Origin of the sequence: Enterobacter sp. WCHEn090032, assembly GCF_003986875.1 — a bacterium.
Classification (GTDB): Bacteria; Pseudomonadota; Gammaproteobacteria; order Enterobacterales; family Enterobacteriaceae; genus Enterobacter; species Enterobacter sichuanensis.
Genome location: NZ_RXRN01000014.1, coordinates 1 through 57671 on the forward strand (window position 1 = coordinate 1; position 57671 = coordinate 57671).

56 protein-coding genes, 2 tRNA genes and 1 other RNA gene (1 of these 59 running past the window's edge) are annotated in these 57671 nt (G+C 54.7%); 22 read left to right on the top strand and 37 right to left on the bottom strand.

Translation table 11 applies throughout. The features are described 5' to 3' along the window. Positions 1-255 precede the first annotated feature (255 nt). The 3 genes from EKN83_RS13475 to EKN83_RS13485 all read left to right on the top strand — a co-directional run bounded on the left by EKN83_RS13475 (position 256) and on the right by EKN83_RS13485 (position 2179). Positions 256-648, top strand: coding sequence for a DoxX family protein (locus EKN83_RS13475; RefSeq protein WP_023309292.1), 393 nt, complete (start codon positions 256-258; stop codon positions 646-648). A 72-nt stretch (positions 649-720) separates the two neighbouring features. Continuing rightward, positions 721-1707 carry a glutathione S-transferase family protein gene (locus tag EKN83_RS13480; RefSeq protein WP_047959515.1) on the top strand — a complete coding sequence of 329 codons (987 nt, stop codon included), beginning with the start codon at positions 721-723 and terminating at the stop codon, positions 1705-1707. Between the two features lie 106 nt (positions 1708-1813). Next, on the top strand, positions 1814-2179 hold the full coding sequence (locus EKN83_RS13485) for a DUF805 domain-containing protein (RefSeq protein WP_025759870.1): 366 nt from the start codon (positions 1814-1816) through the stop codon (positions 2177-2179). Positions 2180-2220: 41 nt separating this feature from the next. Here EKN83_RS13485 and EKN83_RS13490 read toward each other — a convergent pair whose 3' ends face one another. Further along, positions 2221-3123 carry a LysR family transcriptional regulator gene (locus EKN83_RS13490; protein ID WP_025759871.1) on the bottom strand — a complete coding sequence of 301 codons (903 nt, stop codon included), beginning with the start codon at positions 3121-3123 and terminating at the stop codon, positions 2221-2223. Between the two features lie 103 nt (positions 3124-3226). On the opposite strand from EKN83_RS13490, the gene EKN83_RS13495 reads away from it, so the two are divergent. Next, the gene (locus EKN83_RS13495; RefSeq protein WP_025759872.1) at positions 3227-3928 is read left to right on the top strand and encodes a pirin family protein; all 702 of its coding nucleotides are present in this window, start codon (positions 3227-3229) and stop codon (positions 3926-3928) included. 101 nt (positions 3929-4029) lie between these two features. Here the strand turns inward: EKN83_RS13495 and EKN83_RS13500 are convergent, their stop codons facing one another. The 11 genes from EKN83_RS13500 to garL form a co-directional block, all read right to left on the bottom strand. Then, entirely contained in the window at positions 4030-5334 is a 1305-nt protein-coding gene (locus EKN83_RS13500) for a serine dehydratase subunit alpha family protein (RefSeq protein ID WP_126801117.1), read from the bottom strand. 20 nt (positions 5335-5354) lie between these two features. After that, positions 5355-6686, bottom strand: a complete 1332-nt coding sequence (locus EKN83_RS13505) for an amino acid permease (protein ID WP_126801118.1) — start codon at positions 6684-6686, stop codon at positions 5355-5357. Between the two features lie 261 nt (positions 6687-6947). Beyond that, positions 6948-7358: a Spy/CpxP family protein refolding chaperone gene (locus EKN83_RS13510; RefSeq protein ID WP_045286334.1), complete on the bottom strand. Its 411-nt coding sequence runs from the start codon at positions 7356-7358 to the stop codon at positions 6948-6950. A gap of 153 nt (positions 7359-7511) precedes the next feature. Then, on the bottom strand, positions 7512-9806 hold the full coding sequence (pflB, locus tag EKN83_RS13515) for a formate C-acetyltransferase (RefSeq protein ID WP_045286335.1): 2295 nt from the start codon (positions 9804-9806) through the stop codon (positions 7512-7514). Between the two features lie 15 nt (positions 9807-9821). Beyond that, complete coding sequence (tdcD, locus tag EKN83_RS13520) at positions 9822-11030, bottom strand: propionate kinase (RefSeq protein ID WP_126801119.1); 1209 nt, start codon at positions 11028-11030, stop codon at positions 9822-9824. 29 nt (positions 11031-11059) lie between these two features. Next, complete coding sequence (gene tdcC, locus EKN83_RS13525; RefSeq protein WP_045286337.1) at positions 11060-12391, bottom strand: threonine/serine transporter TdcC; 1332 nt, start codon at positions 12389-12391, stop codon at positions 11060-11062. Between the two features lie 9 nt (positions 12392-12400). Further along, the gene (gene tdcB, locus EKN83_RS13530) at positions 12401-13390 is read right to left on the bottom strand and encodes a bifunctional threonine ammonia-lyase/L-serine ammonia-lyase TdcB (protein WP_047959859.1); all 990 of its coding nucleotides are present in this window, start codon (positions 13388-13390) and stop codon (positions 12401-12403) included. 115 nt (positions 13391-13505) lie between these two features. Further along, positions 13506-14426 carry a transcriptional regulator TdcA gene (gene tdcA, locus EKN83_RS13535; protein WP_126801120.1) on the bottom strand — a complete coding sequence of 307 codons (921 nt, stop codon included), beginning with the start codon at positions 14424-14426 and terminating at the stop codon, positions 13506-13508. 686 nt (positions 14427-15112) lie between these two features. Beyond that, positions 15113-15489, bottom strand: an RNA gene (gene rnpB, locus EKN83_RS13540) — RNase P RNA component class A. A 59-nt stretch (positions 15490-15548) separates the two neighbouring features. Next, positions 15549-16439 (bottom strand): 2-hydroxy-3-oxopropionate reductase, encoded by an 891-nt coding sequence (garR, locus tag EKN83_RS13545; RefSeq protein ID WP_126801121.1) that lies wholly within the window; start codon positions 16437-16439, stop codon positions 15549-15551. 20 nt (positions 16440-16459) lie between these two features. Beyond that, the gene (gene garL / locus EKN83_RS13550; protein WP_045284775.1) at positions 16460-17230 is read right to left on the bottom strand and encodes a 2-dehydro-3-deoxyglucarate aldolase; all 771 of its coding nucleotides are present in this window, start codon (positions 17228-17230) and stop codon (positions 16460-16462) included. Positions 17231-17604: 374 nt separating this feature from the next. On the opposite strand from garL, the gene garD reads away from it, so the two are divergent. The 8 genes from garD to EKN83_RS13590 all read left to right on the top strand — a co-directional run bounded on the left by garD (position 17605) and on the right by EKN83_RS13590 (position 25641). Next, positions 17605-19176, top strand: a complete 1572-nt coding sequence (garD, locus tag EKN83_RS13555; RefSeq protein WP_126801122.1) for a galactarate dehydratase — start codon at positions 17605-17607, stop codon at positions 19174-19176. A gap of 176 nt (positions 19177-19352) precedes the next feature. After that, positions 19353-20207 (top strand): tagatose bisphosphate family class II aldolase, encoded by an 855-nt coding sequence (locus tag EKN83_RS13560; RefSeq protein WP_045284773.1) that lies wholly within the window; start codon positions 19353-19355, stop codon positions 20205-20207. 20 nt (positions 20208-20227) lie between these two features. Next, a complete protein-coding gene (gatZ, locus tag EKN83_RS13565; protein WP_126801123.1) occupies positions 20228-21499 on the top strand; it encodes a tagatose-bisphosphate aldolase subunit GatZ in 1272 nt (423 codons plus the stop codon). A gap of 14 nt (positions 21500-21513) precedes the next feature. Beyond that, a complete protein-coding gene (gatA, locus tag EKN83_RS13570; RefSeq protein WP_025756739.1) occupies positions 21514-21981 on the top strand; it encodes a PTS galactitol transporter subunit IIA in 468 nt (155 codons plus the stop codon). 27 nt (positions 21982-22008) lie between these two features. After that, positions 22009-22293 carry a PTS galactitol transporter subunit IIB gene (gatB, locus tag EKN83_RS13575; protein ID WP_025756738.1) on the top strand — a complete coding sequence of 95 codons (285 nt, stop codon included), beginning with the start codon at positions 22009-22011 and terminating at the stop codon, positions 22291-22293. 4 nt (positions 22294-22297) lie between these two features. After that, positions 22298-23671: a galactitol-specific PTS transporter subunit IIC gene (locus EKN83_RS13580; RefSeq protein WP_126801124.1), complete on the top strand. Its 1374-nt coding sequence runs from the start codon at positions 22298-22300 to the stop codon at positions 23669-23671. 42 nt (positions 23672-23713) lie between these two features. Then, positions 23714-24757: a galactitol-1-phosphate 5-dehydrogenase gene (gatD, locus tag EKN83_RS13585; protein ID WP_126801125.1), complete on the top strand. Its 1044-nt coding sequence runs from the start codon at positions 23714-23716 to the stop codon at positions 24755-24757. A 110-nt stretch (positions 24758-24867) separates the two neighbouring features. Further along, positions 24868-25641 carry a DeoR/GlpR family DNA-binding transcription regulator gene (locus EKN83_RS13590; protein WP_025756735.1) on the top strand — a complete coding sequence of 258 codons (774 nt, stop codon included), beginning with the start codon at positions 24868-24870 and terminating at the stop codon, positions 25639-25641. A gap of 13 nt (positions 25642-25654) precedes the next feature. Here EKN83_RS13590 and EKN83_RS13595 read toward each other — a convergent pair whose 3' ends face one another. Beyond that, on the bottom strand, positions 25655-26635 hold the full coding sequence (locus EKN83_RS13595) for a Fic family protein (RefSeq protein WP_126801126.1): 981 nt from the start codon (positions 26633-26635) through the stop codon (positions 25655-25657). A 5-nt stretch (positions 26636-26640) separates the two neighbouring features. After that, the gene (gene rsmI / locus EKN83_RS13600) at positions 26641-27504 is read right to left on the bottom strand and encodes a 16S rRNA (cytidine(1402)-2'-O)-methyltransferase (RefSeq protein WP_126801127.1); all 864 of its coding nucleotides are present in this window, start codon (positions 27502-27504) and stop codon (positions 26641-26643) included. Positions 27505-27564: 60 nt separating this feature from the next. Here rsmI and EKN83_RS13610 point away from each other — a divergent pair, with 60 nt between their 5' ends. The 4 genes from EKN83_RS13610 to dolP are packed head-to-tail and all read left to right on the top strand — an operon-like array spanning position 27565 to position 31286. Next, a complete protein-coding gene (locus EKN83_RS13610; protein WP_126801128.1) occupies positions 27565-29736 on the top strand; it encodes a penicillin-binding protein activator in 2172 nt (723 codons plus the stop codon). Next, the gene (locus tag EKN83_RS13615; RefSeq protein ID WP_025756731.1) at positions 29694-30089 is read left to right on the top strand and encodes a YraN family protein; all 396 of its coding nucleotides are present in this window, start codon (positions 29694-29696) and stop codon (positions 30087-30089) included. The genes EKN83_RS13610 and EKN83_RS13615 overlap by 43 nt, the downstream gene beginning before the upstream one ends. Positions 30090-30110: 21 nt before the next feature. Then, positions 30111-30701, top strand: a complete 591-nt coding sequence (diaA, locus tag EKN83_RS13620) for a DnaA initiator-associating protein DiaA (RefSeq protein WP_003861754.1) — start codon at positions 30111-30113, stop codon at positions 30699-30701. 9 nt (positions 30702-30710) lie between these two features. Further along, a complete protein-coding gene (gene dolP / locus EKN83_RS13625) occupies positions 30711-31286 on the top strand; it encodes a division/outer membrane stress-associated lipid-binding lipoprotein (protein ID WP_025756730.1) in 576 nt (191 codons plus the stop codon). A gap of 48 nt (positions 31287-31334) precedes the next feature. Here dolP and EKN83_RS13630 read toward each other — a convergent pair whose 3' ends face one another. Beyond that, a complete protein-coding gene (locus EKN83_RS13630; RefSeq protein ID WP_126801129.1) occupies positions 31335-32372 on the bottom strand; it encodes a permease in 1038 nt (345 codons plus the stop codon). A gap of 40 nt (positions 32373-32412) precedes the next feature. Further along, positions 32413-33057, bottom strand: a complete 645-nt coding sequence (locus EKN83_RS13635; protein ID WP_025756728.1) for an NAD(P)H-binding protein — start codon at positions 33055-33057, stop codon at positions 32413-32415. A 128-nt stretch (positions 33058-33185) separates the two neighbouring features. Between EKN83_RS13635 and EKN83_RS13640 the strand changes: the two genes are divergently transcribed. Continuing rightward, positions 33186-33704 carry a type 1 glutamine amidotransferase domain-containing protein gene (locus EKN83_RS13640; RefSeq protein WP_025756727.1) on the top strand — a complete coding sequence of 173 codons (519 nt, stop codon included), beginning with the start codon at positions 33186-33188 and terminating at the stop codon, positions 33702-33704. Here the strand turns inward: EKN83_RS13640 and EKN83_RS13645 are convergent. Further along, positions 33684-34118, bottom strand: coding sequence for a YhbP family protein (locus tag EKN83_RS13645; RefSeq protein ID WP_025756726.1), 435 nt, complete (start codon positions 34116-34118; stop codon positions 33684-33686). The genes EKN83_RS13640 and EKN83_RS13645 overlap by 21 nt on opposite strands. Positions 34119-34132: 14 nt before the next feature. Between EKN83_RS13645 and EKN83_RS13650 the strand changes: the two genes are divergently transcribed. Next, a complete protein-coding gene (locus EKN83_RS13650) occupies positions 34133-34462 on the top strand; it encodes a GIY-YIG nuclease family protein (RefSeq protein ID WP_120262308.1) in 330 nt (109 codons plus the stop codon). On the opposite strand, the gene EKN83_RS13655 is transcribed toward EKN83_RS13650, so the two are convergent. Continuing rightward, entirely contained in the window at positions 34449-34952 is a 504-nt protein-coding gene (locus tag EKN83_RS13655) for a GNAT family N-acetyltransferase (protein ID WP_025756724.1), read from the bottom strand. The two genes, EKN83_RS13650 and EKN83_RS13655, sit on opposite strands and share 14 nt — an antisense overlap. Beyond that, entirely contained in the window at positions 34946-35470 is a 525-nt protein-coding gene (locus tag EKN83_RS13660; protein WP_025756723.1) for an SCP2 domain-containing protein, read from the bottom strand. The genes EKN83_RS13655 and EKN83_RS13660 overlap by 7 nt, the downstream gene beginning before the upstream one ends. A gap of 211 nt (positions 35471-35681) precedes the next feature. On the opposite strand from EKN83_RS13660, the gene EKN83_RS13665 reads away from it, so the two are divergent. From EKN83_RS13665 to EKN83_RS13675, 3 genes are all read left to right on the top strand, one after another. Then, complete coding sequence (locus tag EKN83_RS13665; RefSeq protein ID WP_025756722.1) at positions 35682-36677, top strand: peptidase U32 family protein; 996 nt, start codon at positions 35682-35684, stop codon at positions 36675-36677. Between the two features lie 7 nt (positions 36678-36684). After that, positions 36685-37563, top strand: coding sequence for a U32 family peptidase (locus EKN83_RS13670; RefSeq protein ID WP_126801130.1), 879 nt, complete (start codon positions 36685-36687; stop codon positions 37561-37563). A 78-nt stretch (positions 37564-37641) separates the two neighbouring features. Next, the gene (locus EKN83_RS13675) at positions 37642-38649 is read left to right on the top strand and encodes an LLM class flavin-dependent oxidoreductase (RefSeq protein ID WP_045284762.1); all 1008 of its coding nucleotides are present in this window, start codon (positions 37642-37644) and stop codon (positions 38647-38649) included. An 85-nt stretch (positions 38650-38734) separates the two neighbouring features. Here the strand turns inward: EKN83_RS13675 and mtr are convergent, their stop codons facing one another. The 12 genes from mtr to EKN83_RS13735 form a co-directional block, all read right to left on the bottom strand. Further along, entirely contained in the window at positions 38735-39979 is a 1245-nt protein-coding gene (mtr, locus tag EKN83_RS13680; RefSeq protein ID WP_126801131.1) for a tryptophan permease, read from the bottom strand. Between the two features lie 142 nt (positions 39980-40121). Beyond that, a complete protein-coding gene (locus EKN83_RS13685) occupies positions 40122-42017 on the bottom strand; it encodes a DEAD/DEAH family ATP-dependent RNA helicase (protein WP_025756718.1) in 1896 nt (631 codons plus the stop codon). Beyond that, entirely contained in the window at positions 42010-42090 is an 81-nt protein-coding gene (gene yrbN / locus EKN83_RS23690; RefSeq protein WP_100122156.1) for a protein YrbN, read from the bottom strand. Before yrbN ends, EKN83_RS13685 begins: the two co-directional genes overlap by 8 nt. A 107-nt stretch (positions 42091-42197) precedes the next feature. Continuing rightward, complete coding sequence (gene nlpI / locus EKN83_RS13695) at positions 42198-43082, bottom strand: lipoprotein NlpI (protein ID WP_013098912.1); 885 nt, start codon at positions 43080-43082, stop codon at positions 42198-42200. A 108-nt stretch (positions 43083-43190) separates the two neighbouring features. Further along, positions 43191-45329, bottom strand: coding sequence for a polyribonucleotide nucleotidyltransferase (gene pnp / locus EKN83_RS13700; protein ID WP_047959536.1), 2139 nt, complete (start codon positions 45327-45329; stop codon positions 43191-43193). Between the two features lie 242 nt (positions 45330-45571). After that, positions 45572-45841, bottom strand: coding sequence for a 30S ribosomal protein S15 (gene rpsO / locus EKN83_RS13705; protein ID WP_003861789.1), 270 nt, complete (start codon positions 45839-45841; stop codon positions 45572-45574). A gap of 154 nt (positions 45842-45995) precedes the next feature. Continuing rightward, positions 45996-46946 carry a tRNA pseudouridine(55) synthase TruB gene (gene truB / locus EKN83_RS13710; protein WP_025756715.1) on the bottom strand — a complete coding sequence of 317 codons (951 nt, stop codon included), beginning with the start codon at positions 46944-46946 and terminating at the stop codon, positions 45996-45998. Then, positions 46946-47350 carry a 30S ribosome-binding factor RbfA gene (gene rbfA / locus EKN83_RS13715; protein ID WP_003024988.1) on the bottom strand — a complete coding sequence of 135 codons (405 nt, stop codon included), beginning with the start codon at positions 47348-47350 and terminating at the stop codon, positions 46946-46948. Before rbfA ends, truB begins: the two co-directional genes overlap by 1 nt. 101 nt (positions 47351-47451) lie before the next feature. After that, positions 47452-50142, bottom strand: a complete 2691-nt coding sequence (gene infB / locus EKN83_RS13720) for a translation initiation factor IF-2 (protein ID WP_025756714.1) — start codon at positions 50140-50142, stop codon at positions 47452-47454. A gap of 24 nt (positions 50143-50166) precedes the next feature. Then, a complete protein-coding gene (gene nusA / locus EKN83_RS13725; RefSeq protein ID WP_003861798.1) occupies positions 50167-51669 on the bottom strand; it encodes a transcription termination factor NusA in 1503 nt (500 codons plus the stop codon). A gap of 28 nt (positions 51670-51697) precedes the next feature. Then, complete coding sequence (gene rimP, locus EKN83_RS13730) at positions 51698-52150, bottom strand: ribosome maturation factor RimP (protein WP_014833432.1); 453 nt, start codon at positions 52148-52150, stop codon at positions 51698-51700. A 207-nt stretch (positions 52151-52357) separates the two neighbouring features. Further along, positions 52358-52434: transfer RNA gene (locus EKN83_RS13735), tRNA-Met, on the bottom strand. A 287-nt stretch (positions 52435-52721) separates the two neighbouring features. Here EKN83_RS13735 and argG point away from each other — a divergent pair. Next, complete coding sequence (argG, locus tag EKN83_RS13740) at positions 52722-54068, top strand: argininosuccinate synthase (RefSeq protein WP_126801132.1); 1347 nt, start codon at positions 52722-52724, stop codon at positions 54066-54068. 186 nt (positions 54069-54254) lie between these two features. On the opposite strand, the gene EKN83_RS13745 is transcribed toward argG, so the two are convergent. From EKN83_RS13745 to EKN83_RS13770, 6 genes are all read right to left on the bottom strand, one after another. After that, a tRNA-Leu gene (locus EKN83_RS13745) sits at positions 54255-54341 on the bottom strand. A 9-nt stretch (positions 54342-54350) separates the two neighbouring features. Further along, positions 54351-54683 carry a preprotein translocase subunit SecG gene (secG, locus tag EKN83_RS13750; RefSeq protein ID WP_023309338.1) on the bottom strand — a complete coding sequence of 111 codons (333 nt, stop codon included), beginning with the start codon at positions 54681-54683 and terminating at the stop codon, positions 54351-54353. 2 nt (positions 54684-54685) lie between these two features. Beyond that, the gene (locus EKN83_RS13755) at positions 54686-54907 is read right to left on the bottom strand and encodes a hypothetical protein (RefSeq protein WP_126801133.1); all 222 of its coding nucleotides are present in this window, start codon (positions 54905-54907) and stop codon (positions 54686-54688) included. Next, positions 54894-56069 (bottom strand): M23 family metallopeptidase, encoded by a 1176-nt coding sequence (locus EKN83_RS13760; RefSeq protein ID WP_126801134.1) that lies wholly within the window; start codon positions 56067-56069, stop codon positions 54894-54896. Before EKN83_RS13760 ends, EKN83_RS13755 begins: the two co-directional genes overlap by 14 nt. Beyond that, complete coding sequence (locus EKN83_RS13765; RefSeq protein ID WP_126801135.1) at positions 56066-56905, bottom strand: prepilin peptidase; 840 nt, start codon at positions 56903-56905, stop codon at positions 56066-56068. Before EKN83_RS13765 ends, EKN83_RS13760 begins: the two co-directional genes overlap by 4 nt. 45 nt (positions 56906-56950) lie before the next feature. Next, a protein-coding gene (locus EKN83_RS13770; protein ID WP_126801136.1) for a hypothetical protein crosses the window boundary here: on the bottom strand, positions 56951-57671 show its 3' portion. The gene runs 116 nt beyond the window's last position; the window shows 721 of its 837 coding nt (coding positions 117-837); the start codon falls outside the window, past its right edge — the gene reads right to left on this strand; it ends in the stop codon at positions 56951-56953.

The window sequence follows — 57671 nt, forward strand, 5'->3', positions numbered from 1 at the left end:
TCAAGGGAGAGGGGGTTGTCTGTGCAGGCATTATTTTGTGGGGATTCCTCAGCCCTGTGGGAGAGGGTTGGGGTGAGGGCACCAGCGCGCACGCTCCCTTACTCAATATCTTTGAAAAAGATTGACAGTTTTCCTTGCTAACAATCGCCAACCGTCACGTTTATGATGCTCTCCATCGACAGCAATACCGCGGTATCTACCCGGAATTGCAGACAAATAAAGTTCAGCCGCTGATGTGGTTTCCTGGAGAGTAAAATGAAAAAATTAGAAGATGTTGGTGTACTGGTAGCACGTATTCTGATGCCAATTCTGTTCATCGTGGCAGGTTGGGGCAAAATCACCGGTTATGCGGGTACCCAGCAGTATATGGAAGCCATGGGCGTTCCGGGGTTCCTGTTGCCACTGACTATTCTTCTTGAGTTCGGCGGCGGCCTGGCGGTACTGTTCGGCTTCCTGACCCGTACCACCGCGCTGTTTACCGCGGGCTTCACCGTGCTGACCGCGTTTATCTTCCACAGCAACTTTGCGGAAGGCGTGAACTCTCTGATGTTCATGAAAAACCTGACCATCGCGGGTGGCTTCCTGCTGCTGGCCGTCACTGGCCCGGGTGCATACAGCATCGACCGCGTTCTGAATAAGAAATGGTAAGCACGCTATACTGAATGAACACAAAGCGAGGAGATCTCTCCTCGCTTTTGCTATCTGACGGAGGAGAAAAGAATGGGACAACTCGTAGACGGCGTCTGGCAGGATGTCTGGTATGACACCAAATCCACCGGTGGACGCTTTAAGCGCTCTGTTTCGGCCTTCCGTAACTGGCTCACCGCCGACGGGGCTCCCGGCCCAAGTGGCGAAGGCGGCTTTGCGGCCGAGAAAGATCGTTATCATCTTTATGTCTCCCTTGCCTGTCCGTGGGCGCATCGCACGTTGATTGTGCGCAAGCTCAAAGGTCTTGAATCCTTAATTCCGGTTTCCGTGGTGAATCCGCTGATGCTGGAAAACGGCTGGACGTTTGACAGTGACTTCCCTGCCGCGACCGGCGACGATTTATACCATCATGATTTCCTTTACCAGCTCTACCTGCGGGCCGACCCGCACTACACCGGGCGCGTGACCGTGCCGGTGCTGTGGGACAAGAAAAACCAGACGATTGTCAGCAATGAGTCTGCGGAAATCATCCGCATGTTCAATACCGCATTTGATGCCCACGGCGCCCGCGCCGGGGATTACTATCCGGTTGAGCTGCGCGATAAAATTGATGAGCTGAACAGCTGGATTTACGACAACGTCAACAACGGTGTCTACAAGGCCGGTTTCGCCACCAGCCAGGAAGCGTATGACGAAGCGGTCGGAAAAGTCTTTGAATCTCTTGAGCGTCTGGAGCAGATCCTCGGCCAGCACCGCTACCTGACGGGCGATCGTCTGACGGAAGCGGATATCCGCCTGTGGACCACGCTGGTTCGCTTTGATCCGGTCTATGTCACCCACTTTAAGTGCGACAAGCACCGCATCAGTGACTATCTGAACCTGTATGGTTTCCTGCGCGACATCTACCAGATGCCGGGCATCGCCGATACGGTCGACTTCGACCATATCCGCACTCACTATTTCCGCAGCCACAAGACCATTAACCCAACGGGCATTATCTCCATTGGGCCGTGGCAGGACCTGGATGAACCGCACGGGCGCGATGTGCGTTTTGGATAAATATTAAGGGCATCAATGGATGCCCTTTTTTAATTCACAATCTCCATCTATCCTTACCTCGATCGCTTAGAAAACAAGTGATTGACTGACTAATGAGGCAAGGAAAATGGACTGGTATTTAAAAGTACTGCGCAACTACATTGGATTTGGTGGCCGCGCCCGCCGCAAAGAGTACTGGATGTTCGTTCTGGTGAACTTCGTCCTGATTATGGTGCTGGGCATCGTGGATAAAATTCTCGGCTGGGAGCGGGCTGGCGGTGAAGGCGTACTGACCACCATCTATGGCCTGTTAGTCCTGCTGCCATCGTGGGCGGTACTGTTCCGTCGACTGCACGATACCGATCGTTCGGCGTGGTGGCTACTGCTGCTGTTGATCCCGATTGTGGGCTGGATCGTGATTCTGATCTTCAACTGCCAGAGCGGTACCCCTGGCGAAAACCGCTTTGGTCCGGATCCGAAAGCCGGCGTGTAAATCAGAGCCCGGTGGCGCTTACGCTTACCGGGCCTACGGATCTACTTATTGTGGTGCGCAAAGAGCTTTGGAATTTCTCGCAAACACCACGACTTGGCTTCGCCCATGCTGTCACGACGCCATGCCATAATGATATCCACCTCGCTGGTGTATTCCGGGCTCACAACCCGCAACCGTCCTTCCGCAATGTCTTTTTCCACAAACGGGTATGGCATCGTCGCCACGCCTAACCCTGCCAGCAGCGCCTGGCGCTTATCTTCCAGAGACGTAACGGTGAGTCGCGGCTGTTTATCCAGAAGCTGTACCGTCAGCACCGGACGTTCACGTGCGGTATCCGCAACCGCCACGCCGCGATACTTCACGCGAGTGACTTCAGAGAGTGGCTCCGGCTCCTGGTGAATTGGGTGATTGGGTGCGGCAACGTAGACGTTCATCACGCTGTAAAGCTTGCGCGAGTTGATCTCCGACGAGGAACGGAAGTGCATGTCCGGCGCAATGACGATGTCCGCCCTGCCCGTCTCCAGCCGCTCCCACGCCCCTGCCAGCACCTCAGTGATGATCGACAGCTGGGTGTTAGCCTTCGCCGCCAGACGGTCCACCAGCGGGAACAGCGATTCGGTCGGCACCAGGGCTTCCGTCACCAGCGTCAGATGAGTTTCCCAGCCACGAGCCAGTGCTTCGGCGTCCGTCGTGAGCTTATCCGCCGCTTCCAGCAGCACGCGGCCGCGCTCCAGCAGCATCCGCCCGACGTTGGTGAATTTTGTTCGATGACCGGAGCGGTCAAACAGCACCACGTCCAGCTCTTCCTCCAGCTTTTGCATGGTGTAGCTCAGCGCAGACGGAACGCGCCCCAGCTCATCTGCCGCCGCCGCAAAACTGCCGCGCCGGTCGATTGCGTCCATGACGCGAAGCGCCTCAAGCGTCAATGCTCTCTCTTTAGCCATCTCGTTCTCATTCAGGAAATTTGAACATACCCGGCAGAATATCTGGCTAACAATGCAGCGTCCATACCTTTACCATTGTTTTAGTGTAAAGAGAGGTCAGTTTATGATTACGACAAGAACAGCTAAACAGTGCGGACAAGCCGATTTCGGTTGGCTGCAGGCCCGCTACACCTTTTCCTTTGGACACTACTTTGACCCTAAACTCCTCGGTTACGCATCACTACGTGTGTTAAATCAGGAAGTGCTCGCCCCGGGCGCCTCCTTCCAGCCGCGTACGTACCCGAAAGTCGATATCCTGAACCTGATCCTGGAAGGCGAGGCAGAATACCGCGATAGCGAGGGCAATCATGTCCAGGCGAAGGCTGGCGAAGCGTTATTAATTTCCACACAGCCGGGCATCAGCTACAGCGAGCATAACCTCAGCAAAGACAAAACGCTGACCCGCATGCAACTGTGGCTTGACGCCTGCCCTGAGCGGGAAAACCCGCTGGTACAAAAGCTAGACCTGACGGGCGATAAGCAGCAGCTGATTGCATCACCTGACGGCAGCAAAGATAGCCTGCAGCTGCGTCAGCAGGTGTGGCTGCACCATATCGAACTGAAGAAAGGTGAACAGGCGAGCTTCCAGCTTCACGGTCCGCGCGCCTATCTGCAGTCGATTCACGGTACGGTGCATGCGGTAACGCATACGGAAGAGAAGGAAGCACTCACCTGCGGTGACGGGGCGTTTATTCGTGATGAAGCGAATATCACGCTGGTCGCGGATACGCCGCTGCGCGCGCTGCTGATTGATTTGCCGGTTTAGAAATCCCCCTCACCCCAACCCCTCTCCCCAAAGGGGCGAGGGGCTCGATTGGTTCCCTCTCCCCTTTGGGGAGAGGGCTAGGGTGAGGGGCGAGGAACTATTCACAACACCTTACTCGCCATAATCTCAATAATCTGCCGGTCCGTTGCCTGCATCGAACGGCACGCGAGCGCGCACAGGTTCGCGATCGACTGCTCCACATCGTGCGCCACAATGCCTTCGTTGCCCGTCACAGCCGAATCATCCAGCGCCATCATCACCGCTTTCCACGCACTTGCCACGCTGGTAGAGACCTTCATGGCACAGCTGTTTGAAGCGCCGTCGCAAATCATCCCGCTGACGTCGCCGATCATGCTGCTGATGGCCATCGCAATCGTCTGATAACTGCCGCCCATCAACCACGCCATACCCGCCGACGCCCCCATAGCCGCCGTTGTTGCCGCACACAGCGCCGACAAACGCGGAAGCTGGGCGTGAATATAAATAGCGGAAAGATGAGACAGCATCAGCGCCCGCGCCAGCCGTTCGTCGTCGGCCTGAACGTGCTCAGCGACCACCACCACCGGCATGGTGGCGGTAATGCCCTGATTGCCGGAACCCGAATTGCTCATCGCCGGCAGCGTCGCGCCGCCCATGCGGGCGTCCGAGGCCGCACTGGTGCGAATAACAATGTCTGAACCCAGATCCTGCGCCAGCCATCCTCGCGCACGCTGCTTATTCAGCGTGGCACCAATGTGCAGCCCCCACTTCCCGCTGAGCCCTTCCCGGGAGAGCGCATCGTTTAGCTGCCCTGCTTCCAGAATAAAACGGATCGCCTCAAACGGCACCTGCTCGACAAACTCCAGGATCTGCGACAGCGTGGCGTTTGTCAGCACCGCCAGCGGATCGTCATTTTCTTCGCCCTGTTGCTCCTCAAGCGCAAAGCGCGTTTCGTCCTGATAAACCACCTCCACCACCCGGGTATGCCCACCGGCAATGGTCACCATTGCCGAGGTATCTCCGGCATATACCCGGGCGCGCGAGTAGAGGATTTCATCGCACGGCTCCTGCAGTTTCACCTGGACCTTACCAGAGGTCAGCAGCGATTTGGCCTGTACCAGCGCCCCGGCTGACGCGTCTTTTAACACCTCCAGCCCGGCGTGCGCGTTACCGCCAACCGCGCCCAGCGCTGCCGCAATCGGTAACCCGACCATCCCGGTTCCCGGCACCGTCACGCCAAGCCCGTTTTTCATCAGGTTCGGCGAGACCCACGCCTCAATCTGTGTGACATCACCCGGCAGAAGGTCTGCGGCCATCGCGCAGGCCAGCGCCAGAGAGACGGGTTCGGTACATCCAAGTGCGGGTTTAACTTCTTCCTGCACTGCGCGAATAAATTGATTCCATAAAGGATAAGTTTGCTCAGACATCGTTACGACCTTAATAATCCTCAGGAGAAGGCGAGGAAAGGAGAAACACAAAGCAGCAGCCCGGTGATAACAATAATCACCAGCGAAACGCCTTTATATTTGTGCAGTGCCGGGACCTTACAGACCAGCCATGCGGGGATCAGGCAGCCCACCATGCCAAAAATGGGGCTGCAAATAGACGTGAAGCTCAACACCGGCGCATTTAATACAATCGCGCTCCAGGCCAGCAGGATGGCGAACAGCATAATCCCGCGCTGGACGGCGTTCTCATTGATTTTCTCTACCGGCATTTTGCGGCGCAGGATATTCATGACGATACCCTGCGTGGCCTCGCGAAAACCGAGGTAGACGCCGAAGAATGCGGTCATGACGGCAAAGATATTCAGGATCACGCTGACGATTTTGACCCAGCCCGCGCCGTCGCCGCTGATAAACTGCGCCGCTATCGCCAGGGCAGAGATATTCTGTTCATAGGCTTTGACCGCCTCATCGTGTCCCATCGCCAGCGTAAAGGAGACAGCATAGAAGAAGACCGTTACAAACAGCACACCAAAGGCAATGTTCATTGCCCGCAGCGCTTTATGACGCGCCACCTCCACGGATTTTTCCCGTGAACGGTATGAGATCACCATCGGGCTCAAGGTCTGAATAAACAGAATGGAGGTTAAGGTAAAGGGTAACGTGATGATGGCATTTTTTACCAGCAGCCCTACGGGCGGCAGCATGCCTACGTTGGCTAAATGCCACAGACCTATCATCGACACTCCCAGCGCCGCGACCACGAATAATTTGGTCAACACCATCAGGCTGGAGACTTTAAACAGCAGCTTTTCCCCCCGTGAGGAGATGGCCACCAGAATACAAATCAGGAATAACCCGTAGAACGGATTTTCAGAGAGCAAATGGTCGGTCACACCAAAGGTATGCAAATACGATGCGCTGTCGTTGGTAATGGCGGTGGAATAGACAAACATCCAGATCACCAGCATCACGAAATAGAGCGCACCTAATAAAATACCCCAGTTCTTGCCTAAATAACCGCTAATGACGCTTGGGTAATCTTTGCATTCCGGTGATTCCGCAAGGGTATTAATAAACAGACGTTGGAATAAATACATGGCCGGATAACCGATAACGGACGAGAGTAAAAAGACCCACAGCCCCATGAGTCCTACCTGCACTGGGAGAAAAACAATCCCCGCGCCGATAGCCATCCCGATACTCATGATGACCCAGCCCGTATCGGTGCTGTCGAATTTAATTGCCGCTTGCCACTCACTTTCGCTCATTCCCGCACGCCTTGCCGCGGGGGAATCATTCACAATCACACTGCTGTTTGTTGCCGTATCCATTGGGCACTCGCTTATTTTGTAGGGTAAACAGTTGTTTTTATAGGTTTCCGATCGCCAGCGATTGCGATTCAGAGGGTTGCAGGTGTGTGTTATTGGTGTGGAAAGATCATATCCGGAGCGCGGGAGAAAAAGGTCACAACATTAATAAGGATATTCGTTGTCGGGAGGAAATTTTGCTTCTGAAGGAGGATATTCAGAGCCAGTTTTCTAAAAGTGATGACGATCAAGAAATAAATACCCGCGCCATGCGCGGGTAGGAAATCACTCAGCCAGCGCGTTAGCCATATCGGTTCTGATCTGCTTGCGTTGCTCCGGCGTCAATACCTGGCTGACGTCGAAGTAATATTTCACGCGGTAATAACGGGTCTGCTCTTCAATTTTGCTGAATGCGGTAAGCTGGCTTTTCACTGTGCTTTCGTCCCATTTACCTGCCTGGAACATGTCGATCAGCGCACCGTCCTTCACCCCCGTCATCGGGATCTTGCTGACATTTTCTTCCAGTTGCTTATGCAGATCTTCAATCTTCTTAACCTGCTCGTTGCTGAGCTTCAGGTGCTGTACCAGCGGATCCTGCGAGGGCGACGGGGCAGCCTCAACGTTAGCGGCCTGCGCCGTAAAACTGCACACCACCAGTGAAGCAGCTGCCAACGCAATGCGGGTCATTTTCATCATCTTACAGTCCTTACAATCTGTTATAGGAAAAAGCAGGCGTATTGTTTTTCAAGAACGGATGAATATGTGTGAGTAATTATATAAACAATTTTGTATGTTAAGCGGGCCAAAAAAATGCCCCCTGCGGTGAGGGGGCATCAGGACTCACTTGCGTCAGATGGATTGCGTAAACGTCCTGGAGATCACATCCTGCTGCTGCTCACGCGTCAGGGCATTAAACCGCACCGCATAGCCTGAAACGCGGATCGTCAGGTTCGGATAATTCTCCGGGTGCGCAATGGCATCCAGCAACATCTCCCGATTCATGACGTTGACGTTAAGATGCTGTCCCCCCTCAATGGCCGCTTCATGGTGGAAGTAGCCGTCCAGCAGCCCCACCAGGTTAGTTTTGCGCACCATCTCATCTTTACCGAGCGCCTGCGGCACGATGGAGAAGGTGTAAGAGATCCCATCTTTGGCATAGGTGAACGGCAGCTTAGCGACCGAGGTTAACGAAGCCACGGCCCCTTTTCTGTCGCGACCGTGCATCGGGTTCGCGCCTGGCGCAAACGGCGTGCCGCCGCGGCGTCCGTCCGGCGTGTTGCCGGTCTTCTGACCGTAAACCACGTTGGAGGTAATAGTCAGGATCGACTGAGTCGGTACCGCGTTGCGGTAGGTTGGCAGTGCCTGAATTTTCTTCATAAAGCGCTCCACTAGGTCGCAGGCAATGCTGTCCACGCGGTCATCGTTGTTGCCGTACTGCGGGTAGTCCCCTTCTATCACAAAATCGACCGCCAGACCGGTGTGGTCGCGCACCGGTTTCACCGTGGCATATTTAATAGCGGACAGGGAATCCGCCGCCACCGACAGGCCAGCAATACCGCAGGCCATGGTACGGTAAACGTCCCGGTCGTGCAGCGCCATCAGCGAGGCTTCGTAGCTGTACTTGTCGTGCATGTAGTGAATGAGATTCAGCGCGCTGATGTACTGCACCGCCAGCCAGTCCATAAAGTGATCGAGGCTCGCCATCACGGTGTCGTAGTCCAGCACGTCATCCAGCAGCGGCGCGGTTTTCGGGCCGACCTGGATCTTCAGCTTCTCATCCATCCCGCCGTTGATCGCGTACAGCAGCGTTTTGGCGAGGTTGGCGCGGGCACCGAAGAACTGCATCTGCTTGCCGATCACCATCGGGCTGACGCAGCAGGCAATGGCGTAGTCGTCGCTGTTGAAGTCGGCACGCATCAGATCGTCGTTCTCATACTGCAGCGACGAGGTGACGATCGATACCTGCGCGGCATATTTCTTGAACGCGATCGGCAGTTGTTCAGACCAGAGGATCGTCAGGTTAGGCTCCGGCGCAGGCCCCATGGTGTGCAGCGTATGCAGATAGCGGAAGCTGTTTTTGGTCACCAGCGTGCGTCCGTCCAGCCCCATCCCGCCGATCACTTCCGTCGCCCAGATCGGATCGCCGGAGAAAAGCGTGTCGAACTCCGGCGTGCGCAGGAAGCGCACCATGCGGATCTTCATAATGAAGTGATCGATCAGCTCCTGCGCCTGGACTTCATTCAGCCGCCCGGCCTGCATGTCGCGCTCAATGTAAATATCGAGGAACGAGGCCGTGCGACCCAGCGACATCGCCCCGCCGTTCTGGGATTTCACCGCCGCCAGGTAGGCAAAATAGACCCACTGCACCGCTTCCTGGGCGTTCATCGCCGGACGTGAAATATCAAAACCATAATTCGCCGCCATCTGCTGGATCTGCAGCAGCGCACGTTTGTGTTCCGCCAGCTCCTCACGCAGGCGGATCGTCGCCTCAAGATCTTCACCACGTTCCAGTCTCGGCTGGAGATCGGCAAACTGCAGTTCACGCTCGCGCACCAGATAACTGATGCCATACAGCGCCACGCGGCGGTAATCGCCAATGATGCGTCCGCGCCCGTAGCCGTCCGGCAGCCCCGTCAGCACCCCGGATTTACGGCAACGCATCATCTCCGGCGAGTAGACGTCAAATACGCCCTGGTTATGGGTTTTACGCAGGTCGGTAAACAGGTATTCGAACTGCGGATCCATCTCCCGCCCGTAGGCTTCGAACGAGCTGCGGATCATGTTGATCCCGCCGTACGGATGCAGGGCGCGCTTAAGCGGTTTATCGGTTTGCAGACCGACGATCGTCTCCAGATCCTGGTCGATATAGCCCGGCCCATGAGCCGTAATGGTGGTGGCGATATTGGTGTCAAAATCTACCGGGGCGTGGGTGGCATTCTCCTGACGAATGCCGACCATTACCTTCTGCCACAGCGCCGTCGTTGCTGGCGTCGCCTGCGCGAGGAAAGCTTCGTCGCCTTCATAAGGGGTGTAGTTATGCTGAATAAAATCGCGCACGTTGACGGCGTTTTTCCATTCTTCACCGCGAAACCCGGCCCATGCGTCGCTGTAGGGTGCGACGCCCGTATCGATTGTTACTTTCATCTTATTCTCGCTTTATCAGGCGTAAGCCGCAGCCGGGGTAACCTTCCCAAGACGGAGGGCATCCAGTGCGATCATTTTTTCTTCGTTGGTAGGGACAACCGCGCAGGCTACGCGGGACGACCCGGTGGAGATCACGCGCTCACCCACGCTGCCCGGCAGGCCATTTTTGGCGTCGTCGAGGATGAGGCCAAAGACCTTCAGGTGTTCCGCCACCAGCGCGCGGATAAGCGTCGAGTTTTCGCCGATACCGCCGGTAAAGACCACGCCGTCCAGGCGGTGCAGCGATGCCGCGTGCCCGGCGATATGGCGCGCAACGCGGTGAACGAAAGTCTGGATCGCCAGCTGCGCGCGTTCATGACCCGCGTGCCAGGCCTTCTCCAGCGCACGCAGATCAGACGAGAGGCCGGAGATCCCCAGCAATCCGGACTCTTTATTGACCACGCGCTCCAGATCCTCGAACGACTGGCCGGTCTGCTGGGCAATCCACGCCATGGCGCCAAAATCCACGTCGCCACAGCGTGTGCCCATCACCAGCCCTTCCAGCGGCGTCATGCCCATGGAGGTATCCACGCTTTCGCCATTGCGCACCGCGCAGATGGAGGCGCCATTACCGAGATGGGCAATCACCAGACCGCTGTCATCAGGGGACAGCCCGAGAAGCGCCTGCGCCCGCCCGGCCACATAGCGGTGAGAGGTGCCGTGGAAGCCGTAGCGACGCACGCCCAACTCTTCATAATAGCGGTACGGTAAGCCGTACAGATACGCCTGCGGCGGCAGCGTCTGATGGAAGCTGGTATCGAACACCGCAACCTGCTGCACGCCAGGGAAGAGGCGCTCTGCGGCTTCCACGCCGCTTAAGTTGGCGTAGTTATGCAGTGGCGCCAGCGGGGAAACCTGACGGATCTGCGCAATCACCTCCTCCGTAATCAGGGTCGACTCGCTGAAGAGGTCGCCGCCGTGAGCAATGCGATGGCCAATTAAGGCCACGCTGCTCATCAGGTTACGCTTCTCCAGCTCCAGGGCGATGGCAGCCAGCGCCCCTTCGTAGTCATGGTGAGCCAGTCTGGCTGGCTCACCCCCGTTTACGGAAATAAAGGCGTTATCCGTGTTGATGCCGTCTGCAATGCCCGTCATCAGGGCGTCACAGGCGCTGGCATCGAGCACCGAAAACTTAACAGAGGACGAACCGCAGTTAATAACCAGTACTACCGGAAACTCAATCATGGTGTGGCTCCGCTCTTCCTGAGCTTTGGTTAGAACAGTTTGTAAACGATATTCAGAATGGTCAGCAGGCCCACAACCGTGACGAAGATGTTCTCCGGTCTGCCTTTAAACTTCGCCATGGCTGGCGCTTTGCGGATGGCATACATCGGCAGCAGGCACAGCAGAGAGGCGATGATCGGCGCCCCCATCGCTTCGATAAGGTCAAGAATGTTCGGGTTGGCGTATGCAACAACCCAGGTGGATCCCATGATGAACACCATGCTGATGGTGTTCAGCTTGCCCACAGAGACCTTCTTCTTGTCGCCCTTATAACCGAACTTCAGGATCAGACCGTTCAGCCCTTCCAGCGTGCCCAGGTAGTGACCAAAGAAGGATTTGAAGATAGCGACCAGCGCGATGATGGAAGCCCCGTATTCCAGTACCGTCGCGAAGGTCGATTTGGTTCCCGACATCGAGGCAAAGTGGTTCGCCAGGTATGAGAGCACCGGAATGTTCTGCGCTTTGGCATCCGCCATGTTCTGCGGAGAGAGCGTAAACAGACAGCTAAAGGCGAAGAACATCACCACGGCGACCATCAGCAGGCTGGCGCGACCGATGATTTTGGAACATTTCTGCTCGGTAAATTCTTTTCCGTACGCCGGCTCGTACTCTTCACGCTTGGAGACCACAAACGAGGAGACAATCGGCGAGAAGTTAAAGGAGAAGACCATGATGGAGATGCCCAGCCACACCGTCACCAGAATGCCGTCATGGCCGGTGAAGGCGATATCGCTCAGGTTGACCTGGTCGATAACCGCCGAGTTCCAGTAAGGGATCAGCGACAGGGAAATCAGCACCAGACTGGCGATAAACGGGAACACCAGGAAGCTCATCACCTTCACCATCAGGTCTTTGCCGAACCAGATTACAAAGGCCATCAGCAGCAGCAGGAACAGCGCCACCACGCCGCGGTTCAGCGCAGGCAGCTGGAGCTGGTTTTCCCAGAAAGTCATAAAGGTGTTGGTAATGGTGACGCCGTAAATCCACAGCAGCGGGCAAATGGCGAAGAAGTAGAGGAAGGTAATGACCACCCCACCGGTTTTACCAAAATGCTCTTCCACCGTTTCGGTGATGTTGCCGGAGACGTTGCTGCCGGACAGGCACAGACGCGCCAGCGCACGGTGGCAGTAAAACGCGATCGGGAAGGCGAGAAGCAGCATCAGCAGGATAGGGATCAAGCCACCAAAACCTGCGCGAATGGGGAAGAACAGCACGCCTGCGCCAATGGCGGTTCCGAACAGGCCAAGCGTCCAGGTGGTATCAGACTTACGCCAGGAGGACGTTTTTGTCTGGCCAACGATAATGCTTTCTGTGTTGCTCATAGGTCACCTTTATGCGTCAACGAAGCCGGTAATTTGGGAAACACGGGAGAGGTCAATATTGCCGCCGGAAATAATGCAGACGGTTTTACGACCCTGAATATAGTGGTCAAGCTTGCCGCTTAATAACGCGGCACAGGCCAGCGCGCCGGCACCTTCGGTCACCACTTTATTTCGCTGAATAAGTGCAATCATGCTGTCGCGAATGTTCTCTTCACTGACCAGTACGATGTCATCGACCAATTCACGAACAATTTCGAACGTTAATTTACCCGGGCGAGAGACATCGCAACCGTCGGCTAATGTACCGGTGACGCGATGATTCATAATTTCTCCGGCCTGATACGATGCCGCCATCCCGTGAACATTTTCTGACTGCACGCCGATAATATTGATGGTGGGGTTGATGGATTTAATCGCCGTCGCGATCCCGGCAATTAAGCCGCCACCGCCGATTGGCACAATGACGTTATCCACATCGTACAAGTCTTCGAGAATTTCCAGCCCGATGGTGCCCTGTCCGGCGATTACTTTGGCGTCATCGTAAGGCGGGATAAAAATACGCCCTTCCATCTCGACGATTTCGCTGACTTTGGCGATGGTGTCATTGAAGTTCTCCCCGTGCAGCACGACCTCCGCCGAGTAGTCGCGCGTCGCGGCCACTTTAGATTTCGGCGCGCCCATCGGCATCACCACTTTGCCGTCAATGCCCAGCATGGCACAGGAGAGAGAGACCCCCTGCGCGTGGTTTCCCGCGGAACAGGCAACCACGCCTTTGCGTCTTTCTGCATCGGTCAGCGAGCTTAATTTGTTGAACGCACCGCGAATTTTAAAGGAGCCGGTACGCTGCATATTCTCAAATTTAAGGAATATTTCACCCTTACAACGTTCGCTGAGGTAATTCGAGCGCGGCATGCCGGTTTTATATATTTTTCCTGCCAGTCGTTTTCTGGCATCCTGAATATCTTCAATCGTTACCGGGAGATCGTAGGTAATATGCATAATATCCTCGTTATAATAATTCATTCTTTTCAGGCAAAGTCAGGGTATCAGAGCACGGCTAAAATAAGCTCTGGGTGTTTTAAAAAGGTTTAATGCTTATTAGGGCGTTAATATATCATCGTCGTCTTTCGCCAGTGAGTGACGCATATTGTTTTGCCAGTTCGACTAAGACTGACGCCGATTTTTTTATTCTGTAATTTTTTGACCATACGGCGGCATAACGCGCCACGGGTAATTCATCTTCCACTGGCAGGACAATAAATTGATCGGAACCGAACGGGGCAATCATGTCACGGGGAATGACCGTCAGATAATCGGCATTCAACACAAGGTTATAAATGGTGACGACGGAATCGGTCTGGACGATATTTTCAATGCTGATGTGGTTGTCTTGCAGGGTGGTCAGGAGTTCTTTGTAGTAGCCCATGTCGGTTTGCGGCATCACCCACTGCTCGTGGGTGAGTGATGCCAGTGTCGTCGGGCCGGTGCACGTTCGTGATTTGCTGGCTACCGGCACAAACTCAGATTCGAACAGCGGCTCGACGTGCAGATCCTGCAGCAGCATTTCATCGCTCAGCGTACCGATGGCAAAATCCAGCCGACCGTCGCGAATGGCTGGCAGGAAAGATGACAACTGCGCTTCATACATGGAGACACGCGCTTTCGGGAACACTTCCTTGAATTTTTTGATCATTTCAGACAGGAAGGTAAAACCAATCAGCGACGGATAGCCAAAGGAGACGTCCATGACGGTGCTGAAACTCAGACTGTTGATTTCGCTCACCATGTTTTTCATCTCTCGGGTGATCGACTCTGAGTACGAGAGCAGAACCTGGCCCGCGGCAGTGAGTTTTACGCCGGTGTTTTTACGCACCATCACTTCGACGCCAAAGTAGGACTCAATATCGCTGATAATTTTGCTGACGGCGGGTTGTGTCAGCCCCAGTTGTCTTGCTGCAGAACCTATGGAGCCACTTTTAATGACTTCCTGAAATACCACGAGGTGCTGTGTTTTCGGTAGAATAATAGTGTTCATAATATTCTGAGCTTATTTCCCTATGACGGGGTGGATTCTACTCAATAATGTTTCAGGGGGTATGTGCTGTTACTCACAATTTGCCTTTTCGCACCCAATACAGACCGGACCAAAACCCATTAAAAACCTTTATTATCAATGCAATAACTCTATCGTTACGCGCCATTACGCTGATATTGATCAATAAAAACCGGGGTGATAAATTTATTTTATGGCAATAACACGGATAAATTTTGCTGCATTAAAAAAATCAATAAAGACGATCTTTCAGGCAATTAAAGGACAATAAATAACCACTACTCTTTTGAAACATTCTTTTAATTTCTAAAAATTTTCAGGCGTGATTGGGCAGACTGGCATTAAAGAGTGGAATACGTCACACATTCATGGAGTGAATGTTTTTAATTTCAATATGTTTATATCATACGAGAAAAAAATCGAGATCATTAAGGTAACATTCATAACAAACTATCAATACCAAAAAATGACCACTTTTTAGCGTGAAATTTTGTGATGACGATCGTCTACAGAGGCGGGATGAACACTGACGGGGCAAAAACAGTGAAATGTGCTTAATGTCGCAAATATGAGAATTGATGTCGTTTGTACGGTTGCCGGGTGGCGCTGCGCTTACCCTACCTACACACCCTGAAAGCAAAAACCCCGCCGAAGCGGGGTTTTCTAAGAAGTGAAACTGACCGATAAGCCGGGTTCTGTCGTGGACAGTCATTCATCTAGGCCAGCAATCGCTCACTGGCTCAAGCAGCCTACCCGGGTTCAGTACGGGCCGTACCATGTGAACCCCTATTTGGCCTTGCTCCGGGTGGAGTTTACCGTGCCACGGACTGTTACCAGCCGCGCGGTGCGCTCTTACCGCACCCTTTCACCCTTACCTGATCCCGCTTGCGCGGGCCATCGGCGGTTTGCTCTCTGTTGCACTGGTCGTGGGTTTCCCCCCCAGGCGTTACCTGGCACCCTGCCCTATGGAGCCCGGACTTTCCTCCCCTCCGCCCGTCTCCCCCGAAGGGGACGACGACGAAGCGGCGACTGTCTGGTCAGCTTCGGCGCGCAGTATAGAGGGTTTGCGCGCCGCTGTCACCCTCAGGTGTGGGCAAGAGGCGATTAACGGGCGACTTCCACCTTCGCCAGCTTTTCGTAATAGCACGCAAGCGCGCTGTGATCGGCCGTGCCCAGGCCATCCGCGCGCAGCGCCTGCATCATCTCCATGACCGCCGCCGTCAACGGCAGCTGGGCTCCCACGCCGTGGGAGGTATCCAGCGCGTTGGCCAGGTCTTTAATATGCAGATCGATACGGAAGCCAGGTTTGAAATTTCGGTCCATCACCATCGGCGCTTTGGCATCCAGCACGGTACTGCCCGCCAGCCCACCGCGAATAGCCTGATAGACCAGGTCCGGGTTGACGCCCGCTTTGGTTGCCAGCGTCAGCGCTTCCGACATAGCGGCAATGTTCAGCGCCACAATCACCTGGTTTGCCAGCTTGGTCACATTACCCGCCCCGATGTCCCCCGTATGCACCACGGAGCCCGCCATCGCTTTCATCAGATCGTAGTATTTGTCGAAAACGGCTTTCTCACCACCGACCATGACCGACAGAGTACCGTCGATCGCTTTTGGTTCGCCGCCGCTGACCGGCGCGTCCAGCATATCAACGCCCTTTGCTTTTAACGCCTCGCTGATTTCACGGCTTGCCAGCGGCGCGATAGAGCTCATATCGATCAGCACCAGGCCCGGCTTCGCACCGTCGATGATACCGTTCTCACCCAGCGCGACCTCTTTGACATGCGGTGAGTTTGGCAGCATGGTGATGATGACATCGCACTGCTCAGCAATGGCTTTGGCGGTGGTGGCCGTTTCTGCGCCAGCCGCCATAAGCTCAGCCACGGCCTGCGGATTGTGATCGGATACCACCAGTGAGTAACCTGCTTTGATGAGGTTCTTACTCATTGGTTTACCCATGATCCCCAGGCCAATAAAACCCACTTTCAGCGTCATAGTCTTTTCCTCAATGATGGTTATTTTTTAAAAGCGTCCGCTAATTTCTGCGTGGCCGAGCGGAATACGCCGAGGTCGCTGCCGACGGCAACAAACGTGGCTCCCCACTCCAGATAGCGGCGGGCATCCGCCTCAACCGGTGCCAGAATGCCGCTGGGTTTGCCGTGCGCGCTGGCGCGGGCAAAGATGTGCTGTATGGCACGCTGTACGTCCGGGTGACCGGCATTGCCCAGGTGTCCGAGCGCGGCCGCCAAATCGCTTGGGCCGACGAAGATACCATCCACGCCGTGGGTGGCGGCAATCGCATCGACGTTATCAACACCCTGCTGGCTCTCGATCTGGACCAGGATGGTGATATTGCTGTTGGACTGCACGAAGTAGTCCGGGACGGTGCCAAACATGTTGGCGCGGTGCGAAACGGAGACCCCGCGGATCCCTTCCGGGGGATAGCGCGTGGAGGCCACAGCCAGCGCTGCCTGCTCTGCCGTTTCCACAAACGGGATCAGGAAGTTGTAGAAACCAATATCCAGCAGACGCTTAACGATCACCGGCTCATTGGTGGGTACGCGCACTACGGGGGCACTCGGGCTGCCTTTCAGCGCCATCAGTTGCGGAATAAAGGTGCTGATATCATTCGGCGCATGTTCGCCGTCCAGCACCAGCCAGTCGAACCCGGCCAATCCCAGCACTTCCGTGCTGATGGGATTTGCCAGCGCGGACCAGCAGCCAATCTGAATCTGGTGCGCCGCGAGGGCCGCTTTAAACTTATTCGGGAAGATATCGTTATTCATCGCGTTTACCTTTTTAATTCCGCAGCCTTGTTCAATATCATTTTATTTATTCAGACGCAGCGACAGGATGATATTTATTATTCTGACCTGGTTTGGCGTAATAAAATCGTCATTCAGTATAAGACGCTATTCATGTCCACACATTGTTTTAATGCTCAATCATTGCGTTGCATTTTGATAATATTTTGAGCATATGCACAAAGCACTGGGCGCTGATGCACAGAATCAGGCATTACTGGTTCGCAAGCGATCGGGATCACATTTTCATATGTCATCTGCTGACATGCTTTATTTCTGAAAGCCACGTATTAATTTCTACCATTAGAAAACTGGCTGAATTTATTATCAGACACTTTGCCGGAGAATAGTGAACAATGGCCGACATTGAAATTCGACACGCATCGCCGACGGCGTTCTATATAAAAGTGCACGACACCGATAATGTGGCGATTATTGTCAACGACAATGGCTTAAAAGCAGGAACCCGCTTCCCGGACGGACTGGAACTGATTGAGCATATTCCGCAGGGGCATAAAGTCGCCCTGGTGGATATTCCTGCTAACAGCGAAATCGTGCGTTACGGTGAAGTCATCGGCTATGCCGTGCGCTTCATTGCCAGGGGTAGCTGGGTTGAGGAGTCGCTGGTTGAGCTACCGGAAGCCCCGCCGCTGAATACGCTGCCCCTGGCAACCCGCGTGCCGGAGCCGCTTCCCCCGCTGGAAGGCTATACCTTCGAAGGCTATCGCAATACGGACGGCAGCGTCGGCACCAAAAACCTGCTCGGCATTACCACCAGCGTACACTGCGTGGCGGGCGTAGTGGATTACGTGGTGAAAATTATTGAACGCGATCTGCTGCCGAAATACCCGAACGTGGACGGCGTGGTCGGCCTGAACCACCTTTACGGCTGCGGCGTGGCGATTAACGCCCCGGCAGCCGTCGTGCCCATCCGGACCATCCATAATATCGCCCTCAACCCGAACTTTGGCGGCGAGGTGATGGTGATCGGCCTGGGATGTGAAAAGCTCCAGCCTGAGCGCCTGCTGCAGGGCACGGAAGATGTCAAAGCCATCCCGGCCGATGAGGCCAGCATTGTGCGCCTGCAGGACGAACGCCATGTCGGTTTCCGCTCAATGGTCGACGACATTCTGCAGGTCGCAGAGCGCCATCTGGACAAACTCAACCAACGCCAGCGCGAAACATGCCCGGCATCGGAACTGGTGGTGGGCACCCAGTGCGGCGGCAGCGATGCATTCTCCGGCGTGACGGCCAACCCGGCGGTGGGCTATGCGTCCGATCTGCTTGTTCGCTGCGGTGCCACGGTGATGTTCTCCGAGGTGACCGAAGTCCGTGACGCCATTCATCTGCTTACGCCTCGCGCCGTCAATGAAGAGATCGGCAAACGCCTGCTAGAGGAGATGGCCTGGTACGATAACTATCTGGATATGGGCAAAACCGACCGCAGCGCTAACCCCTCTCCCGGCAATAAAAAAGGCGGTCTGGCAAACGTGGTGGAAAAAGCCCTTGGCTCGATCGCCAAATCCGGTCAGAGCGCGATTGCGGAAGTGCTTTCTCCCGGCCAACGCCCGACGAAGCGCGGCCTGATCTACGCGGCAACGCCCGCCAGTGATTTCGTCTGTGGTACCCAGCAGGTTGCTTCCGGCATTACGGTGCAGGTCTTCACCACCGGGCGCGGTACGCCGTACGGCCTGATGGCGGTGCCGGTAATAAAAATGGCGACGCGCACCGAGCTGGCAAACCGCTGGTATGACTTAATGGATATCAACGCGGGCACCATCGCCACCGGGGAAGAGAGCATTGAAGAGGTGGGCTGGAAACTGTTCCACTTCATTCTGGACGTGGCGAGCGGGCGGAAGAAAACCTTCTCTGACCAATGGGGGCTGCATAACCAGCTGGCGGTGTTTAACCCGGCGCCTGTGACGTGAGTTTACTGTAAACCTCCTTTAGCATGGTTTCGGCCATGCTTTTTTTTGCTTTCGACTCTTTCGCATTCTTATCTTTCATTTCGGTTCTTTCGTTTTTAAGATACCAATCACAAAAAAACATTCCGAAACCCTATATTGTCTTTCGCATACTCAAAACGAAAGGTTTCGGAGGAAAGATGTACATCATCTCGTCGAAAGCGATGCTGATAAAGGCACAGCGTGAAGGTTACGCGGTTCCGGCATTCAATATTCATAATCTCGAAACGCTGCAGGTAGTCGTCGAAACGGCCTCTGAGATGCGCTCTCCCCTGATCGTCGCGGGTACGCCCGGGACGTTTAGCTATGCCGGAACCGGGAACGTGGTCGCCATCGCCAGCGATCTGGCCAAAACGTACAACCAGCCACTGGCGATCCACCTCGATCATCACGAAGATTTCGACGATATCGCGCAGAAAGTACAGAGCGGGATCCGCTCTGCAATGATCGACGGCTCTCATCATCCGTTCACTGAAAACGTGGCGCTGGTGAAGAGAGTAACGGACTACTGCCACCGCTACGACGTTAGCGTGGAGGCCGAACTTGGGCGTTTGGGGGGTCAGGAAGATGACCTGGTCGTCGACAGCAAAGATGCGCTTTACACCAATCCACAACAGGCGCATGAGTTTGTTGTACTCACGGGTATCGACTCGCTGGCTGTTGCTATCGGCACTGCGCACGGCCTGTACAAAGCCACGCCAAAACTCGATTTCGAGCGCCTGGCAGAGATCCGCAGTCAGGTTGATATCCCGCTGGTACTGCACGGTGCCTCAGGATTGTCGACAGAAGATATCCGTAAGGCAATCAGCCTCGGGATCTGCAAAGTTAATGTTGCCACAGAACTCAAAATCGCCTTCTCAAATGCGCTGAAAACCTATCTCGCTTCACATCCCGATGCCAGCGATCCGCGTCATTACATGGTACCTGCCAAAAGTGCCATGCAAGAGGTCGTACGCAAGGTGATTACCGATTGTGGTTGTGAAGGAAAACTCTAAAGTCCTGACCCGGAGGAAACGTGAAAGATATTATTGCCCGCCATAAGGCGGGAGAGCATTTCGGTATTTGTTCTGTCTGTTCAGCACACCCGCTGGTCATCGAAGCTGCACTGCGATTTGATGTGAACACCGCCAATAAAGTGCTGATTGAAGCCACCTCAAATCAGGTGAATCAGTTTGGTGGCTATACCGGGATGGAACCTGCTGATTTTCGCGATTTTGTGTTGAACATCGCCAGGGAGGTTGGCTTTCCACGCGAACGCCTGATTCTTGGTGGAGATCACCTGGGGCCTAACTGCTGGCAAAACGAACCGGCGGAAGCCGCGATGGAAAAATCCGTTGAGCTGATAAAAGCCTATGTGGCCGCCGGATTTACCAAGATCCATCTGGATGCATCCATGTCCTGCGCCGACGACCCCATTCCGCTAGCGCCAGTGGTGGTAGCACAGCGCGCTGCACGGTTGTGCAAAGCAGCAGAAGAGACGGCCACTGAGCAACAAAAAGCAGCTTTAACCTACGTCATTGGTACTGAAGTTCCCGTACCGGGCGGAGAAGCCAGCACGATTAACAGCGTGCATGTTACCCGTGTCGAAGATGCGGCACAGACGCTGGACACCCATCGCATAGCCTTTAGCGAACAGGGGCTGGACGACGCCATGACGCGCGTGATTGCTATCGTGGTGCAACCGGGCGTGGAGTTCGACCATACCCAAATTATTCACTACCAGCCCCACGCTGCAGAGGCACTGTCCGGCTGGATCCGCCAGACACCGATGGTCTACGAGGCGCATTCGACCGACTACCAGACCCGACAGGCTTATCGTGCTCTGGTACGCGATCACTTCGCGATCCTGAAAGTTGGCCCTGCGCTCACCTTTGCCCTGCGTGAAGCCATCTTTGCCCTTGCGCAAATGGAGAAAGAACTTATCTGCCCTGAGCAGCGCAGCCACGTGCTGGAGGTAATCGACGAAGTGATGCTGAACGAGCCGGACTACTGGCAGAAGTACTACCGCCCGACCTGGAGTCAGGCGATGGTGGATATTCATTTCAGCCTCTCAGACCGCATTCGCTACTACTGGCCGCATCCGCGTATCCGTCAGGGTGTGGAGAAATTACTCGCCAATCTGAGTAACACCGCACTGCCACTGGGGCTGATCAGCCAGTTTATGCCCGTTCAGTTCGAACGTTTGTCGATGAATGAGATCGTTGCAACACCGCAAAATCTCATCATCGACAAAATACAGGATGTATTACGCGCCTATCGATTTGGCTGTACCCCTGAATTCGTCTGATGCCCGGAGAGTCTATGAGTCACATTTTTGTCCGTACCGGAATTGAGTTTGAAAACAGCCAGCTTGCGCTGGCACACATTGGCGAAGAGATGCTGGCGAAAGGTGTTGTGCATGCCACTTACCCGGCCGCACTGCTGGAAAGGGAGCTCAACTACCCCACCGGCATTACCCTCGAACGCCATGCAGTTGCGATCCCGCATTGTGAAGCGGTACACGCCAAAAGTCCTGCGATTTACCTGATTCGCCCGGACAAGCCGGTGAATTTTCAGCAGGCGGATGATGATGGAGAGGTCGCGGTTTCACTCATCATCGCGTTAATTGTTGAAAACCCTGCGGCGCAAATAAAACTGCTGCGCCGTCTTTTCAGCGAGCTACAAAACCCGGACACGCTGGACATGTTGCTGGCCACGCCAGCCGATCGCCTGGCCGAGCAATTCCGGGAGACTATCCTTGAGCCTGCCTCCTGTGCACAGGCTTCATAACATACTGATAATAAAAAGGAGTACCCTATGAAACGTAAAGTTATTGTTGCCTGTGGTGGTGCTGTAGCCACCTCAACCATGGCGGCTGAAGAGATCAAAGAACTGTGTGAAGCCCACCACATAACGCTGGATCTGGTTCAGTGTCGGGTGACCGAAATTGAAACCTATATGGACGGTGCAGACCTGATCTGCACCACGGCAAAAGTCGACAGATCGTTTGGTGACATTCCGGTGGTTCATGGGATGCCGTTTGTATCGGGCGTCGGTATCGAAGCCCTGCAACAAAAAATCCTCACTATCCTCGAGGGGTAAGATCATGTTTACCGAAATCATGCGGTATATCCTCGACCTCGGTCCCACCGTCATGCTGCCGATTGTCATCATTATCTTCTCGAAACTGCTGGGGATGAAACTGGGCGATTGCTTCAAGTCCGGCCTGCATATCGGCATCGGCTTCGTGGGAATTGGGTTGGTCATTGGCCTTATGCTCGACTCCATTGGCCCGGCAGCCAAAGCGATGGCGGAACAATTCCAGATTAACCTGCACGTGGTGGACATCGGCTGGCCAGGTTCTTCTCCCATGACCTGGGCCTCCCAAATCGCACTGGTGGCGATCCCGGTAGCTATTGGGGTCAATGTCATCATGCTGGTCACTCGTATGACCCGCGTAGTGAACGTGGATATCTGGAACATCTGGCACATGACCTTCACCGGCGCAATGCTGCACCTGGCTACTGGCTCTTACTGGCTGGGGATCCTTGGTGTGGTGGTTCACGCGGCCTTTGTCTACAAGCTGGGAGACTGGTTTGCCAAAGATACGCGAGACTTCTTCGGTCTGGAGGGAATTGCCATTCCTCACGGCTCGTCGGCGTATCTCGGTCCTGTCGCGGTGCTGGTCGATACGATTATCAACCACATTCCAGGTCTGAAGCAGATCCACTTTAGCGCCGACGATGTGCAGAAACGCTTTGGTCCGTTTGGCGAGCCCGTCACCGTCGGTTTTGTCATGGGGCTGGTCATCGGCATACTGGCAGGCTACGACGCAAAATCCGTTCTGCAACTGGCGGTGAAAACCGCCGCAGTGATGCTGCTTATGCCGCGTGTCATCAAGCCGATTATGGACGGCCTGACGCCGATTGCTAAACACGCCCGCAAACGCCTGCAGGCCAAATTTGGTGGTCAGGAGTTCTTAATTGGTCTTGATCCCGCGCTACTGCTGGGCCATACGTCAGTGGTCTCCGCCAGTCTCATTTTCATCCCGTTAACCATTCTAATTGCGGTGCTGGTACCGGGTAACCAGGTGCTGCCTTTCGGCGACCTTGCGACTATCGGCTTCTTCGTGGCAATGGCGGTCGCGGTTCACCAGGGTAATCTGTTCCGCACACTCATCTCCGGCGTCATCATCATGGGGATCACACTCTGGATCGCCACACAGACCATCGGTCTGCACACCAAGCTTGCACAGAATGCTGGTGCGTTAAAAGCAGGTGGGCTTGTGGCATCCATGGATCAGGGTGGTTCGCCGGTCACCTGGCTGCTCATCCAGCTCTTTACCTGGCAAAACGTGGTGGGATTCATCGTGATTGGCGCGATCTACTTCACTGGCGTACTGCTCACCTGGCGACGTGCCCGGGCGTTTACGGCGGCGGAGAAAAACGCCGAAAACCCGCAAAGCCAGACGGTATCTTAATATCCGGGGAGCCGTGCTCCCCTTCTTTTTCTGGAGTGAATCATGAAATCAGTAGTAATTCATGCTGAGGGCAGCGTGCGCGTTGAAGAACGCCCGGTCCCTCAGATTCAGGCAGCGGATGATGTTCTGGTGCGCATTGTTTGCTCAGGATTATGCGGCTCGGACATTCCGCGTATTTTTGCCAAAGGGGCGCACTACTACCCGATCACCCTGGGCCATGAATTTAGCGGACACGTCGAAGCCTGTGGTGCAGATGTAAAGGATCTCCAGGCAGGAGATGCAGTGGCCTGCATTCCACTCCTGCCCTGTTTTTCCTGTCCGGAGTGTGAAAAAGGCTACTACTCGCTGTGTAAACAGTACCAGTTTGTCGGCTCACGCAGTGACGGCGGCAATGCGGAATATATTGTCGTGAAGCGCGCGAACCTGTTCCGTCTGCCAGCAGAGATGGCGATCGAAGACGGGGCATTTATCGAGCCTGTCACCGTAGGACTGCACGCGTTCCACCTGGCTTCAGGATGCAAAGGTAAAAATGTCGTTATCGTCGGTGCCGGGACGATTGGTCTGTTGGCAATGCAGTGCGCGCTGGCGCTGGGGGCAAAGAGCGTAACTGCAATTGATATCAACGACGATAAGCTCGCCCTGGCGACCTCGCTGGGTGCAACTCAGGTGTTTAACAGCCGGGCCCTAAGCGTCGATGACATTCTCAACGCGCTGAGGGACAGCCGGTTTGATCAACTGGTGCTGGAGACTGCGGGAACCCCACAAACTGTCTCGCTTGCCATTGATATTGCCGGTCCTCACGCTCAGATTGCACTGGTCGGTACATTACATCATGACCTGAATTTACCTGTTGCAACCTTCGGCAAGATCCTGCGTAAGGAACTGACGCTTCTGGGTAGTTGGATGAACTACTCAGCACCGTGGCCTGGGGAAGAGTGGGAAACGGCGGTCCGCCTGCTCACGGGGAAAAAACTGCAACTGAAGCCACTCATTGCCCATATCGGCGACAGTGAGAGCTTCGCTCAGGCCGTGCAGGCTCTGAACGGCGCACCGATGCAGGGCAAAATTATGCTGCGTTTCGCCTGACGCCTCGAGCCAGCAACCAGAGCTGGCTCACATTTACTTTCGAATATTGCCTTACACCTTTCGCATACCTTCGATTAGAATAGGGACAGTTAATTATCAGGCAATTCAATATGAACTCATTTGAGCGAAGGAACAAAATCGTTGACCTCGTCAACGCTCAGGGCAGCGTGATGGTGCAGGATCTTTCGAATATGTTTGGTATTTCGGAAGTGACCATTCGAACCGATCTGCGCCTGCTGGAAGAAAAGGGGCTGGTCACCCGCTTTCATGGCGGAGCCGCCAGACCCGGCAGTAACCTGTCGGAAAGCGAAAATCAGGAAGTCGTTCTGGAAGACCGCTATCAACTGGCAAGCGATCCGAAAAAGCGTATCGCGCAGGCAGCGGTGGCCATGATTGAAGAAGGGATGACGATCATCCTGGACAGCGGGAGCACCACGATGCTCATCGCCGAAGCACTGACTAAAAAAAGCAATATCACTGTCATCACCAACAGCCTGCCCGCCGCGTTTGCCCTTTCGGAAAATAAAGATATTACGTTGGTGGTCTGTGGCGGTACGGTGCGCCATAAAACGCATTCGATGCATGGCACCATTGCAGAGCGTTCGCTTGCAGGTATCAGCGCGGATTTGATGTTTGTTGGGGCTGACGGTATTGATGCGACAAACGGCATCACCACTTTCAATGAAGGCTACTCGATCAGCAGCGTGATGGCCGCGGCCGCGCATAAGGTGATTGCCGTCCTGGATGCCAGCAAGTTTAATCGCCGCGGGTTTAACCAGGTGCTGCCGATGGAGAAGATTGACTGCGTCATTACGGATGAAGGGATCGGAAAGCACGATAAAGAACTGCTGAGCAAAGCGGGTACGGAGGTCATTACGGTATAGCTTACGACGCAGGTCAGCGCATGACCTGCCAGCTTCCCCCTTTCCTTGCCCCCAGGCGTTTTAATTTCCCCTTCGTTTGCAAAGCGTGGAGGTATCGTTCCACTGTGCGCGAAGTGACGCCAAACATGGATGCTAACATCGCCGCGGAAAGCTGCGGTTGAACGGCAAGAAGCTCAAGGATAGCATTTTCCTTTTCCGACAATTCTTCCGACATTTTTTCCGACATTACGGAAGAAGCGCCTATGCCTTCCCGCAAATCTTCGGCCATATTTTGCAGCATAAACTCCACGAATGCCGTGCAATCACTGGCCCGATCGCATTGTCCCAGAATCTGGTAATAGCGCGTTTGCTGGAAGTGAATGAGAGTCTCAACGGGCAACCATGCAAGTTCTGCACGCCACTGGCTTAAGATCAACGTTTGCCACAGCCGCCCCATGCGGCCATTTCCATCTGAAAAAGGGTGGATGAATTCAAACTCGTAATGAAATACCGAGCTGGCAATCAGCGGGTGAAGATCGGTTTGCTTAAGCCAGGCAAGCAGATCGCCAATAAGGCGGTTCATCTGCGAGGCTGGCCGAGCCATGTGGACTAACTGGTTCCCACGGTATACCCCAACATCCCCATTCCTGAGCTTCCCAGGATGATCGACCAGACCAGTCATTAATAACCGATGTGCGCTGAGTAAGTCTTTAAGCTTCCAGGGCTTCCATTCGGGCAATTTCTCATAAGCAAGAATCGCGTTACGCACTTCCTGAATATCTTTTTCTGGTGCGAGCACGCGCTTACCCTCCATGATTGCCGTCACTTGCCCGGTCGTCAGAGAGTTATGCTCAATGGCCAGAGAAGCCTGAATTGTGCGGATTCGATTCTCTTTACGCAGTAGCGGAGAGGTTCTTCCTGAATGTGCCGCCCAATGCTCTAATAGCTCACCAATCTCAACAACCTGATTGAGAATCGATGGTGTGATAGTAAAAGGAGGCTGATAGCGGCTCATCTGGCTTACTCCCCCTGCTGCTCCAGCGCATACTTATAGAGCGCATTCTTTTTCACGCCGTGGATCTCCGCCGCCAGTGCCGCCGCTTTCTTCAGCGGCAGTTCAGTCTGCAGCAGCGCCAGCGTACGCAGCGCGTCGGCAGGCAGCGCGTCTTCTTGCGCTTTGTGCCCTTCGACAATCAGCACCATCTCACCCTTGCGGCGGTTCTCGTCTTCCTTCACCCACGCCAGCAGTTCGCCCACCGGCGCGCCGTGAATGGTCTCCCAGGTTTTGGTCAGCTCGCGCGCCAGCACCACGTAGCGACCTTCGCCCCAGACGGTCACCATGTCTTCCAGGCTCTCCAGCAGACGATGCGTGGATTCGTAGAAAATCAGGGTACGCGGTTCCGCTTCCAGATCCTTCAGCACGTCACGACGGCCTTTGGATTTGGCAGGCAGGAAGCCCTCATAGCAGAAACGGTCGGACGGCAGACCCGCGGCGCTCAGCGCCGCAATGGCAGCGCACGGCCCCGGCAGCGGCACAACGCGAATACCGGCTTCACGACAGGTACGCACCAGGTGATAGCCAGGGTCGTTAATCAGCGGCGTACCGGCGTCGGAGACGAGGGCAATGTTCTGCCCCTCCTTCAGCTTCGCCACCAGCGTTTCGGCTTTTTGTTGCTCATTGTGATCGTGCAGGGCAAACAGACGGGCGTTAATCGCGAAATGTTGAAGCAGTAAACCGGTGTGTCGGGTATCTTCAGCGGCAATTAAATCAACAGTTTGCAATACGGTCAGCGCACGTTGGGTAATATCAGATAAATTCCCGATAGGAGTAGGTACAATATAAAGCTGGCCTTGAGAATTATCTGCCGTTTCGTGTTGTTTCATTGTTTCGTCCGTATTGCCGTTTTAATATTGAGCATTGCGTAAAAAATCACTGGATACAGTATGGTACCGTTAACGTTTCTTCGAAAAAAAGCCACGCGCAGCGTGCCGCTTCTGCTGGCAGCCCTGATCTTTGCAGGCTGTGGCACCCAGGCACCTGACCAGAGCACAGCCCATCTTCAGGGGTCTGCTCAGGCTGATTCTGGCTTTTATCTGCAACAAATGTCGCAGAGTTCAAATGATACCAGGATCAACTGGCAATTACTCGCCATTCGTGCACTGCTGAAAGAGGGGAAAACCCAGCAGGCCGCCGAGCTGTTCAACCAGTTGCCGAACGATCTTAACGACACCCAGCGCCGTGAGCAGAGCCTGCTCTCCGCCGAGCTGAAAGTCGCACTGAAAGATTACGCCGCCGCGAAGAAGGTCCTCGGCGACATCGACGTGAGCGCGCTGGATAAAAATCAGCAGGCCCGTTTCTGGCAGACGGGCATTACCGCTGAACAGGGACGCCCTTCCCTGACGCTGCTGCGTGCGCTGATTGCCCAGGAGCCGCTGCTTGGCGGTGCGGATAAGCAGAAAAATATCGATGCCACCTGGCAGGCGCTTGCCTCGATGACCCAGGAACAGGCTCAGGCGCTGGTCATCAACGCGGATGAAAACGTGCTGCAGGGCTGGCTGGATTTGCAGCAGATGTGGTTTAACAACCGCAGCGATCCAAAAATGCTGAAAGCCGGTATTACCGACTGGCAGACCCGCTACCCGCAGAACCCTGGCGCGAAAATGCTGCCCACTCAGCTGGTTAACGTGCAGAACTTTAAGCCTGCCTCCACCAGCAAAATCGCCCTGCTTCTGCCGTTAAACGGCCAGGCGGCGGTATTTGGCCGTACCATTCAGCAGGGCTTTGAAGCGGCGAAGAACGGTACCACGCCCGTGACCGGCAGCGCGGTGCCCGCCCAGGCGGCACAGGCGGCGAACGTGAGCGACGTTGTCAGCCCTTCCGCCGCGGAGACCAGCGACCTGACCACAGCGCAAACCCCGGCGCAGGGCACGATGCAAAACCCGGTGACGGCCCCGACGACGCCTCCAGCCGCGACGCCAGAGCCAGCCACGCCGGATCAGGCGCCGGCAGAGACACAAGCCGCGCCGACCACGGCGCCCGCGACAGCGGAACAGCCGCAGGCGCAGACCACTCAGCCCACCACTCAGCCCACTGCTCAACCTGCCGCTCAGCCGCAGGCCGTGGCAACCGCCAGCGCTAACCCTGGCGCTGAGCTGAAAATCTATGACACCAGCTCGCAACCGCTTGATCAGGTTCTGGCGCAGGTTCAACAGGACGGTGCCAGCATCGTTGTCGGCCCGCTGCTGAAAAATAACGTGGAAGAGCTGATGAAGAGCAACACCACGCTGAACGTGCTGGCGCTCAACCAGCCTGAGCAGGTGCAGAACCGGGCCAATATTTGCTACTTCGCGCTCTCACCGGAAGATGAAGCCCGCGACGCGGCGCGTCATATTCACGAGCAGGGCAAACAGGCTCCACTGCTGCTCATCCCACGCAGCACGCTGGGCGATCGCGTGGCCAATGCCTTTGCCGATGAGTGGCAGAAGCTGGGTGGCGGCGTGGTGCTGCAGCAAAAATTCGGTTCCGTCTCTGAACTGCGCGCGGGCGTAAACGGCGGGGCAGGCATTGCGCTTAACGGTAGCCCGGTCACCGCGAGCCTGCCGCAGCAGCAGGGGGTGACCATTGGCGGTCTGACGATCCCTGCCCCACCAACTGACGCGCAGATTAGCGGCAGCGGTAAAGTGGATGCAGCCTATATCGTTGCCACGCCACAGGAGATCGCCTTTATCAAACCGATGATCGCGATGCGTAACGGCAGCCAGAGTGGCGCAACGCTCTATGCCAGCTCCCGCAGCGCGCAGGGCACCGCAGGTCCGGATTTCCGCCTGGAGATGGACGGTCTGCAGTACAGCGAAATCCCGATGCTGGCTGGCAGCAACCCGGCGCTGATGCAGCAGGCGCTGGGCGCGGTGCGTAACGACTACTCGCTGGCGCGTCTGTATGCGATGGGTGTCGATGCCTGGGCGCTGGCGAACCACTTTACCCAGATGCGTCAGGTACCGGGCTTTGAGCTTAACGGCAACACCGGCGATCTGACCGCGACTCAGGAATGCGTGATCAACAGGAAGTTATCATGGCTCAAATACCAGCAGGGGCAAATCGTCCCGGCCAGTTAAGCCGTAAAGAGACCGGCGACGCATGGGAATTAAAGGCGCGTCGCTGGCTTGAAGGCAAAGGACTGCGCTTTATCGCCGCTAACGTTCGCGGACGTGGCGGCGAAATCGATCTGATCATGAAAGAGGGTCAGGTGATTGTGTTTGTCGAAGTCCGCTTTCGACAGTCCTCCCGTTTTGGCGGTGCTGCCGCCAGCGTGACGCTCGCCAAACAACATAAATTATTACAGACTGCCCACTTGTGGCTTGCCCGCCATAATGGGAGTTTTGATACTGTGGATTGCCGGTTCGATGTGATAGCCTTCACCGGAAATGAGATCGAATGGCTTAAAAACGCTTTTGGCGAAGACGCATAATTAAGATTTAAAAGGGATAACGTGCTCGAAAGAATTAAAGTGTGCTTCACAGAAAGCATCCAGACTCAGATTGCCGCGGCGGAAGCCCTTCCGGATGCTATCTCTCGTGCCGCGATGACGCTGGTGCAATCCCTGCTTAACGGCAACAAAATCCTCTGTTGTGGCAATGGGACTTCCGCCGCCAACGCACAGCATTTTGCTGCCAGCATGATCAATCGTTTTGAAACAGAACGCCCCAGTTTACCTGCCATTGCACTTAATACCGATAATGTGGTCTTAACAGCGATTGCTAACGATCGTCTGCATGACGAAATTTACGCAAAGCAGGTGCGCGCTCTGGGTCATGCCGGAGATGTGCTGCTGGCCATTTCCACGCGCGGCAATAGCCGGGATATTGTTAAAGCCGTTGAAGCCGCCGTCACCCGCGACATGACCATTGTGGCCTTAACCGGCTATGACGGGGGTGAGCTGGCGGGTCTGCTGGGGCCGCAGGATGTGGAAATCCGCATTCCGTCTCACCGGAGCGCACGCATTCAGGAGATGCATATGCTCACGGTGAACTGCTTATGTGATTTGATCGATAACACGCTTTTCCCTCACCAGGATGATTAAGGAGTTCTTATGAAGGCTTTATCGACCCTCGCAGTCCTCATGTCTGCATTACTGCTTCAGGGATGTATCGCTGCGGCCGTTGTGGGTACCGCCGCAGTCGGCACCAAAGCGGCAACCGATCCACGTACGGTGGGTACGCAGGTGGATGACGGTACGCTGGAGCTGCGCGTTAACAGTGCGCTGTCGAAAGATGAACAAATCAAGAAAGAAGCGCGTATCAACGTGACGGCTTATCAGGGCAAAGTGCTGCTGGCAGGCCAGGCGCCGAATATGGAGCTCGCCTCTCGCGCCAAACAAATTGCGATGGGTGTTGAAGGAACCACTGAAGTCTTTAACGAAGTGCGCCAGGGCAAACCCATTGGTCTGGGTGAGGCCTCATCCGATACCTGGATCACCACCAAAGTGCGTTCCCAGTTGTTGGGCTCGGATCAGGTCAAATCTTCCAACGTGAAAGTGACGACGGAAAACGGTGAAGTGTTCCTGCTGGGTCTGGTGACCGACCGTGAAGGGAAAGCGGCGGCCGATATCGCCAGCCGGGTGAGCGGCGTGAAACACGTCACCACCGCGTTTACTTACATTAAGTAATCCACACCCGACTCCACGCCCGGTAAGCGCTAGCGCCACCGGGCTTTTTTACATCAGCGCCAGACTCCCCACTATCACCCCACTCAACGCCACCAGTCCTGCGGTGAGCCACAGCGCTTTCGCCGGGAATGACTTACGCAGCATGATGAGTGACGGCAGGCTGATGGCAGGCAGGGTAATGAGCAGCGCCAGTGCCGGCGCGGTGCCCATGCCAGCCAGCATCATGGTCTGTACAATGGGAATTTCGGCGGCCGTCGGGATAACGAACAGGCAGCCTGCAACGGCCATCGCAACCACCCACATCAGCGTGTTGTCGATAGCGCCCTCCGCATGCGGGAACAGCCAGACGCGCGCCGCCCCGAGAACCAGTACCGCCAGGATATAGACCGGGATAGTGCTCCAGAAAAGCTGCCATAGCGCCTTGCCCCAGCGTGCGAAGAAACCACCCTGCGGCTCGCTGACGTCCAGCTCAACGGACGCAGGCTCGACGGCAGTATCCTTCACCCATTTTTGCACCAGCGTCGCCACCACCAGCACGGTCAGCAACCCGGCCACCAGACGGATGAACGCGAAATGCCAGCCCAGCACAAAGCCCATAAACACCAGCGTTGCCGGGTTGAGCAGCGGGTTGCCCATCCAGAACGCCAGCGCGCCGCCCATCGACACGCGCTGGCGACGCATCCCTGCGGCCACCGGTGCGGCGCAGCAGGAGCACATCATGCCTGGCAGGGAGAAAACTGTCCCCAGCAGCGTGCCCTGAAAGCGCGGCTGGCCCAGGGTTTTGATCAACCAGTGACGCGGGATCAGCACCTGTATCAGCGAGCCCAGAATGACGCCTAAAACGGCCGCTTTCCAGACGGCAAGGAAATAGACCATGGCGTAATCCCACGCCGCCCGCAGCGGGCTGGCATCAGCCTGCGCGAGAATAGATTTTCCGATGCTGTGCGTTTCGGCAGCAGTGAAGGCTTTACCGTAGTACGGCTGCCATTTCACATACCAGAGGCCAACAAGGACCACGAGAAAGAAGAGTGCGGGCTTCCACCATTGAACAGGTGTTGCCGCCTGAGATGAAGACTGACCAGTCATAGCATTCCCCGGAGAGTATTAGGTAATTAGCCGGGGGAGTTTACGCCTCGCCCTGCGCGATTTCACGCAGTTTTGCCGACGGGATAATGTTCACCCCTTCTTTCGAAGGAGATAACGCCTCTTTCAGCATCGCGTGCGCCACATCCCGCGCTTCAATTGATTTCCAGTTTCCCGGAAGAATGCGGAACAGCGGTGCGAAGATTGACTCATTAAAACGCCGTTCGTCCCGGTGTCCCAGCAGCATGGAGGGACGAACAATCGTCAGGTACTCCCATTTCTGGGCAATCAGCGCCTCTTCCATTTTGCCCTTCACCTTGTTGTAGAAAAAGGGCGATCCGGCGCTGGCCCCCAGCGAGCTGACCACCAGGAAATGTTTGGCCCCCAGCCTTTTGGCGGTGAGCGCCGTATCAATCACCAGCGTGTAGTCCGCATGCACAAACGCCTCCTTACTGCCCGCCTCGCGCCGGGTCGTGCCAAGGCAACAAAAGGCGATCTCAATCGGATCCTGCACCTGCGCCAGCGCGTCAGTCAGCTGCGGGTCGTGGGGGTTAAAGACGCCGGAGACGTCGGCGAGCGGTCGTCGCGTCGGGGCGGCGATGTAATTCACGCGACGATCCTGAATCAGCAGGCGCAGCAAATGTCCGCCCACCAGCCCGGTTGCGCCTGTTATCAGTACCTGGCTCATCTTCTCCCCTTTACAGAATTGTCCGTTTGCGAACTCGGCGTGGTCGACCACACTTAGAAGTCTGTTACAGGTAAGTATTTACCACAAGCGGAGAAAAATCAGTCTGAAGCCAAAACAACGGAGGAAGCATGGGCAAGAAAATCGCAGTCTTGATTACCGACGAGTTTGAAGATTCAGAATTTACCTCTCCTGCAGAGGCGTTCCGCAAGGCGGGACATGAAGTGATCACCATTGAGAAAGAAGCGGGCAAAACGGTGAAAGGCCATAAGGGCGAGGCCAGCGTGACCATCGACGAGACTATCGATAACGTTAGCCCTTCCGATTTTGACGCCCTGCTGTTACCCGGCGGCCACTCGCCGGACACCCTGCGCGGGGACGAGCGCTTCGTGACCTTTACCCGGGACTTTGTCTCTACCGGCAAACCGGTCTTTGCCATCTGTCACGGCCCGCAGCTGCTCATCAGCGCGGAGGTTGTCCGCGGGCGTAAGCTCACGGCGGTGAAACCGATCGTTATCGATCTGAAAAACGCGGGGGCCGAGTTTTACGATCAGGAGGTGGTCAACGACAAAGACCAGCTGATCACCAGCCGGACCCCGGACGATCTCCCGGCGTTTAACCGCGAAGCGCTACGCCTGCTCGGCGCGTAACCAGTGCAGCTTCTTGCCAAAGCCCAGGGTGTTGTCGGTAAATTTCAGCTCATCAAGGCGGATTTCCCACACCGGGGCTTTTAGCGCAGCGGCAACCGGAAAGCGGCGCGTGTAGTGCTTACGACGCGCGTCGCTCTCTTCCCCATCCAGACGACGGATTTCCCCTTTAAACTGCACCCCACGTATCAGCGCGACCGTTTTAGGCTGGCCATTCACCGTGCCCGCGACTTTTGCCTGCTGGCCGGTCATCTGCGCATGACGCGTTTTGTCTTCGCTCATGACGTAAAACGCGACGCGCTCAGGATCGTAGTAGTAAAACGCGTTTGCGCACCACATTTCTCCCTCGTGGTAAACGCACCAGGTGACGACATGCTGCTTCGCCAGCCAGCGGTTAATGGCGGCCAGTGTTTCCATTTTCGCTCTCTCTCATGCTATGGTGCGTTCACCTTAACATACTGAATCTGTTTACCGTGTGCTGGTTTCTCTATCTTGTCCGAACCGCTGATAATGCCCTCTACACCGGGATCACCACCGATGTGGCACGGCGTTTTTTACAACATCAAACGGGGAAAGGCGCAAAGGCGCTGCGGGGGAAAGGGGAATTGCAGCTGGCATTTTCAGCCGCCGTGGGCGATCGTTCTCTGGCGCTGAGGCTGGAATACCGCATTAAACAGCTGACGAAGCGCCAGAAAGAGCGCCTCGTGACCGGAGACGGCTCTTTTGAGGCGCTACGCGAGAGCCTGCTTAAAAGCGATTAAAATGGTCGTGGTACTCTACCAGGCCATGCACGCCGTTGAGCGCGTCGTCCGCCAGACGATGAACCTGGAAGGCGGATTCGGTGCCCGGCCAGCGGCAGCGAAGATCGTAATGCGCGGCCTGTTCAAAGCCTAAACGGCCATAAAACGCGGGATCGCCCAGCGTGACAACGGCCGCGTAACCGAACTCATTCAGTGAATCCAGCCCTTCATAGACCAGCTGGCGCGCCAGACCCTGCCCACGATAGCTTTCATCCACCGCCAGCGGTGCCATTCCTACCCACTGGAGCTCTTCGCCCTGAACGCTGACCGGACTGAAGGCCACATAGCCCACCACCTGACCTTCGTCATCGGTGGCAACCAGCCCCAGCGTAATCAGGCCGTCTTCGCGGAGATCGTGGACCAGTTGGGCTTCGGCATCGCTCTCAAAAGAACGTCGCAGCAACGCATCAATCCCCGGCGCATCAATCCCAATTTCGACTCGAATCAGCATGGCTCACCTACTGAAGTGTGTTTACTGTCCGGCGGGGTTGTCAGCCCGGCCTCAACGAAATCTGCCATTTGCATTAACATCACCCGCAGCGCTTTCGGCATCTGCTCCAGCTCAATGGCATCCATTAAATTTTTCACGTACAGACCCAGCTCCGTATCGCCTTCAATCACCAGACGGCGCTGGAAGAAGAGCGTATCCGGATCCTGCTTACGCGCGGCAATCATAAGCAGATCGCTGGCGTTGGCGCTGAAGCTCACGTCCGCGTCAGCGGATTCGCGTACGATCAGCTGGTCATTCTCAACCGAGGTAAACCAGCGCAGCCCGATGTCACGCACGTCGATGCTTAACCAGCGTCCTTCCAGGAACTCCAGCTCGCCATCCTGCAACGCCTGACGGAACTGCCAGCTCAGGACCTGCTCCAGCACCTGACGTTTAAGCGCGAACGGCGCCAGTTTTACCGGCACGCTCAGCATTGATGGACCAAATTGTACGAGACGTGAACGCAGTTTATCCAGCACGAGCTTTACTCCCTGATAGCTATAGTCCCGCTATTTTGCCATATCCGGCACATAACATAGCGGCGTAAATCAACAAACCGTCGTCCGGTGACGCTCATTATTGGTGCCATCAATACGCCATTAGCTGCCTTAAATCAAAAATTGTCGCGTATGGGTTAATTAAAATCCCAGCTCGTTAACATTTTTGCGATCGACTACATCAGGATAAATTATGGAGCTGCTCTGCCCTGCCGGAAACCTTCCGGCGCTTAAGGCGGCCATCGAAAATGGGGCCGATGCGGTCTATATCGGGCTGAAAGATGATACTAACGCCCGCCATTTTGCTGGCCTCAACTTTACGGAGAAAAAGCTTCAGGAAGCCGTTAACTTCGTTCACCAGCACCGCCGCAAACTGCACATCGCCATTAATACCTTTGCCCATCCTGACGGCTACGCCCGCTGGCAGCGCGCGGTGGATATGGCCGCACAGCTGGGTGCCGATGCGCTGATTCTGGCCGACCTCGCCATGCTTGAGTATGCGGCAGAACGCTATCCCCATATTGAGCGCCACGTCTCTGTTCAGGCATCTGCCACCAACGAAGAGGCCGTACGTTTTTATCACCGAAACTTTGACGTAGCCCGCGTGGTGCTGCCGCGCGTACTCTCTATTCATCAGGTTAAGCAACTCGCGCGCGTCACGCCAGTGCCGCTGGAAGTTTTTGCCTTTGGCAGCCTGTGCATCATGGCTGAAGGCCGTTGTTATCTCTCCTCCTATTTAACCGGTGAATCACCCAATACCGTCGGGGCCTGCTCCCCTGCCCGCTTTGTTCGCTGGCAGCAAACGCCGCAGGGGCTGGAGTCTCGTCTGAATGAGGTGCTGATCGACCGCTATCAGGACGGCGAAAACGCCGGTTATCCAACCCTCTGTAAAGGGCGCTATCTGGTCGACGGCCAGCGTTACCACGCGCTGGAAGAGCCCACCAGCCTCAATACGCTTGAGCTGCTGCCGGAACTGCTGGCGGCCAATATTGCCTCGGTGAAAATCGAAGGTCGCCAGCGCAGCCCGGCCTACGTGAGCCAGGTTGCGAAAGTCTGGCGTCAGGCCATCGACCGCTGCATGGCGGACCCGCAGCACTACGCCCCGCAGCCGGCATGGATGGAGACGCTGGGGTCGATGTCTGAAGGTACGCAAACCACACTGGGCGCGTATCACCGTAAATGGCAGTGAGAAAATCATGAAATATTCATTAGGGCCCGTACTCTACTACTGGCCAAAAGAGACGCTGGAAGACTTTTATCAACAGGCCGCCAGCAGCAGCGCCGATGTGATTTACCTCGGCGAAGCGGTGTGCAGCAAGCGCCGGGCCACCAAAGTGGGCGACTGGCTGGAGATGGCGAAGACCCTCGCCGGAAGCGGCAAACAGGTGGTGCTTTCGACGCTCGCCCTGGTACAGGCCGCTTCTGAACTGGGCGAGCTAAAGCGCTACGTGGAGAACGGCGAGTTCCTGCTGGAAGCAAGCGATCTCGGCGTAGTGAACATGTGCGCCGAACGCAGGCTGCCGTTTGTCGCGGGCCATGCCCTGAACTGCTACAACGCCGTGACCCTGCGCCTGTTGCTGAAACAGGGAATGACGCGCTGGTGCATGCCGGTTGAGCTCTCGCGTGACTGGCTGGCAAACCTGCTCACACAGTGCGAAGAGCTGGGCATTAGCAACAAGTTTGAAGTGGAAGTGCTGAGCTACGGGCATCTGCCGCTGGCTTACTCTGCCCGCTGCTTTACCGCGCGTTCGGAAGACCGTCCGAAAGACGAGTGCGAAACCTGCTGCATTAAGTACCCGAACGGGCGCAGCATGCTGTCGCAGGAGAATCAGCAGGTGTTTGTCCTGAACGGCATTCAGACCATGAGCGGCTATGTCTATAACCTGGGCAACGAGCTGGCGTCGATGGACGGGCTGGTAGACCTGGTGCGTTTATCCCCTCTGGATACGGGTGTGTTCGCCATGCTGGACGCCTTCCGCGCCAATGAAAATGGTGCAGCGCCTCTGGCGCTGCAGGCTAATAGCGACTGCAACGGCTACTGGCGACGTCTGGCCGGGCTGGAGCTGCAGGCCTAAAAAAGGCTCACTTTGTTAACAACGGTTATCATTTTTTAATGCACTATTAATGATTGACCGTCGACAAAGTGAGCTGTTATGACTGACAAAACCCTTCCGTTTTCGGTGCTGGATCTGGCGCCGATCCCTCAAGGCTCCTCGGCGCGAGAAGCCTTTTCGCACTCGCTCGATCTCGCTCGTCTGGCCGAAAAACGTGGCTATCACCGTTACTGGCTGGCCGAGCACCACAACATGGTCGGCATCGCCAGTGCGGCAACCTCGGTTCTGATTGGCTATCTGGCGGCAAATACGACCACCCTGCACCTGGGGTCCGGCGGCGTGATGCTGCCTAACCACGCCCCGCTGGTGATTGCCGAGCAGTTTGGCACGCTGAATACGCTCTATCCGGGTCGTATAGATTTAGGGCTTGGCCGTGCGCCGGGGAGTGATCAGCCCACCATGCGCGCCCTCCGCCGCCATATGAGCGGCGATATCGACAACTTCCCGCGCGACGTGGCGGAACTGGTGGACTGGTTCGATGCGCGAGACCCGAACCCGCACGTGCGCCCGGTACCCGGTTATGGTGAGAAGATCCCGGTCTGGCTGTTAGGCTCAAGTCTGTATAGCGCGCAACTTGCCGCACAGCTGGGGCTGCCGTTTGCGTTTGCCTCGCACTTCGCGCCGGATATGCTGCATCAGGCGCTGCATCTCTACCGCACCCATTTCAAACCGTCTGAGCGTCTGGCGAAACCGTACGCGATGGTGTGTATCAACATCATTGCCGCCGACAGCAATCGCGACGCAGAATTCCTGTTTACCTCTATGCAGCAGGCGTTTGTGAAGCTGCGTCGTGGTGAGACAGGCCAGCTTCCGCCGCCAGTGGAGAATATGCATCAACTCTGGTCAGCCTCCGAGCAGTATGGTGTTCAACAGGCGCTGAGCATGTCACTGGTAGGTGATAAAGCGAAGGTGCGTCACGGGCTGGAAGCGGTGCTGCGTGAGACGCAGGCCGATGAGATTATGGTTAACGGCCAGATCTTCGATCACCAGGCGCGTTTGCACTCCTTTGAGCTGGCGATGCAGGTGAAAGAGGAGTTGGTGGGGTAGCCCTTTTGCCCGGTGGCGCTTCGCTTACCGGGCCTACGGGATCGCGTAGGCCGGATAAGGCGTAGCCGCCATCCGGCACAAAAACTTACTGATACACAGGCAACAGGTTAAAACTCGACAGCACGTGAACCAGCGCGTTACCCACACCAAATACCAGAATCAGTACAATCATCGGTTTGCCGCCCCAGACGCGGAATTTAGGGCTGCCGAAGCGTTGACGTGATTTTCGGGCCAGCAGCGCCGGCACAATTGCCGCCCAGATGGTCGCTGCCAGACCGGCATAGCCGATGGCGTACAGGAAGCCGTTCGGCCACAGCAGGCCACCCGCAATCGGTGGCAGGAAGGTCAGCAGTGCAGTTTTGAAGCGTCCCATCGCGGAGTCATCGAAGCCAAACAGATCTGCCAGGTAGTCAAACAGGCCCAGCGTCACGCCGAGGAACGAGCTTGCCACCGCAAAGTTGGAGAACACCACCAGCAGCAGATCCAGACTGCGGCTGTTCAGAACGCCACTCAGCGCCTGCACCAGCACATCAATGTTACCGTCCTTCTGTGCAATGCCAATAAATTCTGGACGCGGGATGTTGCCCATGGTTCCCAGCAGCCAGATGACATACAGCCCCAGCGCCAGCAGCGTACCGTAGACCAGACATTTCACGATAGTGCGCGGATCTTTGCCGTAGTACTTCATCAGGCTCGGCACATTACCGTGGTAGCCAAACGAAGCCAGACAGAACGGCAGCGTCATCAGCAAATACGGCGTATACGAGGTGTTCACTTCGGCGACATTAAACAGCGTTGCCGGCGTTACGTGCCCCAGCAGGCTGCCGAACGTCAGGAAGAAGGTGATCACCTTTGCACCCAGTACAATGGCCGTCATCCGGCTCACCGCTTTGGTACTCATCCAGACGATAAACGCCACGCCCAGTGCAAAGCACAATCCTGCCAGACGCGCCGGAACGTTCAGCGACATCTCCGAGAAGGTGTGATGCAGAATCGAGCCGCTCGCCGAAATGTAGGCGTAGGTCAGGATGTACAGGACAAATGCGATGGAGAGTCCATTGACCAGGTTCCAGCCTTTGCCTAACAGATCTTTGGTGATGGTGTCGAAGCTCGCGCCAATGCGGTAGTTCAGGTTGGCTTCGAGGATCATCAACCCGGAATGAAGCATACAGAACCAGGTAAAGACCAGTGCGGCCAGCGACCAGAAGAACCACGCACCGGACATGACCACGGGCAGGGAAAACATCCCGGCACCTATAATGGTTCCGCCGATGATCACCACGCCGCCAAGCAGCGAAGGTGACGTTTGGGTGGTGGTTAGTGTCGCCATACAGCCTTTTCTCCAGTCAATCATGCGGTTCTGCATTTTAATGTGACGCACTGTACCAGTACAAGAGTACAAAGGGAATAAAAAAAGCCCCGATAGCATCTATCGGGGCTGTATATTTTACTTTACGTCAGAAGTGCAAGGCTTACGCGTCACCGAAACGACGACGGCTGGTGCCTTCTTCACGACGTGGGCCACGGTTTTCGCGACGCTCGCCGGAGAAACGACGACCTTCACCACCGCGACCTTCGCTGCGACCACCTTCACGACGCTCGCCACCGAAACCGCGACCACCGCCACGACGTTCGCCGCCACGGTCAGGACGTGGCTGTGCATCACCCAGCAGCTGCATGTTCATCGGCTTGTTCAGGATGCGAGTACGCGTAAAGTGCTGCAGTACTTCACCCGGCATGCCTTTTGGCAGCTCAATGGTAGAGTGGGATGCGAACAGCTTGATGTTACCGATGTAACGGCTGCTGATGTCGCCTTCGTTGGCGATCGCGCCAACGATGTGACGCACTTCAACGCCATCATCACGGCCCACTTCAATGCGGTACAGCTCCATATCACCCGCATCGCGACGTTCACGACGTGGACGGTCTTCACCACCACGCTCTGGACGGTCGCCACGTGGGCCACGATCGTTACGGTCGCCACGACGTTCGAAGCGATCGTCACGGTCACGGAATTCACGCTTAGGACGCATCGGCGCATCTGGCGGCACGATCAGGCTACGTTCACCCTGCGCCATTTTCAGCAGTGCTGCAGCCAGGGTTTCCATGTCCAGCTCTTCGCCTTCAGCAACAGGCTGGATCTGGGACAGCAGCGCACGGTACTGATCCAGATCGCTGCTTTCCAGCTGCTGCTGGACTTTCGCGGCGAACTTTTCCAGACGGCGTTTGCCCAGCAGCTCTGCGTTTGGCAGATCGGCTTCTGGAATGGTCAGCTTCATGGTGCGTTCGATATTACGCAGCAGACGACGCTCGCGGTTCTCAACGAACAGCAGCGCACGGCCCGCACGACCCGCACGACCGGTACGACCGATACGGTGAACGTAAGACTCGGAATCCATCGGGATGTCGTAGTTAACCACCAGGCTGATACGCTCAACGTCCAGGCCACGTGCTGCCACGTCAGTTGCAATCAGGATATCCAGACGACCGTCTTTCAGACGCTCCAGCGTCTGCTCACGCAGGGCCTGGTTCATGTCGCCGTTCAGCGCTGCGCTGTTGTAGCCGCTACGTTCCAGGGCTTCAGCCACTTCCAGGGTCGCATTTTTGGTACGAACGAAGATGATCGCCGCATCAAAATCTTCCGCTTCCAGGAAACGAACCAGCGCTTCGTTTTTACGCATGCCGTACACAGACCAGTAGCTCTGGCTGATGTCCGGGCGAGTCGTCACGCTGGACTGAATACGCACTTCCTGCGGCTCTTTCATGAAGCGGCGGGTAATGCGACGGATAGCTTCAGGCATGGTGGCAGAGAACAGCGCGGTCTGATGACCGTCCGGGATCTGCGCCATGATGGTTTCAACGTCTTCGATGAAGCCCATACGCAGCATTTCATCTGCTTCGTCCAGTACCAGACCGCTCAGTTTAGAGAGATCCAGCGTACCGCGCTTCAGGTGATCCAGCAGACGGCCCGGCGTACCGACAACAATCTGTGGGCCCTGGCGCAGGGCGCGTAACTGCACGTCATAACGCTGGCCGCCGTACAGGGCTACCACGTTTACGCCGCGCATATGTTTAGAGAATTCCGTCATGGCTTCAGCAACCTGAACAGCCAGTTCACGGGTTGGAGCCAGGACGAGGATCTGCGGTGCACGCAGGTCCGGATCAATGTTGTTCAGCAGCGGCAGCGAGAACGCTGCAGTTTTACCGCTACCAGTCTGGGCCATGCCCAGCACGTCACGACCAGAAAGCAGGTGTGGGATACACTCAGCCTGGATCGGAGATGGTTTTTCGTAACCCAGATCGTTAAGGGCTTCAAGGATAGGAGCCTTCAGGCCCAGATCTGCAAAAGTGGTTTCGAATTCAGCCATGTAGTACGAGTGCCTCAATGTCAATGGCGGCCAGTCTACTTAGCTCATCGTGAAAATGATTAGCAATTTTCATTGAAAAGTGTGAACCGGCTCAAAGTAGGTGTATTGACGAACAACAACGCCCTCACCAGTTAAGGTGATGGCAATCAAAAGATTACGGGCTGATGTTTATGTCGTCAGCTATTGCTGGTCCGATTCTGCCAGGTCGTCTTGCTCCTGGCCCAAGAGCGATAATTCCAACAATGCATAACGGTGCTCAACGAAGTTGTGTACGTTGTTAGCAACCGCTAATTTGAACAGTGCCGTAGCGCTGTCCTTATCCCCCAGACTTAGGTAGTACTTACCTAAATAGAAGTTGGTTTCACTGAGATGCTCAGCGAGCGAGGTGTTATCCGTTGCGTCCGCCTTGAGGCGTTCCATCAGCGTTGCTTCGCTAATGTTGCCCAGGTAGAACTCGACAATGTTCCATCCCCACTGTTCCTTGTCCGATTTATCGAAGCGCTGTTTCAGTGCCTCTTTTGCCTGCTTCTCATCGAGCTTCTGCTCAACGATGTAAAGCCACAGGCTACGGAAAGGATCATTAGGATCGTCTTGATAAAACGCCAGCAGATCATCTTGCGCTAACTTATCACGACCGCCGTAATACAATGCGATACCGCGATTCAAGTGCGCGTAGTTGTAAGTTGGATCAAGCTCAAGTACAGAATCAAACGCTTCATAGGCAGCATCAAAATTGCCTGCCTGCGTTAAATAAATGCCTAAGTAATTGAATACTTCAGGCATATCAGGTCGGATAGCCAGCGCTTGTGAAAAATCATTCCGCGCTAATGCCCTCAGACCAAGACTATCATACAACACTCCGCGCTCATATAAAAGCTGTGCGCGTTCGTCATCGGTTAAAGCCCGACTGGCAAGTATTTGTTCCATGCGTGCCAGAATCACTTCCTGCTGCAAAGTCGGTTGCAATGGCACTGCGAGGACTTCGCTCTTACGCCAGGCAGAGTTGCTGCATCCTGCCAGCGTTAAAGCTGTCGCAACGAAACACCAGCGCAAAAAAGGCTTCATTTCCCACTCCCGAAGACAACTATTGGATGAACGTCCTGTCCCCCGGCGGCTTAACAAGGCGTCCTGCCTGATACCAGGCCCTCCGCAAAGCGGAGGGCAAATCGCAACTTACTCGCCTTGCTGTTCTGCAGCCTGTGCTTCAGGCGCAGCAGCTGGCTGAGACTGCTCAGTTGCTTCTTTAATGCTCAGACGGATACGGCCCTGGCGATCAACTTCCAGAACTTTAACCGGTACTTCCTGACCCATCTGCAGGTAATCGGTCACTTTCTCAACGCGCTTGTCAGCGATCTGAGAGATGTGAACCAGACCTTCTTTACCGCCACCGATGGCCACAAATGCGCCAAAGTCAACGATACGGGTCACTTTACCACTGTAGATACGGCCCACTTCGATTTCTGCGGTGATCTCTTCGATACGACGGATCGCGAATTTCGCTTTCTCGCCGTCGGTTGCTGCGATTTTCACAGTACCGTCATCTTCGATTTCGATCGTGGTGCCCGTCTCTTCGGTCAGCGCACGGATAACGGAACCGCCCTTACCGATAACATCTTTGATCTTGTCTGGATTGATCTTGATGGTGTGAATGCGCGGAGCGAATTCAGAGATATCACCACGCGGCGCGTTAATCGCCTGTTCCATCACGCCCAGGATGTGCAGACGTGCACCTTTAGCCTGGTTCAGCGCAACCTGCATGATCTCTTTGGTGATACCTTCAATTTTGATATCCATCTGCAGCGCAGAGATACCGTCGCGGGAACCCGCCACTTTGAAGTCCATATCGCCCAGGTGGTCTTCGTCGCCCAGAATGTCAGACAGAACAACATAGTTGTCGCCTTCTTTCACCAGACCCATTGCGATACCCGCAACGGCGGCTTTGATTGGCACGCCTGCATCCATCAGCGCCAGAGAGGCACCACATACGGAAGCCATAGAAGAAGAACCGTTGGATTCGGTGATTTCAGAAACCACACGGACGGTGTACGGGAATTTGTCCGCATCTGGCATCACAGCCAGCACACCGCGCTTCGCCAGACGACCGTGACCAATTTCACGACGCTTCGGCGAGCCAACCATACCGGTTTCACCAACGGAGTACGGAGGGAAGTTATAGTGGAACAGGAAGCTGTCAGTGCGCTCGCCCATCAGTTCGTCGATGATCTGTGCGTCACGTGCAGTACCCAGCGTCGCAGTTACCAGCGCCTGCGTTTCACCACGGGTGAACAGCGCAGAACCGTGAGTACGTGGCAGCACGCCAGTACGCACATCCAGACCACGGATCATGTCTTTTTCACGGCCATCGATGCGTGGCTCACCTGCCAGCACGCGGCTACGCACCACGTTTTTCTCGATGGCATGCAGAATTTCGCTCAGCTCGTTAGCATCCAGCGTTTCGTCTTCAGCAACCAGCGTGGCGATGGTTTCGTCTTTGATCACGTCAACCTGAGCATAACGCTCCTGTTTGTCAGTGATACGGTAAGCATCGCTCAGGCGAGATTCTGCCAGTGCAGCAACGCGTGCGTTCAGCGCGTCGTTTGCTGCTTCAGGCTGCCAGTCCCAACGTGGCTTACCGGCTTCTTTCACCAGTTCGTTGATGTTCTGGATAACAACCTGCTGCTGATCGTGGCCGAAGACCACAGCGCCCAGCATCTGGTCTTCGCTCAGCAGTTCAGCTTCGGATTCAACCATCAGCACAGCGGCTTCAGTACCGGCAACCACCAGGTCCAGCTTGCTCTCTTTCAGCTCTTCCTGAGTCGGGTTCAGTACGTACTGGTCGTTGATGTAACCGACGCGCGCCGCACCGATTGGGCCATTGAATGGAATACCAGACAGTGACAGGGCAGCGGACGCGCCGATCATCGCAACGATGTCCGGGTTAACCTGTGGGTTAACGGACACAACGGTCGCGATAACCTGAACTTCGTTAACGAAGCCTTCCGGGAACAGCGGACGAACCGGGCGGTCAATCAGACGCGCGATCAGGGTTTCGCCTTCGCTTGGACGGCCTTCACGACGGAAGAAGCCACCCGGGATTTTACCGGCAGCGTAAGTACGCTCCTGGTAGTTAACGGTCAGAGGGAAGAAGTCCTGACCTGGTTTAGCTTTTTTCTGACCCACAACGGTAACGAATACCGCGGTGTCATCCATGCTTACCATAACGGCAGCAGTAGCCTGACGAGCCATCATACCGGTTTCCAGCGTGACGGTATGTTGACCATACTGGAATTTACGAACGATCGGATTCAGCAAAATTCTGTCCTTTCTTAAATGTTTGACAGCACACCACCGGTGTGCTGTCGATTTGACCCGACCTTCTTTGCATCCTCGCGACTAATGACAACCAACACCCCCATGGGTGAAGCCTCTCATTAGCCGCGCGAACCTCTGCAATGAAGATCATTTATAGCAACAATACAATAGTTTCCAGTGAATTGCTGCCGTCTGGTTGAAAAAAGGGGCCATCAGGCCCCCTTTTCTGAAACTCGCAAGACTTAGCGACGCAGACCCAGACGCTCGATCAGCGCGGTGTAGCGTGCAACATCTTTACGTTTCAGGTAGTCGAGCAGTTTACGACGCTGAGAAACCATACGCAGCAGACCACGACGGCTGTGGTGATCTTTTTTGTGCTCTGCAAAGTGACCCTGCAGGTGGTTAATCTGTGCAGTCAGCAGTGCAACCTGAACTTCGGTAGAACCGCTGTCGTTAGTACCACGACCAAACTCAGAAACGATTTTAGCTTTAGCTTCAACGCTTAGAGACATTTTCAAACTCCAAAGTATAAAGAATGTAAGGGTGCCGATCTCTAATTCAGCGACCCCATGTACGCCTCGCGGATTGTTAAACAATTCACCAGGCGTTAAGCGGCGATATTCTACTCGTCTCCCCTGCTTATCGCAAGGTGAGCCGTTATCGCCGTCACGCGTCGACCGGATATTCGACGACCAGACGACGCGGCGCAACGCGCCCTTCGCCATCCATTTCGCCCATTCCGATGAACTTACCGTCGTCACCTTCAGTCACGCGAACCAGCCCTTCCTGCGGCGCTTGCGCCGTACGAACCGGGTTGCCGTTCTTAAAGTAAACGGACGATGTTAAAGGAAGATTAACCACAGGGAAATCCGCTGCCGGGCTATCCATCGGCATCAGCAGAGGATCGAGCAAATCGGCCGGCGCTATCCCCTGCGCGTGTGCCTGTTCAACCAGCGCGTGCAGCTGTTCCAGGGTCACCATCCGCTCAACCGGGTATTTACTGACCGCCAGGCGACGCAGGTAGATCACATGCGCGCCACAGCCCAGCTTCTCGCCCAGGTCATCGATGATGGTACGAATATAGGTGCCTTTCGAACAGTGTACTTCCAGTTCCAGCTCATCACCTTCGTGGCGAATAAAGAGCAGCTCATACACGGTGATCGGACGGGCTTCACGCGGGACGTCGATGCCCTGGCGCGCATATTCGTAGAGTTTTTTTCCCTGATATTTCAGCGCCGAATACATCGATGGCACCTGCATCGTGTCCCCGCGGAAGCTCTCCAGGGCAGCATCAAGCTGTTCCGCGCTGAACGTCACCGGGCGCTCTTCGACCACCTGGCCATCGGCATCGGAGGTATCCGTGCGCTGGCCCAGTTTAGCGATAACGCGGTAACGTTTATCGGAGTCGAGCAGGTACTGGGAAAACTTTGTCGCTTCTCCCAGGCAGACCGGCAGCATGCCGGTTGCCAGCGGATCGAGCGCGCCAGTGTGGCCCGCACGGTTGGCGTTGTAAATGCGCTTCACTTTTTGCAGCACGTCGTTGCTGGAAGCGCCCTGGGGTTTATCCAGCAGCAGCACACCATGCACGTCGCGACCACGACGACGAGGACGACTCATCAGTCCTCCTTGCTGTCGTCCGCCGGGTTAACACGACGCTCGTCGTCATGTTTCACCACGCTGGTCACCAGGTTGGACATACGCATCCCTTCAACCAGCGAGTTGTCGTAGAAGAAGGTCAGTTCTGGAACGATACGCAGACGCATTGCTTTGCCGAGCAGAGAGCGGATGAAACCTGACGCTTCCTGCAGCGCTTTAATGCCGTTTTTCACTGCCGCTTCGTCCTGATCGTTCAGGAAAGTGACGAACACCTTGGCATAGGCCAGGTCGCGGGACATTTCTACACCCGACACGGTGGTCATCATGCCGACGCGGGGATCTTTAATTTCACGTTGCAGAATGAGGGCGATCTCTTTCTGCATTTCCTGCGCGACGCGCTGTGGGCGACCAAACTCTTTCGCCATAATAAATTCTCCAGACAAAAAAGGGGCCTTCAGCCCCTTTTGAAATAGTTGCCGGGTGGCGCTTCGCTTACCCGGCCTACAATCAGCAATCTTAACGAAGATTAAGCGATGGTACGCTGGATTTCGATGATCTCGAACACTTCGATCATATCGCCTACGCGAACGTCGTTGTAGTTCTTCACGCCGATACCACATTCCATGCCGTTACGGACTTCGTTAACGTCATCTTTGAAGCGGCGCAGGGATTCCAGCTCGCCTTCATAGATAACCACGTTATCGCGCAGAACGCGGATTGGGTTGTGACGTTTGATGGTACCTTCGGTAACCATACAGCCCGCGATTGCACCGAATTTCGGTGATTTGAAGACGTCACGTACTTCAGCCAGACCGATGATCTGCTGTTTCAGCTCAGGCGACAGCATACCGCTCATCGCTGCTTTCACTTCGTCGATCAGGTTATAGATGACGGAGTAGTAACGCAGATCCAGGCTTTCTGCTTCGATCACGCGGCGAGCAGAAGCATCAGCACGCACGTTGAAGCCAACCAGGATGGCGTTGGACGCAGCAGCCAGGGTAGCGTCGGTTTCGGTGATACCACCGACACCAGAACCGATGATCTTCACTTTCACTTCGTCAGTCGACAGTTTCAGTAAGGAGTCGGAGATCGCTTCCACAGAGCCCTGAACGTCAGCTTTCAGTACGACGTTCACTTCGTGAACTTCGCCTTCAGCCATGTTCGCGAACATGTTCTCGAGTTTAGATTTCTGCTGACGAGCCAGTTTAACTTCACGGAATTTGCCCTGACGATACAGTGCAACTTCACGCGCTTTCTTCTCGTCACGCACTACGGTCACTTCGTCACCGGCAGCCGGCACACCGGACAAGCCAAGGATTTCCACTGGAATGGACGGACCGGCTTCCAGCACTTCCTGACCCAATTCGTTACGCATCGCACGCACGCGACCGTATTCGAAACCACACAGAACGATATCGCCTTTATGCAGGGTACCTTCACGAACCAGAACGGTAGCAACCGGGCCACGGCCTTTGTCCAGGAAGGATTCGATAACCGCACCGCTCGCCATACCGTTACGGATGGCTTTCAGCTCCAGAACTTCAGCCTGCAGCAGGATCGCATCCAGCAGATCGTCGATACCGGTACCCGCTTTCGCAGACACGTGTACGAACTGGCTTTCGCCGCCCCACTCTTCCGGCAGGATGCCGTACTGGGACAGTTCGTTTTTAACACGATCCGGATCCGCTTCTGGTTTATCGATCTTGTTCACTGCAACCACAACCGGCACACCCGCCGCTTTCGCGTGCTGGATAGCTTCGATGGTCTGTGGCATTACGCCGTCGTCTGCAGCAACAACCAGAACAACGATATCCGTCGCCTGCGCACCACGAGCACGCATTGAGGTAAACGCGGCGTGGCCTGGGGTATCCAGGAAGGTGATCATGCCGTTGTCAGTTTCTACGTGGTATGCACCGATGTGCTGGGTAATACCACCCGCTTCACCGGAGGCCACTTTCGTAGAACGAATGTAGTCGAGCAGAGAGGTTTTACCGTGGTCAACGTGACCCATGATGGTCACTACCGGTGCGCGCGGTTCTGCCGCAGCACCCGTATCACGGTCGCTCATTACTGCTTCTTCCAGTTCGTTTTCACGACGCAGGATAACTTTGTGGCCCATCTCTTCAGCAACCAGCTGTGCGGTTTCCTGGTCGATCACCTGGTTGATGGTCGCCATGGCGCCCAGTTTCATCATCGCTTTGATGACCTGAGAGCCTTTTACCGCCATTTTGTTTGCCAGTTCGCCAACGGTGATGGTTTCGCCGATCACAACGTCACGGTTAACCGCCTGAGCTGGCTTCTGGAAGCCCTGCTGCAGAGAAGAACCTTTACGCTGTTTACCACCTTTACCGCCACGCACGGCTGCACGCGCTTCTTCACGGTCAGCTTTAGACTCAGCGTGTTTGTTGCCTTTTTTCGCCGGACGCGCCGCTTTCGCATTGCGACCACGGCCACGACCACCTTCTACTTCACGGTCGTTGTCATCTTCAGCCTGACGCGCATGCTGAGAAGTGGTCACGTGATAGTCGCTGGTATCTTCAGACTGCTCAGCGGTATCAACACCGTTCTTCTCGTTTTCTTCTGCCATACGGCGCGCTTCTTCAGCCACACGACGTGCTTCTTCTTCCAGCTTGCGGCGGGCTTCTTCTTCCGCTTTACGCTTCAGCTCGGCAGCTTCATTTTCACGGCGGGCTTTTTCAGCCTGGGCGGTTTTGGTCATTTCGTCTGTCTGTTGATTGCTCACTTTGTCTTTTTCCGCAGCGTCACGCTTCACTTTATCACTTGCGTCGCGTTTCGCTTTTTCTGCGGCCTCACGTTCAGCTTTTAATTCTGCCTCACGTTTGGCGGTTGCTTCCGCTTCACGCTGAGCTTGTTCTTCCGCTTCACGCTGTGCCTGCTCTTCCGCGGCAAGACGTTCTGCCTCTTGCGGATCACGTTTTACAAAGGTGCGCGTCTTGCGGACTTCAATTTGTACCGATTTACTTTTGCCACCGGTACCAGGGATATTCAACGTGCTACGCGTTTTGCGCTGCAGCGTCAGCTTGTCAGGCGTAGAGCCGTGTTCACGGTTCAGGTGCGTTAACAAGGTTTGTTTTTCTTGCGCGGTCACCGAGTCATCAGCGGACTTCGGGATCCCTGCATCAGCAAATTGCTGTACCAGGCGGTCCACGGAGGTCTGAATCTCGGCAGCCAGCGATTTTACAGTTACATCAGTCATGCTGTTCCTTCCTGCTACAGTTTATTACGCTTCGTCGCCGAACCAGCAAATATTACGTGCGGCCATGATGAGCTCGCCGGCTTTCTCGTCGGTTAAACCTTCGATATCAGCCAGGTCATCAACGCCTTGCTCGGCGAGATCTTCCAGCGTACAAACACCACGGGCAGCCAGCTTGAACGCAATCGCACGATCAAGACCTTCCAGATTCAGCAGGTCATCAGCCGGCTTTTTATCGCCAAGGCTTTCTTCCTGAGCCAGTGCCAGGGTGGTCAGTGCGTTTTTAGCGCGTTCACGCAGGGCTTCAACGGTTGGTTCATCCAGACCGTCGATTTCCAGCAGCTCTTTCATTGGCACATAGGCCAGTTCTTCCAGCGTAGAGAAACCTTCTTCAACCAGAACAGTGGCGAAATCTTCGTCAATATCCAGGTATTTAGTGAAGGTATCGATCGCCGCATGGGCTTCAGCCTGATGCTTAGCCTGCAGGTCATCAACGGTCATCACGTTGAGTTCCCAGCCGCTCAGCTGTGACGCCAGACGTACGTTCTGACCGTTACGGCCGATTGCCTGCGCCAGGTTGCCCGCTTCAACAGCGATATCCATAGTGTGTTTGTCTTCGTCAACAACGATAGACGCTACATCAGCTGGAGCCATTGCGTTGATCACGAACTGCGCCGGGTTGTCATCCCACAGAACGATATCAATACGTTCGCCGCCCAGCTCAGTAGAGACTGCCTGGACACGCGCACCACGCATACCGACGCAAGCACCGACCGGATCGATACGCTTGTCGTTGGTTTTCACCGCAATTTTCGCGCGGGAGCCCGGATCGCGAGCCGCCGCTTTAATTTCGATAACTTCTTCACCGATTTCCGGTACTTCGATACGGAACAGTTCAACCAGCATTTCTGGTTTAGAACGGGTCACGAACAACTGCGCACCGCGCGCTTCTGGACGGACAGCGTACAGAACACCACGGATACGGTCGCCTGGACGGAAGTTTTCACGCGGCAGCATATCTTCACGCAGGATCACGGCTTCAGCGTTACCCGGCAACCCTTCGGATTTGATCTCCAGGGAGATGTTGTCGCGGTTCACTTTTTTCACCACGCCAGTGATGATTTCGCCTTCCTGATCGCGGAACTGATCGACAACCAGCGCGCGCTCGGCTTCGCGCACTTTCTGCACGATAACCTGCTTGGCGGTCTGGGTGGTGATACGGTCGAAGGTCACAGATTCGATCTGATCTTCAACGTAGTCACCCACGTTCAGACTCTCGTCTTCAAAACGTGCCGCTTCCAGCGTGATCTCTTTGGTCGGCTGGGTCACTTCTTCAACGATTACCCAACGACGGAATGTATCGAAGTCACCGCTTTTACGATCGATTTCTACGCGAACATCGATCTCTTGCTCGTATTTTTTCTTGGTTGCTGTAGCCAGTGCACTTTCCAGCGCTTCGAAAATCTTCTCACGCGGCAGTGATTTCTCGTTGGAGACGGCTTCAACAACAGCCAAAATTTCTTTGTTCATCGCGGGCTTTTCACCTCAATCCAGACTGTTAAAAGTGGGGAACCAGGTTCGCCTTCTGGATATTACTCAGCGCGAACACTTCATCTTTGCCTTCGACTGTCACCGTGATCATCTCACCATCAACGGCTTTGATAATTCCCTGCCATTTACGGCGGTTCTGTACGGCCATACGCAGAACGAGAGCCACTTCTTCACCGGTAAAGCGCACATAGTGCTCGGCCGTGAACATCGGGCGATCGAGGCCAGGTGAGGAAACTTCCAGGTTGTACGCAACGGTAATCGGATCTTCAACATCAAGAACCGCACTCACCTGGTGGCTGACATCAGCACAATCATCAACATTGATGCCATCTTCACTATCAATATAGATGCGCAGCGTCGATGTACGGCCGCGAACGAATTCGATGCCGACCAGTTCGTAGCCCAGTGCTTCGACCGGTGCAGTAATCATCTCTGTTAATTTTTGCTCTAATGTGGACAAGCCCACCCCCAAGACATAAAAAAAGGGCGTAAAGCCCAGTTATTCTGTAGTCAGATAACAAAAAACCCCGATAAATCGGGGCTTTAGATAACTGAACCCTATAGCCACAACTGTGGCCTGGAGCACTCTCCGAAAGAAATTTTTCAAATCCAGCTACGAAGGCTCTAAGTCTTCACAGTATATTTGAAAAAGAACTTTATGGGAAAGTGGTTGCGGGGGCCGGATTTGAACCGACGACCTTCGGGTTATGAGCCCGACGAGCTACCAGGCTGCTCCACCCCGCGCCTGAAACGTGGCAAATTCTACGCGTTTTGGACAGAATTTGCAAATAATGCTGGGATTTGGTACCGAAGACGGGACGTAAAATCGGCGTTTAGTATATTGATAGTTGACCCCACCTGTCAAGGCGACATCCGCCAGACAGAACAGACCAAAATTTTTACAAAAAACGCACGAGTCTCTTCCGGTCTTCGCCAAAAGATGATTAAATGAATACTCACTTATTTTGCATAAAAATGCACAAGAGAGCGAAAGCGGTCTCTAATCAGTCAATCAAGCAGGGTTTTATTCTATGACGACGATTCTCAAGCATCTTCCGGTAGGACAACGTATTGGCATCGCTTTCTCAGGCGGCCTGGATACCAGCGCTGCACTGCTGTGGATGCGCCAGAAGGGAGCGGTTCCGTATGCATATACTGCGAACCTGGGTCAGCCGGATGAGGACGACTATGATGCCATTCCTCGTCGCGCAAAAGAGTATGGTGCAGAAAACGCGCGCCTGATTGACTGCCGTAAGCAACTGGTCGCCGAAGGTATCGCGGCGATTCAGTGCGGTGCGTTCCATAACACCACCGGCGGCCTAACCTATTTCAACACCACTCCGCTGGGCCGTGCGGTCACCGGCACCATGCTGGTTGCCGCCATGAAAGAAGACGGCGTAAACATCTGGGGTGACGGTAGCACCTATAAAGGCAACGATATCGAACGTTTCTATCGTTATGGCCTGCTGACCAACGCCGAACTGCAGATTTACAAACCATGGCTGGATACCGATTTCATCGACGAGCTGGGTGGCCGTCATGAGATGTCTGAGTTTATGATCGCCTGCGGTTTTGACTATAAGATGTCAGTCGAGAAGGCCTACTCTACCGACTCGAACATGCTGGGTGCGACGCACGAAGCAAAAGATCTGGAATTCCTGAACTCCAGCGTGAAGATCGTTAACCCGATCATGGGCGTGAAGTTCTGGGACGAGAACGTCAAAATCCAGGCCGAAGAAGTGACCGTGCGTTTCGAACGCGGCCATCCGGTGGCGCTGAACGGTAAAACCTTCTCTGATGATGTTGAACTGATGCTGGAAGCTAACCGTATTGGTGGCCGTCACGGTCTGGGCATGAGCGATCAGATTGAAAACCGTATCATCGAAGCGAAAAGCCGTGGCATCTACGAAGCCCCGGGCATGGCGCTGCTGCACATCGCTTACGAGCGTCTGCTGACCGGTATTCACAACGAAGACACCATCGAGCAGTATCACTCTCATGGCCGTCATTTGGGTAAATTACTGTATCAGGGTCGCTGGTTTGATCCACAGGCGCTGATGTTGCGTGATGCCCTGCAGCGTTGGGTGGCAAGTGCGATTACGGGTGAAGTGACTCTGGAACTGCGTCGCGGGAATGACTACTCCATCCTGAACACAGTGTCTGACAATCTGACTTACAAAGCAGAGCGTCTGACCATGGAGAAAGGCGAATCCGTGTTCTCGCCGGACGATCGTATTGGCCAGCTGACCATGCGTAACCTGGATATCACCGATACCCGTGAGAAGCTGTTCAACTACGTTGAGAACGGTTTGCTGTCAGCCAGTTCCGGTAATGGCCTGCCGCAGGTTGAAAACCTGGAGCACAGCGACAAGAAGTAATCGCTGATGTGACATGCAAAAGGCGCCCAAGAGGCGCCTTTTTTGTAGCCTTCTTAGGCCCGGTAAGCGCAGCGCCACCGGGCAAAAATGGCGGGTGGTGCTGCGCTTACCCGCCCTACAAAAGATCAGATCCACAGAATACAGACGAAAAAAAAGACGTCTTTCGACGTCTTTCTTCTGGAATATTGGTACCGAGGATGGGACTCGAACCCACAAGCCCGTTAGGGCACTACCACCTCAAGGTAGCGTGTCTACCAATTCCACCACCTCGGTACAGAATACTTAGTGCGGGATATCGCTGGTTGGCTTAGCCGGTGCAGCTGGCTGAGTCTGCTCAGTTTTAGCTGGCGCGCTCAGGTTTTCCCACTCGCTTCCTTTGCTGGTCTTGTTGCTATTGATATTGCCAAGCACCAGACTGATGATGAAGAACAGCGTAGCCAGAATCGCCGTTGTGCGGGTCATGAAGTTCGCAGAACCACTTGAACCGAACAGCGTACCGGAAGCGCCTGCTCCGAAGGAGGCTCCCATATCAGCGCCTTTACCTTGTTGCAGCATGATCAGCGCTACGAGAGCGATGGCTACAATAAGGAAAACAACTAAAAGAGCTTCGTACATAATCAACCTGTTCCTTGCGGATTTGCCGCATACCAATGCTTCGACCAATTAGCAGGATTTTTGTTTCCCACTGAAGCGGGTGTGAATACTAACCAAAGCGAATGACCTTCGCAAGGGCATTTTGTTGGCATTTTATCAACTGCGGAAAAAAACAGCAAAAGCGTTTCTTTTTGCCCATTCATGGTGAAAAAAAGGCCACAAAACAATCTACTAATTGTAATCATCCTTCTTCTCTTGCTTAACAAGCTTATATTTTCCATAACGTTTAACTATGCGCCATATGCCTGCATCAGTCTCAACTGGCTCACCCGGGCTGTAAAAAAACGTTCTGGCGCCCACTCGAACGCCTACCTGCATATTTTCCCCTTCTCCACTGATCAGCGCGATCGTGGGAGTGGTAGAGACGGGCCCTGTTTTCGGTTTTGTGGCCTCTTCCTGGGCTGGTTTCCTCTGAGCAACGCTGACGTTAGGCGTCAACGTCGACGCGGAAAGCACATTCATAGGATCCAAAAGCTGCTGATGCTGACTGAGCTCCAGATGAAGATGAGGTCCATTGGTGCGCCCGGTTGCTCCGGATAACGCAATAACATTGCCTCGCAGCACTTTATCGCCTTTAAAAACCTGAACAGAATTTAAATGCAGGTAACGGCTGCTCCAGCCATCTTCATGATTGACGGTAATGTAGAAGCCCGTCACAGGGCCATAACCCGTCTCCACAACATCTCCATCAGCAATGGCCATGACCTGGCTATTTACAGGCGCACGGAAATCAACGCCTTCATGACGCATAAATTGATGCATTATCGGGTGATAGCGCATTCCGTAAGGTGAGGTCACCACGATGTCATGCGTGAGCGGGTAAATGAATGCCTCTTTGGGAATGTCATCCATCAAAGAAGCAGTACGTTGTTGCAATAAAGGCCGCCATACTGGAGGCGAAGCGCTTCGCGTCGGGATCGTCAGATTCAGGACAGAGAAAACATTGCTGGCAGCCTCATCTTCTTCATAGGCGACATCTTCGGCTTCATACGGAGCAACAACGGAAAAGAACCGGGCCAGTGCCATGACGGGTGCGCAGGAAAAATCCCCTCTTTTATAGGGCATGATCTCAGAAGGTAAAAGAGCGAAAGCCTTACGCCATAACGTTGTAGCGCTGATCTGACAGGAAAGCGGCTCGAATCCAATGTACATGGAACGCCACGCCGGGTATGCACGCATGTCAGGAGTACGCGGTATTTGCCCCAACATGGCTAACAAGGTGGGATCATATAAACCAGAAGGGGATAACAGCCTCTGCGTGGCGCGGGTGACAGTATGCTCAGTAGGAGTACTCACGCCCTCAGGTGCAAACTGAAACAGAAGTAAATGAAGCAGCAGCGAGATCATAGATGAAGTATCTCCGTATACATCAGGTACACCGACATCACCGCAATCGCCGGACCGAATGGGATATACACTTGTTTATCTTCTTTAGCCGCGATGAGACGGCAACGAGCGAAGCAATGACGCAGCAGAAAACAAGCAAACCCCAGCAACGCTGATCCGAGAATGAGCATGGCAACGTTCGCTGCCCCCAACCAGGCCGCACAGGCGGCATACAGTTTCACGTCGCCTTTTCCAAAACCTTCACGTCCTTTAATCCGTTGGTAACCTTCGGCCATCAACCAGGTAAAACCCCATATAAAAACAGTGCCCATGACGCTATCTCGCGGAGAGACCGGGATAATATTACGCACAGCGGCGATAAGCCCGGTCCATAACAACAGATACACCAGACTGTCGGGCAGCAAAAACGTAGTGATGTCGATAAGTGCAAGCGTATAGAGTAAGCATAAAAATAGTGCGATGAACGTCAGCTGAACAAGGCTATATTGCGGATAAAAGCAGAATACTAACCCCCAAAAAACCACACCGATTACAGCTTCACTTAATGGATAAATAGCCGATATTGCACAGTGACAATATCGACATTTCCCACGCAAAAGAAGCCAGCTGACAACAGGGATATTATCCCATGGCATCACTTTTTGCTGACACCGGGGACAATGCGATGGCGGCCACCATAAATTAACATCTGGCAGAGTCAACTTTTCTTCATCAGTCGCATTTTCACGCAGCATCATGATGGGTAAACGATAAATGACCACATTGAGAAAACTGCCAATCAGCCCCCCCAGGAGTAATGCCAGCCATGGGTACCAGGGCGTGAAAAAAGCGTCCATGCGAAACTTACCTTCTATAAATATCCATAATAATTATCTTCAAAGTCATTGACAGTTACTCGGGACCTGGGCCATTTGTGTTTCATTGAAATAAACCATATTTGTATAAGGAATAAGATCTTGCCATAGATTGCCGCTATTACCATCTCGCTGTAGCCAAATCTGAATAGCTGATAGCCAGGTCAGCTTGATTTTAGGAGGTAAATTAACGCCATTAAAATTATTACCCGCGGCAGTTCCCCCCATCGTCGTCAATTCCATCTCATCGCTCTTCCCTGTTGCTCTGTACTCGAAGAACAAGGGTTCGACATACCCCTTATCTGAAATAGGCCCATTGGTACCACGGGAAGGTGTGAAAAACTCAACGCGTAATAATTTTAATTTACGGGTAGGCAAATATAGCCATAAAATGCCACCACCAGTATAAGGTGAATCCGCCAAAACTTTTTTATCATCATTTTTTAAAGCGGCTTCGTTTACAATGTCATCATAGGCAGAAATCCCCTTACCCACTCCTCCCTTTCCACTCTCAATGCAATCTCCATTTTTTCGGCATTTCGGCTGACTTCTGCCATCAGCCAAGAGCGGTGACATTGGCCAGACAGGTTTGCCCCCCACCGAGTAAAGATCAAAAAAATCATCCATATGTGGCGTATCATCTCCAGCAATATAGATGACGTTAAATACCGGCTTAGGTGCAAACATTGTATTCTGTAGATCGGGAATTTGAAATGAAATTGGAAAAAAGGTATCCCATAGCGCACAG

Bases quoted from the DNA above. Each gene is read 5' to 3' on its own strand.
- EKN83_RS13495 (WP_025759872.1), top strand. From the start codon at position 3,227: ATGATTACGACAAGAACAGCTAAACAGTGCGGACAAGCCGATTTCGGT.
- tdcB (WP_047959859.1), bottom strand. From the start codon at position 13,390: ATGCATATTACCTACGATCTCCCGGTAACGATTGAAGATATTCAGGAT.
- EKN83_RS13500 (WP_126801117.1), bottom strand. From the start codon at position 5,334: ATGTCTGAGCAAACTTATCCTTTATGGAATCAATTTATTCGCGCAGTG.
- EKN83_RS13630 (WP_126801129.1), bottom strand. From the start codon at position 32,372: ATGACTGGTCAGTCTTCATCTCAGGCGGCAACACCTGTTCAATGGTGG.
- yrbN (WP_100122156.1), bottom strand. From the start codon at position 42,090: ATGAAAATTGCTAATCATTTTCACGATGAGCTAAGTAGACTGGCCGCC.
- tdcC (WP_045286337.1), bottom strand. From the start codon at position 12,391: ATGAGCAACACAGAAAGCATTATCGTTGGCCAGACAAAAACGTCCTCC.
- gatD (WP_126801125.1), top strand. From the start codon at position 23,714: ATGAAATCAGTAGTAATTCATGCTGAGGGCAGCGTGCGCGTTGAAGAA.
- EKN83_RS13510 (WP_045286334.1), bottom strand. From the start codon at position 7,358: ATGATGAAAATGACCCGCATTGCGTTGGCAGCTGCTTCACTGGTGGTG.
- EKN83_RS13675 (WP_045284762.1), top strand. From the start codon at position 37,642: ATGACTGACAAAACCCTTCCGTTTTCGGTGCTGGATCTGGCGCCGATC.
- secG (WP_023309338.1), bottom strand. From the start codon at position 54,683: ATGTACGAAGCTCTTTTAGTTGTTTTCCTTATTGTAGCCATCGCTCTC.
- EKN83_RS13755 (WP_126801133.1), bottom strand. From the start codon at position 54,907: ATGATTACAATTAGTAGATTGTTTTGTGGCCTTTTTTTCACCATGAAT.
- dolP (WP_025756730.1), top strand. From the start codon at position 30,711: ATGAAGGCTTTATCGACCCTCGCAGTCCTCATGTCTGCATTACTGCTT.
- EKN83_RS13635 (WP_025756728.1), bottom strand. From the start codon at position 33,057: ATGAGCCAGGTACTGATAACAGGCGCAACCGGGCTGGTGGGCGGACAT.
- pflB (WP_045286335.1), bottom strand. From the start codon at position 9,806: ATGAAAGTAACAATCGATACGGGCGTCGCACCCTACAGCGACGCATGG.
- rpsO (WP_003861789.1), bottom strand. From the start codon at position 45,841: ATGTCTCTAAGCGTTGAAGCTAAAGCTAAAATCGTTTCTGAGTTTGGT.
- tdcA (WP_126801120.1), bottom strand. From the start codon at position 14,426: ATGAACACTATTATTCTACCGAAAACACAGCACCTCGTGGTATTTCAG.
- EKN83_RS13475 (WP_023309292.1), top strand. From the start codon at position 256: ATGAAAAAATTAGAAGATGTTGGTGTACTGGTAGCACGTATTCTGATG.
- EKN83_RS13480 (WP_047959515.1), top strand. From the start codon at position 721: ATGGGACAACTCGTAGACGGCGTCTGGCAGGATGTCTGGTATGACACC.
- EKN83_RS13665 (WP_025756722.1), top strand. From the start codon at position 35,682: ATGGAGCTGCTCTGCCCTGCCGGAAACCTTCCGGCGCTTAAGGCGGCC.
- infB (WP_025756714.1), bottom strand. From the start codon at position 50,142: ATGACTGATGTAACTGTAAAATCGCTGGCTGCCGAGATTCAGACCTCC.
- argG (WP_126801132.1), top strand. From the start codon at position 52,722: ATGACGACGATTCTCAAGCATCTTCCGGTAGGACAACGTATTGGCATC.
- garD (WP_126801122.1), top strand. From the start codon at position 17,605: ATGGCCGACATTGAAATTCGACACGCATCGCCGACGGCGTTCTATATA.
- EKN83_RS13650 (WP_120262308.1), top strand. From the start codon at position 34,133: ATGCTATGGTGCGTTCACCTTAACATACTGAATCTGTTTACCGTGTGC.
- EKN83_RS13560 (WP_045284773.1), top strand. From the start codon at position 19,353: ATGTACATCATCTCGTCGAAAGCGATGCTGATAAAGGCACAGCGTGAA.
- gatB (WP_025756738.1), top strand. From the start codon at position 22,009: ATGAAACGTAAAGTTATTGTTGCCTGTGGTGGTGCTGTAGCCACCTCA.
- EKN83_RS13685 (WP_025756718.1), bottom strand. From the start codon at position 42,017: ATGGCTGAATTCGAAACCACTTTTGCAGATCTGGGCCTGAAGGCTCCT.
- rbfA (WP_003024988.1), bottom strand. From the start codon at position 47,350: ATGGCGAAAGAGTTTGGTCGCCCACAGCGCGTCGCGCAGGAAATGCAG.
- nusA (WP_003861798.1), bottom strand. From the start codon at position 51,669: ATGAACAAAGAAATTTTGGCTGTTGTTGAAGCCGTCTCCAACGAGAAA.
- EKN83_RS13590 (WP_025756735.1), top strand. From the start codon at position 24,868: ATGAACTCATTTGAGCGAAGGAACAAAATCGTTGACCTCGTCAACGCT.
- rsmI (WP_126801127.1), bottom strand. From the start codon at position 27,504: ATGAAACAACACGAAACGGCAGATAATTCTCAAGGCCAGCTTTATATT.
- EKN83_RS13485 (WP_025759870.1), top strand. From the start codon at position 1,814: ATGGACTGGTATTTAAAAGTACTGCGCAACTACATTGGATTTGGTGGC.
- EKN83_RS13640 (WP_025756727.1), top strand. From the start codon at position 33,186: ATGGGCAAGAAAATCGCAGTCTTGATTACCGACGAGTTTGAAGATTCA.
- nlpI (WP_013098912.1), bottom strand. From the start codon at position 43,082: ATGAAGCCTTTTTTGCGCTGGTGTTTCGTTGCGACAGCTTTAACGCTG.
- EKN83_RS13655 (WP_025756724.1), bottom strand. From the start codon at position 34,952: ATGCTGATTCGAGTCGAAATTGGGATTGATGCGCCGGGGATTGATGCG.
- EKN83_RS13615 (WP_025756731.1), top strand. From the start codon at position 29,694: ATGGCTCAAATACCAGCAGGGGCAAATCGTCCCGGCCAGTTAAGCCGT.
- gatA (WP_025756739.1), top strand. From the start codon at position 21,514: ATGAGTCACATTTTTGTCCGTACCGGAATTGAGTTTGAAAACAGCCAG.
- EKN83_RS13645 (WP_025756726.1), bottom strand. From the start codon at position 34,118: ATGGAAACACTGGCCGCCATTAACCGCTGGCTGGCGAAGCAGCATGTC.
- EKN83_RS13760 (WP_126801134.1), bottom strand. From the start codon at position 56,069: ATGATCTCGCTGCTGCTTCATTTACTTCTGTTTCAGTTTGCACCTGAG.
- EKN83_RS13765 (WP_126801135.1), bottom strand. From the start codon at position 56,905: ATGGACGCTTTTTTCACGCCCTGGTACCCATGGCTGGCATTACTCCTG.
- EKN83_RS13610 (WP_126801128.1), top strand. From the start codon at position 27,565: ATGGTACCGTTAACGTTTCTTCGAAAAAAAGCCACGCGCAGCGTGCCG.
- EKN83_RS13670 (WP_126801130.1), top strand. From the start codon at position 36,685: ATGAAATATTCATTAGGGCCCGTACTCTACTACTGGCCAAAAGAGACG.
- mtr (WP_126801131.1), bottom strand. From the start codon at position 39,979: ATGGCGACACTAACCACCACCCAAACGTCACCTTCGCTGCTTGGCGGC.
- garL (WP_045284775.1), bottom strand. From the start codon at position 17,230: ATGAATAACGATATCTTCCCGAATAAGTTTAAAGCGGCCCTCGCGGCG.
- EKN83_RS13595 (WP_126801126.1), bottom strand. From the start codon at position 26,635: ATGAGCCGCTATCAGCCTCCTTTTACTATCACACCATCGATTCTCAAT.
- tdcD (WP_126801119.1), bottom strand. From the start codon at position 11,030: ATGATTGAGTTTCCGGTAGTACTGGTTATTAACTGCGGTTCGTCCTCT.
- EKN83_RS13580 (WP_126801124.1), top strand. From the start codon at position 22,298: ATGTTTACCGAAATCATGCGGTATATCCTCGACCTCGGTCCCACCGTC.
- garR (WP_126801121.1), bottom strand. From the start codon at position 16,439: ATGACGCTGAAAGTGGGTTTTATTGGCCTGGGGATCATGGGTAAACCA.
- truB (WP_025756715.1), bottom strand. From the start codon at position 46,946: ATGAGTCGTCCTCGTCGTCGTGGTCGCGACGTGCATGGTGTGCTGCTG.
- EKN83_RS13490 (WP_025759871.1), bottom strand. From the start codon at position 3,123: ATGGCTAAAGAGAGAGCATTGACGCTTGAGGCGCTTCGCGTCATGGAC.
- EKN83_RS13505 (WP_126801118.1), bottom strand. From the start codon at position 6,686: ATGGATACGGCAACAAACAGCAGTGTGATTGTGAATGATTCCCCCGCG.